General features: G+C 44.6%; 51 protein-coding genes and 1 other annotated feature (2 of these 52 cut by a window edge). Of the genes, 30 read left to right on the forward strand and 21 right to left on the reverse strand.

Going from position 1 to position 57,671, the window contains the following annotated elements; genetic code table 11:
* The 3 genes from J4N42_RS02725 to rimI form a co-directional block, all read left to right on the forward strand.
* A protein-coding gene (locus tag J4N42_RS02725; protein WP_252029570.1) for a GNAT family N-acetyltransferase crosses the window boundary here: on the forward strand, window positions 1–165 show its end. It extends 339 nt beyond the left edge of the window; only the last 165 of its 504 coding nucleotides appear in the window; its start codon lies beyond the left edge, outside the window; it ends in the stop codon at window positions 163–165.
* Window positions 166–293: 128 nt separating this feature from the next.
* On the forward strand, window positions 294–704 hold the full coding sequence (locus tag J4N42_RS02730) for a DNA polymerase III subunit psi (protein ID WP_252029572.1): 411 nt from the start codon (window positions 294–296) through the stop codon (window positions 702–704).
* Window positions 705–722: 18 nt separating this feature from the next.
* Window positions 723–1,169: a ribosomal protein S18-alanine N-acetyltransferase gene (gene rimI, locus J4N42_RS02735; RefSeq protein ID WP_252029574.1), complete on the forward strand. Its 447-nt coding sequence runs from the start codon at window positions 723–725 to the stop codon at window positions 1,167–1,169.
* Between the two features lie 12 nt (window positions 1,170–1,181).
* On the opposite strand, the gene J4N42_RS02740 is transcribed toward rimI, so the two are convergent.
* Complete coding sequence (locus J4N42_RS02740; RefSeq protein ID WP_252030772.1) at window positions 1,182–3,242, reverse strand: putative bifunctional diguanylate cyclase/phosphodiesterase; 2,061 nt, start codon at window positions 3,240–3,242, stop codon at window positions 1,182–1,184.
* A gap of 221 nt (window positions 3,243–3,463) precedes the next feature.
* Between J4N42_RS02740 and prfC the strand changes: the two genes are divergently transcribed.
* The gene (gene prfC, locus J4N42_RS02745; protein ID WP_252029576.1) at window positions 3,464–5,050 is read left to right on the forward strand and encodes a peptide chain release factor 3; all 1,587 of its coding nucleotides are present in this window, start codon (window positions 3,464–3,466) and stop codon (window positions 5,048–5,050) included.
* A gap of 65 nt (window positions 5,051–5,115) precedes the next feature.
* Here prfC and J4N42_RS02750 read toward each other — a convergent pair whose 3' ends face one another.
* The 3 genes from J4N42_RS02750 to J4N42_RS02760 all read right to left on the reverse strand — a co-directional run bounded on the left by J4N42_RS02750 (window position 5,116) and on the right by J4N42_RS02760 (window position 9,060).
* Window positions 5,116–6,648 (reverse strand): methyl-accepting chemotaxis protein, encoded by a 1,533-nt coding sequence (locus J4N42_RS02750; protein ID WP_252029578.1) that lies wholly within the window; start codon window positions 6,646–6,648, stop codon window positions 5,116–5,118.
* A gap of 364 nt (window positions 6,649–7,012) precedes the next feature.
* Entirely contained in the window at window positions 7,013–8,251 is a 1,239-nt protein-coding gene (srmB, locus tag J4N42_RS02755) for an ATP-dependent RNA helicase SrmB (protein WP_252029580.1), read from the reverse strand.
* Window positions 8,252–8,340: 89 nt separating this feature from the next.
* Window positions 8,341–9,060, reverse strand: coding sequence for a tRNA1(Val) (adenine(37)-N6)-methyltransferase (locus J4N42_RS02760; RefSeq protein WP_252029582.1), 720 nt, complete (start codon window positions 9,058–9,060; stop codon window positions 8,341–8,343).
* Between the two features lie 305 nt (window positions 9,061–9,365).
* Between J4N42_RS02760 and brnQ the strand changes: the two genes are divergently transcribed.
* The 6 genes from brnQ to J4N42_RS02785 all read left to right on the forward strand — a co-directional run bounded on the left by brnQ (window position 9,366) and on the right by J4N42_RS02785 (window position 15,838).
* Entirely contained in the window at window positions 9,366–10,679 is a 1,314-nt protein-coding gene (gene brnQ / locus J4N42_RS02765) for a branched-chain amino acid transport system II carrier protein (RefSeq protein ID WP_252029584.1), read from the forward strand.
* A 150-nt stretch (window positions 10,680–10,829) separates the two neighbouring features.
* Window positions 10,830–11,928 (forward strand): peptide chain release factor 2 gene (gene prfB / locus J4N42_RS02770; RefSeq protein ID WP_252029587.1). Its coding sequence is split into 2 segments (ribosomal slippage): window positions 10,830–10,904 and window positions 10,906–11,928, totalling 1,098 coding nucleotides; the frame shifts between segments, so codons are not numbered across the junction.
* A 51-nt stretch (window positions 11,929–11,979) separates the two neighbouring features.
* A complete protein-coding gene (gene lysS, locus J4N42_RS02775; protein WP_252029589.1) occupies window positions 11,980–13,497 on the forward strand; it encodes a lysine--tRNA ligase in 1,518 nt (505 codons plus the stop codon).
* A 263-nt stretch (window positions 13,498–13,760) separates the two neighbouring features.
* Window positions 13,761–15,095, forward strand: coding sequence for a cyclic-di-GMP-binding transcriptional regulator VpsR (gene vpsR, locus J4N42_RS02780; RefSeq protein ID WP_252029591.1), 1,335 nt, complete (start codon window positions 13,761–13,763; stop codon window positions 15,093–15,095).
* A 263-nt stretch (window positions 15,096–15,358) separates the two neighbouring features.
* Window positions 15,359–15,481, forward strand: a complete 123-nt coding sequence (locus J4N42_RS22610) for a hypothetical protein (protein WP_286036660.1) — start codon at window positions 15,359–15,361, stop codon at window positions 15,479–15,481.
* 105 nt (window positions 15,482–15,586) lie between these two features.
* Window positions 15,587–15,838 carry a DUF1127 domain-containing protein gene (locus J4N42_RS02785; protein WP_252029594.1) on the forward strand — a complete coding sequence of 84 codons (252 nt, stop codon included), beginning with the start codon at window positions 15,587–15,589 and terminating at the stop codon, window positions 15,836–15,838.
* 44 nt (window positions 15,839–15,882) lie between these two features.
* On the opposite strand, the gene J4N42_RS02790 is transcribed toward J4N42_RS02785, so the two are convergent.
* Window positions 15,883–16,917: an NADP(H)-dependent aldo-keto reductase gene (locus tag J4N42_RS02790; protein ID WP_252029595.1), complete on the reverse strand. Its 1,035-nt coding sequence runs from the start codon at window positions 16,915–16,917 to the stop codon at window positions 15,883–15,885.
* A gap of 115 nt (window positions 16,918–17,032) precedes the next feature.
* Here J4N42_RS02790 and J4N42_RS02795 point away from each other — a divergent pair, with 115 nt between their 5' ends.
* On the forward strand, window positions 17,033–17,344 hold the full coding sequence (locus tag J4N42_RS02795; RefSeq protein WP_252029596.1) for a DUF6482 family protein: 312 nt from the start codon (window positions 17,033–17,035) through the stop codon (window positions 17,342–17,344).
* Here J4N42_RS02795 and mutH read toward each other — a convergent pair.
* A complete protein-coding gene (gene mutH / locus J4N42_RS02800; RefSeq protein ID WP_252029597.1) occupies window positions 17,341–18,006 on the reverse strand; it encodes a DNA mismatch repair endonuclease MutH in 666 nt (221 codons plus the stop codon). The two genes, J4N42_RS02795 and mutH, sit on opposite strands and share 4 nt — an antisense overlap.
* A 670-nt stretch (window positions 18,007–18,676) precedes the next feature.
* Here mutH and rppH point away from each other — a divergent pair.
* Genes rppH through J4N42_RS02825 form a run of 5 tightly spaced genes read left to right on the forward strand, consistent with a single transcriptional unit; the run spans window position 18,677 to window position 23,983 of the window.
* Entirely contained in the window at window positions 18,677–19,195 is a 519-nt protein-coding gene (gene rppH, locus J4N42_RS02805; protein ID WP_252029598.1) for an RNA pyrophosphohydrolase, read from the forward strand.
* Between the two features lie 2 nt (window positions 19,196–19,197).
* Window positions 19,198–21,444 carry a phosphoenolpyruvate--protein phosphotransferase gene (ptsP, locus tag J4N42_RS02810; protein WP_252029600.1) on the forward strand — a complete coding sequence of 749 codons (2,247 nt, stop codon included), beginning with the start codon at window positions 19,198–19,200 and terminating at the stop codon, window positions 21,442–21,444.
* A 20-nt stretch (window positions 21,445–21,464) separates the two neighbouring features.
* On the forward strand, window positions 21,465–22,256 hold the full coding sequence (locus J4N42_RS02815; protein WP_252029602.1) for a sulfite exporter TauE/SafE family protein: 792 nt from the start codon (window positions 21,465–21,467) through the stop codon (window positions 22,254–22,256).
* A 44-nt stretch (window positions 22,257–22,300) separates the two neighbouring features.
* Window positions 22,301–23,122: a prolipoprotein diacylglyceryl transferase gene (lgt, locus tag J4N42_RS02820; protein ID WP_252029604.1), complete on the forward strand. Its 822-nt coding sequence runs from the start codon at window positions 22,301–22,303 to the stop codon at window positions 23,120–23,122.
* 9 nt (window positions 23,123–23,131) lie between these two features.
* Entirely contained in the window at window positions 23,132–23,983 is an 852-nt protein-coding gene (locus tag J4N42_RS02825) for a thymidylate synthase (protein WP_252029606.1), read from the forward strand.
* Between the two features lie 451 nt (window positions 23,984–24,434).
* Here the strand turns inward: J4N42_RS02825 and J4N42_RS02830 are convergent, their stop codons facing one another.
* Window positions 24,435–25,580 (reverse strand): Na/Pi symporter, encoded by a 1,146-nt coding sequence (locus J4N42_RS02830; protein WP_252029607.1) that lies wholly within the window; start codon window positions 25,578–25,580, stop codon window positions 24,435–24,437.
* A 409-nt stretch (window positions 25,581–25,989) separates the two neighbouring features.
* Here J4N42_RS02830 and nhaR point away from each other — a divergent pair, with 409 nt between their 5' ends.
* Window positions 25,990–26,880: a transcriptional activator NhaR gene (nhaR, locus tag J4N42_RS02835; RefSeq protein WP_252029608.1), complete on the forward strand. Its 891-nt coding sequence runs from the start codon at window positions 25,990–25,992 to the stop codon at window positions 26,878–26,880.
* A 128-nt stretch (window positions 26,881–27,008) separates the two neighbouring features.
* The gene (locus tag J4N42_RS02840) at window positions 27,009–27,317 is read left to right on the forward strand and encodes an ArsR/SmtB family transcription factor (protein WP_252029609.1); all 309 of its coding nucleotides are present in this window, start codon (window positions 27,009–27,011) and stop codon (window positions 27,315–27,317) included.
* Between the two features lie 86 nt (window positions 27,318–27,403).
* Here J4N42_RS02840 and rpsT read toward each other — a convergent pair whose 3' ends face one another.
* Complete coding sequence (rpsT, locus tag J4N42_RS02845; RefSeq protein ID WP_047045621.1) at window positions 27,404–27,664, reverse strand: 30S ribosomal protein S20; 261 nt, start codon at window positions 27,662–27,664, stop codon at window positions 27,404–27,406.
* Window positions 27,665–27,924: 260 nt separating this feature from the next.
* On the opposite strand from rpsT, the gene murJ reads away from it, so the two are divergent.
* The 6 genes from murJ (at window position 27,925) to ispH (ending at window position 35,517) form a co-directional block, all read left to right on the forward strand.
* Complete coding sequence (gene murJ / locus J4N42_RS02850; protein WP_286036661.1) at window positions 27,925–29,487, forward strand: murein biosynthesis integral membrane protein MurJ; 1,563 nt, start codon at window positions 27,925–27,927, stop codon at window positions 29,485–29,487.
* A gap of 71 nt (window positions 29,488–29,558) precedes the next feature.
* Entirely contained in the window at window positions 29,559–30,503 is a 945-nt protein-coding gene (ribF, locus tag J4N42_RS02855; RefSeq protein ID WP_252029611.1) for a bifunctional riboflavin kinase/FAD synthetase, read from the forward strand.
* Between the two features lie 55 nt (window positions 30,504–30,558).
* The gene (ileS, locus tag J4N42_RS02860; protein WP_252029613.1) at window positions 30,559–33,387 is read left to right on the forward strand and encodes an isoleucine--tRNA ligase; all 2,829 of its coding nucleotides are present in this window, start codon (window positions 30,559–30,561) and stop codon (window positions 33,385–33,387) included.
* A gap of 101 nt (window positions 33,388–33,488) precedes the next feature.
* Complete coding sequence (gene lspA, locus J4N42_RS02865; RefSeq protein WP_252029615.1) at window positions 33,489–33,992, forward strand: signal peptidase II; 504 nt, start codon at window positions 33,489–33,491, stop codon at window positions 33,990–33,992.
* Window positions 33,993–34,099: 107 nt separating this feature from the next.
* On the forward strand, window positions 34,100–34,531 hold the full coding sequence (fkpB, locus tag J4N42_RS02870; protein ID WP_252029617.1) for an FKBP-type peptidyl-prolyl cis-trans isomerase: 432 nt from the start codon (window positions 34,100–34,102) through the stop codon (window positions 34,529–34,531).
* Window positions 34,532–34,554: 23 nt separating this feature from the next.
* Window positions 34,555–35,517, forward strand: coding sequence for a 4-hydroxy-3-methylbut-2-enyl diphosphate reductase (gene ispH, locus J4N42_RS02875; protein WP_252029619.1), 963 nt, complete (start codon window positions 34,555–34,557; stop codon window positions 35,515–35,517).
* A gap of 183 nt (window positions 35,518–35,700) precedes the next feature.
* On the opposite strand, the gene J4N42_RS02880 is transcribed toward ispH, so the two are convergent.
* Window positions 35,701–37,185: a carbon starvation CstA family protein gene (locus tag J4N42_RS02880; RefSeq protein ID WP_252029620.1), complete on the reverse strand. Its 1,485-nt coding sequence runs from the start codon at window positions 37,183–37,185 to the stop codon at window positions 35,701–35,703.
* A gap of 310 nt (window positions 37,186–37,495) precedes the next feature.
* On the opposite strand from J4N42_RS02880, the gene J4N42_RS02885 reads away from it, so the two are divergent.
* Window positions 37,496–37,840: a DUF2799 domain-containing protein gene (locus tag J4N42_RS02885; protein WP_252029621.1), complete on the forward strand. Its 345-nt coding sequence runs from the start codon at window positions 37,496–37,498 to the stop codon at window positions 37,838–37,840.
* Window positions 37,841–37,906: 66 nt separating this feature from the next.
* On the opposite strand, the gene murQ is transcribed toward J4N42_RS02885, so the two are convergent.
* Both murQ and J4N42_RS02895 read right to left on the reverse strand, forming a co-directional pair.
* On the reverse strand, window positions 37,907–38,836 hold the full coding sequence (gene murQ / locus J4N42_RS02890; protein WP_252029623.1) for an N-acetylmuramic acid 6-phosphate etherase: 930 nt from the start codon (window positions 38,834–38,836) through the stop codon (window positions 37,907–37,909).
* Between the two features lie 55 nt (window positions 38,837–38,891).
* Window positions 38,892–40,037, reverse strand: coding sequence for an anhydro-N-acetylmuramic acid kinase (locus J4N42_RS02895; RefSeq protein ID WP_252030774.1), 1,146 nt, complete (start codon window positions 40,035–40,037; stop codon window positions 38,892–38,894).
* 97 nt (window positions 40,038–40,134) lie between these two features.
* On the opposite strand from J4N42_RS02895, the gene nagZ reads away from it, so the two are divergent.
* Window positions 40,135–41,124 (forward strand): beta-N-acetylhexosaminidase, encoded by a 990-nt coding sequence (gene nagZ, locus J4N42_RS02900; protein WP_252029626.1) that lies wholly within the window; start codon window positions 40,135–40,137, stop codon window positions 41,122–41,124.
* A gap of 47 nt (window positions 41,125–41,171) precedes the next feature.
* Here nagZ and btsR read toward each other — a convergent pair whose 3' ends face one another.
* The gene (gene btsR / locus J4N42_RS02905) at window positions 41,172–41,891 is read right to left on the reverse strand and encodes a two-component system response regulator BtsR (RefSeq protein ID WP_252029627.1); all 720 of its coding nucleotides are present in this window, start codon (window positions 41,889–41,891) and stop codon (window positions 41,172–41,174) included.
* A 9-nt stretch (window positions 41,892–41,900) separates the two neighbouring features.
* Window positions 41,901–43,586: a sensor histidine kinase gene (locus J4N42_RS02910; RefSeq protein WP_252029629.1), complete on the reverse strand. Its 1,686-nt coding sequence runs from the start codon at window positions 43,584–43,586 to the stop codon at window positions 41,901–41,903.
* 265 nt (window positions 43,587–43,851) lie between these two features.
* Here J4N42_RS02910 and J4N42_RS02915 point away from each other — a divergent pair, with 265 nt between their 5' ends.
* Together J4N42_RS02915 and tyrA are read left to right on the forward strand one after the other, a co-directional pair.
* A complete protein-coding gene (locus J4N42_RS02915; RefSeq protein ID WP_252029630.1) occupies window positions 43,852–44,925 on the forward strand; it encodes a 3-deoxy-7-phosphoheptulonate synthase in 1,074 nt (357 codons plus the stop codon).
* A 13-nt stretch (window positions 44,926–44,938) separates the two neighbouring features.
* The gene (gene tyrA, locus J4N42_RS02920) at window positions 44,939–46,066 is read left to right on the forward strand and encodes a bifunctional chorismate mutase/prephenate dehydrogenase (protein WP_252029631.1); all 1,128 of its coding nucleotides are present in this window, start codon (window positions 44,939–44,941) and stop codon (window positions 46,064–46,066) included.
* A 64-nt stretch (window positions 46,067–46,130) separates the two neighbouring features.
* On the opposite strand, the gene J4N42_RS02925 is transcribed toward tyrA, so the two are convergent.
* The 3 genes from J4N42_RS02925 to ettA all read right to left on the reverse strand — a co-directional run bounded on the left by J4N42_RS02925 (window position 46,131) and on the right by ettA (window position 49,400).
* Complete coding sequence (locus J4N42_RS02925) at window positions 46,131–47,147, reverse strand: M23 family metallopeptidase (RefSeq protein ID WP_252029633.1); 1,017 nt, start codon at window positions 47,145–47,147, stop codon at window positions 46,131–46,133.
* Between the two features lie 10 nt (window positions 47,148–47,157).
* Window positions 47,158–47,532 carry a PilZ domain-containing protein gene (locus J4N42_RS02930; RefSeq protein WP_252030775.1) on the reverse strand — a complete coding sequence of 125 codons (375 nt, stop codon included), beginning with the start codon at window positions 47,530–47,532 and terminating at the stop codon, window positions 47,158–47,160.
* Between the two features lie 200 nt (window positions 47,533–47,732).
* Window positions 47,733–49,400 (reverse strand): energy-dependent translational throttle protein EttA, encoded by a 1,668-nt coding sequence (gene ettA, locus J4N42_RS02935; RefSeq protein ID WP_252029636.1) that lies wholly within the window; start codon window positions 49,398–49,400, stop codon window positions 47,733–47,735.
* 260 nt (window positions 49,401–49,660) lie between these two features.
* On the opposite strand from ettA, the gene sltY reads away from it, so the two are divergent.
* Entirely contained in the window at window positions 49,661–51,610 is a 1,950-nt protein-coding gene (sltY, locus tag J4N42_RS02940; protein WP_252029637.1) for a murein transglycosylase, read from the forward strand.
* Window positions 51,611–51,668: 58 nt separating this feature from the next.
* Window positions 51,669–51,968: a trp operon repressor gene (trpR, locus tag J4N42_RS02945; RefSeq protein ID WP_252029639.1), complete on the forward strand. Its 300-nt coding sequence runs from the start codon at window positions 51,669–51,671 to the stop codon at window positions 51,966–51,968.
* Between the two features lie 92 nt (window positions 51,969–52,060).
* Here the strand turns inward: trpR and yjjX are convergent, their stop codons facing one another.
* The 5 genes from yjjX to hpf form a co-directional block, all read right to left on the reverse strand.
* Entirely contained in the window at window positions 52,061–52,591 is a 531-nt protein-coding gene (gene yjjX / locus J4N42_RS02950; protein ID WP_252029641.1) for an inosine/xanthosine triphosphatase, read from the reverse strand.
* Window positions 52,557–54,917: a putative bifunctional diguanylate cyclase/phosphodiesterase gene (locus J4N42_RS02955; protein ID WP_252029642.1), complete on the reverse strand. Its 2,361-nt coding sequence runs from the start codon at window positions 54,915–54,917 to the stop codon at window positions 52,557–52,559. The genes yjjX and J4N42_RS02955 overlap by 35 nt, the downstream gene beginning before the upstream one ends.
* Window positions 54,901–55,947 (reverse strand): polyamine ABC transporter substrate-binding protein, encoded by a 1,047-nt coding sequence (locus J4N42_RS02960; RefSeq protein WP_252029643.1) that lies wholly within the window; start codon window positions 55,945–55,947, stop codon window positions 54,901–54,903. Before J4N42_RS02960 ends, J4N42_RS02955 begins: the two co-directional genes overlap by 17 nt.
* A 156-nt stretch (window positions 55,948–56,103) precedes the next feature.
* A complete protein-coding gene (gene pheA, locus J4N42_RS02965; RefSeq protein ID WP_252029644.1) occupies window positions 56,104–57,282 on the reverse strand; it encodes a prephenate dehydratase in 1,179 nt (392 codons plus the stop codon).
* A 12-nt stretch (window positions 57,283–57,294) separates the two neighbouring features.
* Window positions 57,295–57,417 (reverse strand) — a sequence feature (Phe leader region).
* A 104-nt stretch (window positions 57,418–57,521) separates the two neighbouring features.
* Window positions 57,522–57,671: the 3' end of a ribosome hibernation-promoting factor, HPF/YfiA family gene (hpf, locus tag J4N42_RS02970; RefSeq protein WP_252029645.1), read on the reverse strand. It continues 177 nt past the right edge of the window; the window shows 150 of its 327 coding nt (coding positions 178–327); its start codon lies off the right edge, out of view; it ends in the stop codon at window positions 57,522–57,524.

Consider the following 57,671-nt stretch of genomic DNA (forward strand, 5'->3'; position numbering starts at 1 on the left):
CCAGCCTATTACTCTCGCTTTGGTTTTAACGCTGCAGAAAAGTATGGCTTTAACTGCCAGTGGGAAGTGCCAGCAGGTGCATTCCAAATCGCAGAGCTAGTACCAGAGCAACTTACTGGTAAAGGTGGGATGATTCAGTACTGCGAAGAGTTCAACGAGCTATAACCGTATTTGCTGTGTAACCCGATGTACATAAAAGCCAAGAAGCAGTCTTCTTGGCTTTTTAGGTTATCGAGCACGCATTCTAGAGCGATGTTTGATATTATGAACGGGTTCTCAAAGGTTCTATCGTTATGCAATCACTTCAATCAAACCAACAGCACTCTGCCTATCTTGAAGAGATGGGGATTAGCCAATGGACGTTAGTCCACCCTGAACGTTTATCTGGATATCAGCTTGATAAAGCGCCATTAGAAGAAAGTTGCAAGTTACTGCTGGTTTCACCTGTCTGCCCTGAAGCGGGGCTAGCTGAAATGTTTGAACGCGTACTGAAAAGTATTAAGTTAGATCTTACTCAAGCCCAACATGTTACTCCAGAGAACTTAGCTGCAATTGGCGAACACCAATTGGAATGGGTTTGGTTCGCCGGATGTGAGTGTGTAGACGGGGTCACCGACAAAGTTCTTACTTCACCTCTGCTATCAGACATTGATGGTAACAATGAGCAGCGCCGCTTGCTGTGGCAACAAATCTGTTCTTATTAAGCTACCTTGGAATTTCCTATGTCCTTCATTTTTACTCCGCTTAGCCAAGCGCATTTGGATGCTGTATGGCAGATCGAAACCGTTGCTCACAGCCATCCTTGGGCTGAGTCGATGATACGCGATGTGCATAGTCGTGGTGCGATGCATTATGTCATGCATCATAACAATGAGTTGGTGGGTTACTTCTACGCTCAGAATATTGTTGGTGAAGTGACGTTGCTGAACATTGCAATAGCGCCTAAACATCAAGGCAAGGGGTTAGGGAGGGCACTATTAGAGCAGTTTCTCACGCTCTGTGAACAGCAAAAGGCTGATAGTGCATGGTTAGAAGTTAGGGAAAGTAATCAGGCGGCATATGGACTTTATGAAGCGTTAGGCTTTAACGAAGTCGATAGACGTCGTAACTATTACCCAAGCGATAATGGCAAAGAAGATGCCATTATCATGAGTTACCTGTTTTTCTAGTTAATGTGTATATTATTTATGGGCGGTTTTGATGTTGCCAATCGGTTCCACTTCTGGGATTTGATATTGGTTGTGAGCAAAGCGGCTATTAAGTTCAGCCGCAGGGAGCGGTTTATCAAATAGATAACCTTGGAACTGATCGCAGCCAAGTTGCTTTAACGCGTGTAACTCATTGGCGTTTTCGACCCCTTCTGCAATTACTTCTAGATTCAATCTTCTTGCCGTCATCACGATGGTATCAACAATCGCCTGGTCGCTTTCGTCCATATGCAGTTGAGTGACAAAAGAGCGATCGATTTTAAGTACGTCAACCGACAAATGCTTGAGGTAGCGCAGTGAAGAGTAGCCTGTACCAAAGTCATCAATCGAAATCTTAAGCTGATGCTCTTTTAAGTTGGCCATCTTTTGAATAGCACTTTCTACATTTTCTAACAGCAGACTTTCAGTAATCTCGAGCTCGATATGCTCTCCAGTAATGTTGAACTGAGATAGAGTTTGAGTGATATGGTCGACGAACGAGTCCTGGGAAAACTGCAATGGACTGATGTTGATTGCGAGACGGCGGAATGTACTTGGGAGTATGCCTTGTTGCTGCCAGTTCGCATATTGATAACAGGCTTGCTCAATGATCCAGTCACCGATTTGCAGAATTTGCCCAGTTTCTTCAGCGATTGGCATGAACACACCTGGTGGTAGCAACCCTTTATCGGGGTGGTTCCAGCGAATCAAGGCTTCGACACCAACAATCTGGTGATGTTCGTTGACCTGAGGTTGGTAATACAGCTCTAGCTGACCTTTGTTAATGGCTTCGTGCAGACCTTTTTCTATTTCTAAGAAAGATTCCACCTGAGCCTGCATTTCAGGTTCATAGAACATGTACTTGTTACGACCTGCGACTTTCGCCCGGTAGAGGGCGGTGTCGGCTTGGCGTAATACATCAATGTTAGTGCTCCCCACCGATGGAAAGATGGCGATACCGACACTCACCGTGCAGTAAAGCTGGTGGTCGTCAATTGAATAAGGGTTCGAAATCAGAGCCAATAGCTGCTTTGCAACGTCGTGTGCTTTATCTGGCTGAAGGTCGGGAAGTAGGATGGCAAATTCGTCACCACCAATTCGAGCGGCAATGTAATCACTATGCAGCCAAGCTTCCATGCGAAGCGCAATGGCTTTTAGTAAGTTATCGCCAATGGTATGACCGAGCGAATCATTAATGGTTTTAAAGCGGTCTAAATCCAGATAAAACAGCACTCCAGAACGATGCTCTTTAATCGCGGTATCGATACTTTGCGCCAACGTATCAAGCAGCAAACTTCGGTTTGCTAGGCCGGTTAAGGAATCGTAGTACGCCAATTGATTGAGCTGGTGTTCGGCTTTTTCACGGTCGGTCCACAAGGTGTGAAACGAGGTCGCCAATTGGCTAAGTTCATCATTTTGTTTTTGCGCTGGAATAGGTAGCGCTTTTTGTTTGTCTTGTAATGAGTGAACCCACTCAATTAGAGTGACTATCGGTTTCGACAGCTTGTAGTAGAAGAAAGCCAATAAGATAGTGGTCAGCAGGATGTTACGGAACAGGTCGAACAGAATAACGCGAGTCGTTTTGGTCAGAAAATCTTGTGCGATGTTATTACCATTAACCGAAAAGCTGAGCAGACCGACGACAACATTGGAGTTGGGTTGGTGAAGCTCTGCTTGATATACGGGCGCAGACGGTGTGAGGTAATTAGACAATACTTGAATGAAAGAGCCCTTAGAATCGATCACTCGTTCTTGTTGAGTCAGAGTGTCGCCAAAGTCATCAATGATCTCGACCTTATAAATGGCGGTGTCCATCATTAAGCTAGACGCCACTTGTTCAGCTAATAGATGATTAAGGTGATAAGCCGCTTGGCTCGCGTTCGAGTAGTTTTGTAATAACTTGAATTGGTAGTGCTCTTCAATGCGATCTTGTTCTTGATGGAGGTCTAGCAGAATATGGTAAAAACTAAAGCAGAGGCCCAGTATCACGGATACTAGGAATACTGTTTTAGCTTGTCTAAATGCGAGAGAGTTTATCTTTTTCGGTCTTTGCATAGTCAGTTTTAGTTCCATCTACTCTCTTAGTTATAGTCCATATTTATTGATATTTTAATTACAAAGCGTTTTATCCTGCCTTTATACCGGATAGCGCTGCTGGCTCAGTTGCTCAAAAGGCAAATATAGGGGAGAATACCGCGCAAAATTGAATCGAATCGCCAGTCGTGACAAATCGTTTTTGTCGACATCTTAACTGGCAACAAGAGAAGACCATTTCCATGTCAAATACATTTACTGGTGAAGTTTCTAAACGTAGAACCTTCGCAATCATTTCGCACCCGGATGCGGGTAAAACCACCATTACTGAAAAAGTATTGTTATTCGGACGCGCTATTCAATCTGCGGGTACCGTAAAAGGTCGTGGTTCTAGCCAGCACGCTAAATCTGACTGGATGGAAATGGAAAAAGAACGTGGTATCTCGGTTACAACCTCTGTGATGCAGTTCCCGTTCAATGATTGCTTGGTGAACCTGTTGGATACTCCGGGACACGAAGACTTCTCGGAAGATACCTACCGTACTCTTACCGCTGTTGACTCATGCCTTATGGTAATCGATGCGGCAAAAGGTGTGGAAGACCGTACGCGTAAATTGATGGAAGTAACACGTTTACGTGACACTCCGATTGTAACGTTCATGAACAAACTTGACCGTGATATCCGTGATCCGATGGAATTGATGGATGAAGTGGAAAGTGAGCTAAACATTGCTTGTGCTCCAGTATCATGGCCGATTGGTTGTGGTAAAGAGTTTAAAGGTGTTTACCACATTCACCGTGATGAAACGATTCTCTACACAACAGGTCAAGGCCACACGATTCAAGAAGAGAAAATCATCAAAGGTCTAGATAACCCTGAGCTAGACGCAGCAGTTGGTGAAGAACTGGCTGAGCAGTTACGCGAAGAGCTAGAACTGGTTCTTGGTGCTTCACATGAATTCGACCAAGAGCTATTCCTACAAGGTGAACTGACGCCGGTATTCTTCGGTACTGCACTAGGTAACTTTGGTGTTGACCACATGCTTGATGGCTTAACAGACTGGGCTCCCGCACCTCAACCACGTAAAGCGAATGAGCGTGAAGTTGAAGCGACGGAAGAAAAGTTCTCTGGCTTCGTGTTTAAGATCCAAGCCAACATGGACCCTAAACACCGTGACCGTATCGCCTTTATGCGTATTGTATCGGGAACCTACAAACAAGGTATGAAGATGAACCATGTTCGTCTTGGTAAGCAGATCAATATCTCTGATGCCGTAACCTTTATGGCGGGTGATCGCTCTCGTGCTGAAAACGCTTATGCCGGTGACATTATCGGTTTGCATAACCACGGTACAATCCAGATCGGTGACACCTTTACTCAAGGTGAGTCGCTGAAGTTCGCTGGTATTCCAAACTTTGCACCTGAACTATTCCGTCGTATTCGCCTGCGTGATCCTCTTAAACAGAAGCAGCTTCTGAAAGGTCTGGTTCAGTTATCTGAAGAAGGTGCGGTTCAGGTGTTCCGTCCTCTACAAAACAACGATCTGATCGTTGGTGCGGTTGGTGTGCTTCAGTTTGATGTGGTCGTCGCTCGCCTTAAATCCGAGTACAACGTAGAAGCTATCTATGAAAGCGTAAACGTTGCAACTGCTCGTTGGGTAGAGTGCGATGATGAGAAGAAACTAGAAGAGTTTAAGCGTAAGAACCAAGCCAATTTAGCGTTGGATGGTGGTGATAACTTATCTTACGTTGCGCCAACAATGGTAAACTTGAACCTAGCGCAAGAGCGTTTCCCTGACGTTCAGTTCCGAGCGACTCGCGAACACTAATATTTTGAATAAATAGCCCCACCCTAATGATTATTGGGGTGGGGCTTTTTTATGTCCAGTGTTTACTAGACGGTTCGATTACCAAAAGAATAGGAAATCCCATTCAAGTTCTCTGCTGACTTCAGCAAACTGTCTGCTAGCTGAGAGACAGTTTTAACTTGAGTGAGATTGGCATTGGATACATCGCTTATCCTTTGGATATTGGCGCTGATTTCTCGCGACACAATACTTTGTTCTTCAGCTGCGGTGGAGTTTTGAATTGCAATATCTGAGATTTCAGTCAGAGCACTCGCCATGAAGCGCACTTTTTGTTCCGACACTTGAGTATCTTCCACACAGTTTTGGCTGACTTTTTCGTTCTCATTCATCCGTGTTTCAAGCTTCCTCAACGTGTTTTGTATACTCACAATCGAGTTTTGAATATGCTCGGTGGCTTGGCCTGTTCGGGTACTAAGCGTTCTGACTTCATCGGCGACAACAGCAAACCCTCGGCCATATTCTCCAGCACGCGCCGCTTCAATTGCGGCATTAAGTGCCAGCAAATTGGTTTGCTCTGATATTGCTTGGATCTCTGTCATGATGCTATTCACTTGCTCAGCTTCAGCGACTAGCTCCGAAGCAATATTGGCGGACTGCTTTACTTCACTGGCCATGCTGTCGACTTGATTACGAGTAACCTCGATGGATTCAATCGCCTGCGTGCATTCCTCACTGGCTTGATTGACTTTATCTGAAGTGAGGACGCTATTTGCAGCGATGTCGCTGATCGTGTTGGTCATTTCTTCAATGGCGACAGAAACAGCAGATATCTCTGCAAACTCATGGTCAATGTTACGTTTTGCTTCACTCGATGCCTCACTCAGTTCATTGGCATTGTTACTGATTGTTTTACTGCTATCGATCAGGCGTCCAAGGATAGTTCTGACTCTTCCTTGTTCAATTTTTAAGTGAAACTCAGAGCTTCTATCCGACTCTTGGCAAAAAATTAGACGTGATAAACTGTCATACTGAAGCGCTAAACCGGATTCCCATTTGCGATGCTGGAACAACTGTTGGTAAAAAAGGGTGCACATCGCAATCGGTGGCAAGAGTGTAAAAAAGGGCGATAAAGTAAAAGCGAGGTAAGTGCTTGCTATGCTAGCTGCACCAACAGCCAATAACTTATGAGGGAAAAAGCGATTGATCGTAGTATCACATTTATTAGCATCAACAAGCTTCTTATAAGCGTGAATCGCTCTGTGCTTGTAAGAGTCGTTGAGCCTTACCCGCACAGATTGGTAGCCTATGACCTGTTGCCCTTGGTAAATAGGGCATACAAAAGCATCAACCCAGTAGTATCGCCCATCTTTAGTGATGTTTTTCACCGCACCACGCCAAACCTGCCCCTGCTTTAAGTGACGCCACATATCGGCAAACGCGAGTTTGGGCATCTCTGGGTGGCGGACAATATTGTGGTGTTGATTAACCAGTTCTTCGAGGCTATAACCGGCTACCTCGCAAAACGCTTGGTTGGCATAAGTGATGCGGCCATCTTTATCAGTGGTGGATATGAGTTCAGCCCCATGAGGGACTTGAATTTCTAGAGCATTGTTATTCATGTCTTTTCCTGACTTTACGTACTCTGCAATCTGGTTGGTTTATGAATTATGAGTCTCTTATTCAGAGAAATGCAGAGGGGCAGAATTGTAATGCGTGAAGTCCCATATCCTATGAGATGCTGTGTAATATTGATGGATATTCATGTGCTACATCACGTTATTGATGTTCACGGTTGTCACCGGCTGTGCTGGTTATGGGCTTTCTGAACAGAACTAAAAATTGATAAAAGAATTTATTTAATAAACTCAATTGGATAGAAAGGCTGTTACGGTGATGGATGGGGAAGCTGCGTTGAGCTATTTAGATGGATTCTAGATGCAAAAAGGGCTGGCGCGAAACACCAGCCCTTTCCATTTTTAGCTGTTACTTTTTCTTCTTCGCTGTTTTCTTTTTACCTTTAACAGCTGTTTTTTTCTTATCGTCTTTCTTCTTGTTCTTTTTCTTAAACACTGGTTTCTTGTGTTTAGGACGAAGCTCTTTGATAAAGCGTTCTTTGATGTCTTCTTTAGTATAACGAGCAACACGATCTAGCATAGGTTGATCGTGCGCTTCTACGAGTGATAGGGCGTTACCTTTTTTACCAGCGCGAGCTGTACGGCCAATACGGTGCAGGTAAACATCAGCCGTGCGTGGCATATCAAAGTTAATCACGTGGCTAACATCAGGTAAGTCGATACCACGAGCAGCGACATCCGTTGCCAGTAAGACGTTGACACTACCATCACGGAATCGTGCAATCGCGTTGTTACGGCGGTCTTGCGGCATTTCGCCTTGAATCCATGCACAAGGGATTTGAGCTTTTTCAAGCTCTACGCGCAAATCGGCCAAACGCTCACGCGTTTTGAGGAAGATGATAGAGCGCTCTGCTTGCTCAGTGATGATGACTTTCAACAGAGCTAACTTGTGTTCCATGTCGTCTGCACGGTGATACCACTGTGTGATTTTTTTACGCTCGCGGCGTGAAGGTTCAGCATCAATTTCAGCCGGCTCTTTTAAAAGATCAGCAGTGAAACCTTCAACGCCACGACCTTCTAATGTTGCAGAGAATAGTAGAGTTTGCTTACGCCAACGACACTCAGCCGATAAACGGTCAACCGTTGGGCCAAAGCCCATGTCTAGCATGCGATCCGCTTCATCTAAGATCAGCCATTCAATTGCGCGGCAATCAAATCGTTCTGCTTCGATGTATTCCATTAAACGGCCAGGTGTTGCAACCACGATATCTTGGGTTGTAGCTAGGATATCTGCGTGCTCTTGATACTGAACACCACCGGTAATGGTGAAAATATTAAGCTTAGTGTTTTTTGCTAATGCACGTGCTTGGTCTGCTACCTGCATTGCTAATTCACGCGTTGGAGTTAGGATCAACACGCGAGCAGGGCCTGCTTTCTTACGTGGAAAGTCTTGCAAATATTGCAGGGCAGGGATAACAAACGCAGCAGTTTTGCCTGTCCCTGTCGGTGCAGAAGCAAGAATGTCTTTCCCGTCTAGTGCTTGTGGGATTGCTTCTGCTTGGATTTGGGTTGGGCGATCAAAGCCCATCTCTTCTATGGCTTCAAGAAGATTTTGGTCAAGTTCAAGGTCAGCAAAAGTTCTGATCACAGTGGTTCTCCACAAGCCTGTAGGCATTTAAGGGCAAAATTAAGGTCGCACATTATAGAGCGTTCGGTGATAAGGATCACATGTTATTTCTACATCTTTAAATAAAAGTCTTTGGTAAGAGAAATAAACTCGTCGCTATAACCTTGCGGGGTATGAATCGTTAGCTTGCTTACGTTGCATTCGATGGGGTGTAAGCTCAGCTCAAATAGTAATCGATGTGCGGCTTTTTTTATAGATGGCTTTACAATGCATTTTCGGCTGATGTACCAGCCTGATTGTTCGGCGAACTGAAGCATTTGCTCTCCCTCAAAGGTGGGTAAAATAAAGCTCGCTCGGCCGTTAGGCTGCAGTAATGTTTGGCAACGCTTGAGTAAATCATGGTGGTTCAAAGTATCTGTATGTCTGGCGGTGGCTCGAGGTTTACTCTCGGCTTGCTCGCCGCTATTAAAGTACGGGGGGTTGCAGATAATGTGTGAGAAAGTACGCTCAAATCTATGACTAAGTACGTCTGTATGCAGCACTTCGATATTGTGTCGCCACGGTGATTGCTCGGCATTCTGCTTTGCTGCTTGGTAGGCATTTTGTTCTATATCTACGGCAACAACCGACAGCCTTGGATTACGCTGCAAACACATCAGGGATAGCAATCCCGTTCCTGTGCCTATATCAAGTAACGTTTCAGCACCATCTATTCCACTCCAAGCACCGAGCAGGACGCCATCGGTACTGACTGGCATTCCAGATTGCCCGCCATGAATTGAAAATTGTTTAAATTTGAAGTCTTTAGTCGTGTTTTTAGATTCTTTCATGATTATTTGTTAATCAACTTATTTATAGTGCCTGTCACTAATGTTTACGCGGTTTTTAGATTAATGTTCTAATTTGTTTATGAGATGTATCCATTTTGTTTGGTTATAAATTCTGGTCTTTATATAAATACCAGTGCTATTCACTGCTTTCTATTCCTCATCCTGAATTTATATGGTGTTTTTTCCTTAATGGTTGCGAATTGTTAGTGATTTCGTCATCATCCGCTCGAGTTTACATGCTAATTGCACAGATTTTGCAAACTAGCGCACACAACATTTTTAAAAAATTATTATAAGGGTTAGCTGTGAAGCAGACTTTAAAATTAACAGACATTATCGCAGTAGGCTTTATGCTATTTGCGTTTTTCTTAGGGGCGGGCAACATTATTTTCCCACCTCTAGCAGGGCAGCTGGCTGGTGAAAGCCTGATTCCAGCGATGACAGGTTTCTTGTTAACAGCAGTAGGTCTTCCTCTTATTACTATTGTTGCTATTGCTGTAGCAGGTGGCTCATGGGAGCACTTAACTAAAGATCTGCCTAAGCGTGCAGCGATGATCATGGCCGTATTGATCTTCATTATCATAGGCCCTGCGTTTGCTGCGCCTCGTACCGGGTTGGTTGCTTACGAAATGGCAGTTAAGCCATTTTTCGTTGATGCGGCGCAATCCCATTTAACGATTTTCTCAATTGCATTCTTTGCTATCGCGATGTTCTTTGCTTGGTCACAAGGCAAGTTGATTGATGTGATCGGTAAAGTCCTGACCCCAGTTCTATTTGTTGGTCTAATTGTACTGGCCTTGGCCGTTTTTATTGATCCACAAGGGGAAGTGTTAGCTGCGCACGGTGAATACTTAACACACCCATTGCAAAAAGGTTTCCTAGAAGGTTACAACACCATGGATACCTTTGGTTCATTGATGTTTGGTGTATTGATTGTGGATGCATTGCGTAAAAAAGGCATCACTGAACAAAGTGCTACGTCGAAGTACCTCATTGCTGCTGGCTGTATTGCGGCGGCAGGCCTGACTTTTGTTTACGTATCTCTTTTCTACTTGGGCGCAACTAGTGCATCTGTTGCTGCTGGTGCTGACAATGGTGGTGTTGTGCTGAGCTTGTACGTGCAGTCACTGTTTGGCCCATATGGTCAAATTGTGTTGTCGGTGATTGTGTTGCTTGCGTGTTTGACGACTGCAATTGGCCTGATCTCAGCGTGTTCTGATTACTTCTGTTCATTGACTCCGCTTTCTTACAAGCAATGGGTTGTGATCAACGGTATTGCGTGTGCGACGGTTGCTAATGTTGGCCTATCTCAGTTAATTGCATTATCGGTTCCTGTGCTGTTTGCTCTGTACCCAGTTGCGATTGCATTGGTTGCACTGACCTTTATTCGCTCTAAATTACCGAACCCTCAGGCAGCGTACCGAGTGGTGATTTTAGTTGCACTAATGTTTGCGTTAATTGATGCGGCTAAAGTCGCGGGTATCGATGTATCTGCTTTCAACATGTTACCTCTATTTGAAATCGGAATGGGGTGGTTATTACCAACGGCAGCAGCGATGATTTGTATGTGCTTTATAGGCAGCCGTCAAAATGAAGAGCTAACTGAAGAAACGGTTTAACTTTTCTCGTTTATCGCAGATGACAAAAAGGCTGGTGGAAACACTAGCCTTTTTTCATTTCCCGATTTGAGCCTATTTTTTTTCTGTATCTTCGTCACAATTTTGAGTAGAATTCTGCGGTTAAATTCTATTCATAAATGTTGAGCAAACATGTTTGAAATCAATCCTATTAAAAACCGTCTGCAGGATGTGTCTGAGCGCACAAATATCCTGAGGGGGTATCTTTGACTATGACGCTAAGAAAGAGCGTCTAGAAGAAGTCAACGCAGAACTAGAACAGCCAGATGTATGGAATGAACCTGAACGTGCACAAGCACTGGGTAAAGAACGTGCATCTCTGGAAGCGGTAGTAGAAACCATCGACTTACTTGACCAAGGTGTTGAAGATGTAGATGGCTTACTAGAGCTGGCGGTAGAAGAAGAAGACCAAGAGACTTTTGAGGAAATTGAACCAGAACTCGCTGAGCTAGAAGCAAAGCTTGAGAAGCTGGAATTTCGTCGTATGTTCTCGGGTGATCACGATGCTTCAGATTGCTATATCGACCTACAATCAGGTTCCGGTGGTACAGAAGCACAAGATTGGACTTCAATGATGCTGCGCATGTACTTGCGTTGGGCTGAAGCGAAAGGCTTTAAGACCGAAGTAATTGAAGTATCTGAGGGAGAGGTGGCTGGCTTGAAGGGCGCAACTGTGCGCATCTCTGGCGAGTATGCTTACGGTTGGCTACGCACGGAAACGGGTGTACACCGCTTAGTTCGTAAGTCTCCATTTGACTCAAGCGGTCGTCGTCATACTTCGTTTGCATCTGCGTTTATCTACCCAGAGATTGATGACAACATTGATATCGACATTAACCCTTCCGACCTACGTATTGACGTATACCGTGCATCTGGTGCAGGTGGTCAGCACGTAAACACCACGGAATCGGCGGTTCGTATTACTCACGTTCCAACCAACACAGTGGTTCAATGTCAGAATGACCGTTCTCAGCATAAGAACAAAGACCAAGCGATGAAGCAGCTTCGTGCAAAACTGTTTGAATTAGAGATTCAAAAACAGAATGCAGAGAAGCAAGCCAATGAAGATGCGAAATCTGACATCGGTTGGGGTAGCCAAATCCGCTCTTACGTACTTGATGACTCGCGCATTAAAGACCTACGTACTGGCGTAGAAAACCGCAATACTCAAGCGGTTCTTGATGGCGACCTAGACAAATTTATCGAAGCTAGCCTGAAATCAGGTCTGTAAGCTTTTCACCGAAAAAACACTCGTTACTAACGAAAACAGGATACATCGAAAATGACTGATGCTGTTCAAAACGAAAACGCACAAGAAGAGAATAAGCTAATTGCTGAGCGCCGCGCTAAACTGGATCATATCCGTAAGAGCTGCAAAGCAAACGGCCACCCAAATGACTTCCGTCGTGAGCACCTAGCTGGCGACCTTCAAGCGGAATTCGGTGAAAAGACGAAGGAAGAGCTAGAAGAGCTAAACCACGTTGTTGCAATCGCTGGCCGTGTAATGGCTAAGCGTGGTCCATTCCTAGCTATCCAAGAAACATCTGGCCGTATCCAAGCATATGCAGCGAAAGATGTTCAAAAAGAGCTGAAAGAGAAATACCAAGGCCTAGATATCGGTGACATCATCGGTGTTAAAGGTGCACTTCACAAGTCAGGTAAAGGTGACCTTTACGTGAACATGGAGTCTTACGAGCTGCTAACTAAAGCACTTCGTCCACTTCCAGAGAAGTTCCACGGTCTGACTGACCAAGAGATGCGTTACCGTCAGCGTTACGTTGACCTAATCGTGAACCAAGATTCACGTGAAGCGTTCATCATCCGTTCTAAGCTTGTATCGGCAATCCGTAACTTCATGAGCTCAAAAGGCTATCTAGAAGTGGAAACGCCAATGATGCACGTGATCCCAGGTGGTGCAACGGCTCGTCCATTCATTACTCACCACAATGCGCTAGATATCGACATGTACCTACGTGTTGCACCTGAGCTTTACCTGAAGCGTCTAGTAGTGGGTGGTTTTGACCGCGTATTCGAGATCAACCGTAACTTCCGTAACGAAGGCCTATCGCCACGTCACAACCCAGAATTCACAATGATGGAATTCTACCAAGCGTACTCTGACTACAAAGATCTAATGGATCTAACAGAAGAGATGCTCAGTACAGTAGCAATGGATGTTCTTGGTTCAACATCTATGCCTTATGGTGATGAGACTGTAGAGTTTGGTGGTAAGTACGCGCGTCTAAGCATGTTCGATGCTATCAAGCAGTACAACCCTGATCACGCTGAAATTCAAGCTCTAACAGAAGCAGATCTACAAGATCGTGAGAAGATGGTAGCAATCGCGAAGTCTGTACACGTTGAAGTTGAGTCTTTCTGGACATGTGGTCAGCTTCTTGAAGAGATCTTTGGTGAAACAGCTGAGCCTCAGCTAATTCAACCAACTTTCATCACTGGTTACCCAGCAGACATCTCTCCTCTAGCTCGCCGTAGCGATGACAACCCGTTCTTCACAGACCGTTTTGAGTTCTTTATCGGTGGTCGTGAAGTTGCAAACGGCTTCTCAGAGCTTAACGATGCACAAGACCAAGACGAGCGTTTCAAAGCGCAAGTTAATGCTAAAGATGCAGGCGATGATGAAGCAATGTACTACGATGCAGACTACATCACAGCACTTGAACACGGCTTACCACCAACAGCAGGTCAAGGTATCGGTATCGACCGCCTAGCAATGCTGTTTACTAACACGCACACAATCCGTGACGTGATTCTGTTCCCGGCAATGCGTCCTCAACAGTAATCTTCAGTCATTGAATTTAAGGAAGCCACCTATATTAAGGTGGCTTCTTTTTATTTGAACGTACGCAAAACTGAATACTTCGATTTATTACATTTACGTTGTGAATCCTGATCGACTTATTGACTAGAAATATTAGTAATGGCTAACTAGTCTTAAATGTGAGACAGATTATCTGTCCAAGTCTCGATAATGTAACGCTCAGCGGTATGTGCGAAACATTGCACTGCATATAGATAAGATTTGTCAGTATAAGGAACATATAAATGGGCACTCAATTCCGTATGGATTCTGTCCCTGGTTCACTAGTCGTTGTGGGTGGGACGTACGAACCTTGGCTTTCAGTATTAGAGCAGGTTGGCTGGCGTTGTACCCAATGTGCCGATTTACGTAAAGCAGATGCTCTATTTACTGAAACAGGACCCTGCATTGGTATCGTTGATCTCAGCCATGATGAGTTTAGCTTGAACGGTATCGCCAATTTAGTCAGCAATCACAAGCAAGTGCGCTGGCTTGCTTTTATTCGAGAATCTCAACTGAGCTCGGATACTATTTGCCAGTTCATCGTTAACTTTTGTATTGATTTTTTCACTGCGCCAATACCCGATGCCCAGCTGCTGAGCACGATTGGTCACCAACTCGGCATGCTTAAGCTCGAAAAGAAAGTATGGCCTAACTATGGTGAAAATAACGACATGGGGCTCATTGGTGATTCTATTCCAATGAAACGCCTACGTGACCAAATCAAACGCATCGGGCCGACAGACGTGAGTATTCTTATCTATGGAGAAAGTGGTACTGGCAAAGAAACGGTAGCACGAGCAGTGCACAAAACCTCGGCTCGTGCTCAGAAAGAGTTTATTTCGGTAAATTGCCGAGCGATGTCTGAGCGAAGAATTGAGTGTGACTTGTTTGGGATTGATCGAGAAGATGATACGCAAGTATCGATGCTTGAAAGAGCTGATGGTGGCACTATCTTGCTCAACGACATTCTCACTTTACCAAAATCGCAGCAGCTCAATTTATTGCGCTTCTTACAAGAAGGCACGGTAGATACAGTGGATGGACGCAAGGAAGTGGATGTCAGAATCCTTGCGGCCAACTCATCAGATATTGAAAAAGCATTAATTGATGGTGACTTCAACGAGGAGCTATACCACTACATTAACGTGCTACGTATTAACGTACCAAGTATCAAGGAACGGGCTGGAGATATCTCTGTATTGGCGCGTCACTTCTTGCAGGAATACTCAAAAGAATTTAATGCGCAAGCACGTAGCTTTACTGAAGAAGCTATCCGTGAACTCACTCGTTACCACTGGCCAGGCAATGTTCGCGAGTTGATGAATCAAATTAAGCGTATTGTGCTGATGTCAGACAATGTGATGATTGAAGAACACCAGCTCGATTTACCTAAACGCAGTGATGGACGACGCAGCCTTAAAAGTATTCGTGAGCGAAGCGAACGTGACGCCTTGTTGTTAGTATTAGAGTCTCATTCTGGGCAGGTATCGATGGCAGCCAAAGAACTGGGTGTATCACGTGCAACAATGTATCGTTTATTGAACAAGCATAACTTGATCAGCGAACATGCAATGTAACTATTTGAGTATATAGATAAAAAGGCTAAGCACTTAGGCGCTTAGCTTTTTTGTTTTAATGCAATGTGTTGGTTATTCAATATAACCCAGATGAATATGTTATTTCATTGTGAGAGGTAAGGTTAATTCTAGGTGAAAAAATTGTTTTTTCTTTTTGCGCAAATTAGCGGTTGATTTATAACCTTGATTGCATAGAATTTAACCGTGAGCAACAGCTCCACATTTCAAAATTTACCGGATTAATTATTAGCTAGGAGGCACAAATGAAACATTTAAATGTTACCGCAACTGTTTGTGCTTCTATGGATTGGACCATGTCTGATACGGCCAAGTCTATTCGCGTCACCAGCTTTGGTACCGATCGTAAATCTAGCTCAAAACAATAGTTAATCCGTAACCTTTTAGGCTGCGGAAAATGGCAGCCTAACGGGAATCTATCTACTTCTTCTACCTGTCATTTTCCCCAGTCACATACAAACTGGAGAAATATCATGAGTCATTCTGTATACCTAAAATTAGCAACACTGCTAGTACGTGCTGATCTACGTCGTGAAGAGCGTGAATGGAAACGAAAATTGCGCCGTAGTGCTTACGCAATTCCTTGGGAAAACACCCATCTACTAAAAGACATCGGCTTAGAAAGTGATGGTCGTCCGATTGGAGTAAGTGAACCTGACGCAGTCAAAGCTGAGCGCCGTGTACGTCATCTTCGTCGAGTACTCAGTACGCGAATACTGACGTAGTAAAACGGGCTAGCGGCAGGAGGCGCTAGCCCGTAATCATATTGTTAAGGACAAGGGTTGGAGTAAGTGGTACCAACCTCTTGTAAGTCCTGCATTAGCTCATCTGTTAGCACCACATCTAAACTATCGATATTGGACTTGAGCTGCTCCATCGTCGTAGCACCAATAATATTTGAAGCCACAAAAGGTCTTTGGTTGACAAACGCAAGTGCCATTTGCGCGGGGTCGAGTCCATGCTTATTCGCTACATCTACATAAGCTTGAGTTGCTTTAATTCCTTGTGGAGTAAAGTAACGTGAGAAGCGTTCGAACAATGAACAGCGAGCACCTTCTGGACGAGCTCCATCCAAGTATTTACCGCTCAAACAACCAAAGGCGAGAGGCGAGTATGCAAGTAACTGAACCCCTTCATAATGACTAATTTCTGATAAGCCGACTTCAAAACTTCGGTTCAACAGATTGTATGGGTTTTGGATAGAAACAATCCGTGGAAGCTCATGTTTTTCAGCTAGTTTCAGTAAGCTCATTACGCCCCAAGGTGTTTCATTGGATACACCGATGTAACGAATCTTACCGGCGTTTACCAACTCGTTGAGCGCCTCGAGTGTTTCCACTAGTGGGACGTCACCTTGTTCATCTGGATAAGGGTAATTGAGTTGACCGAAGCAGTTGGTTTGACGTTGAGGCCAATGAAGCTGGTACAAGTCGATGTAGTCGGTATTCAGTCGCGTCAAGCTATCATCGATTGCTTGATGAATATTACGTCTGTCTAAACTCATGTTATCGCGAATATACGGCACGTTTCTTGGGCCCGCGACTTTAGTTGCGATAACGACTTTTTCGCGTTTGCCTGACTGTTTTAGCCAGTTTCCAATATAACTTTCTGTCGCACCTTGTGTGTCTTTTTTCGGCGGGACGGGGTACATCTCAGCAGTGTCTATGAAATTTACTCCGCGCTCTACAGCGTAGTCCAACTGATTAAATGCATCGCTTTGTGTATTTTGTTCCCCATAAGTCATGGTACCAAGGCAAATTTTACTGACTTCTAATGTGGAATAAGGCAACTTGTTGTATTGCATTGCACTTCCTTTTATTGGTTGTTTTCAAACCAATATGCCAGCAATAGTGGAATAGGCATAGCCCCCATTCGCAAAAGTTGAGTCTTTGACTAAACTTTTCTAGACGGAGGTGTTTATGCAAAAAAGACAATTAGATAAATGGATTCATGGGGTACATAAAGAAACTTATCAGCCACCGAAAGTTTTTGTGATTGGCTGTTCGGATCTTTCGCAGTATCTCATTGCAGTGGAATACAAGCATAAACTTGAGCCGGTCAAGTTGAATGATGAACCGATGCACTTTGGCTCGTTAGAATTAGTCAAAGAGGAGCTCTTAAAGTTAGGAGTAGAAAAGGCGTATCTACGCCTCCATAATGCTTATGATGAGTGTGGCAGCGAAGCGTACCAACCTTATTGTGACATCGAAATGTCATTGGTAACCCACTAAACGAAATGCGATTGTAGGATATTAGCCGTAAATTGCGTTCTTAAGTAGAAGCCACGTGGTAAGGTTTTGATCAACTTACCGCTGGCTCCATAAGCGTCGGTTAATGCTCTGCTGTTCGCCGCTTTAGGGCGCAGTTGCAGCATTTCACCGTGCCTCGCAGTGATCTTTTCTACTTGGCCAAGAACAATCATTTCCATTAATTCTTCCCAGTCCTGTTTTAACTGCTTTTCTTCATGTTCTGAAGGAGACCAAATTAAGGGTGAACCAACACGTCTATCCGCTAAAGGAATTTCACGTTCCCCTTCCACTGGTACCCACAATACACGCGACAACTTGTTACGTACGTGGCTCTGTTCCCACGTTAAACCGTGAACGCCAACGAGTGGGGCAACACAAACAAAGGTTGTTTCTAGCGGTTTGCCGGTGTAACTAATTGGAATACTCTTTAACTCAATGCCAAGTTGTTCGAAGTCTTGCTGAGGCTTGCTGCCCGCAATAGCACCTAAGTGCCATTCGAGTAATTGTCCAACCCAGCCTTTGTCTCTAGTGAGATCTTTAGGCACATCCATTTCGGCTTCTTCAGCCAAATCTACAAAGCTCACCCCAGCAATTGCTCTCGCGCGTTCGAACAATTCTGATTCTGACTGAGGTTCTGGTTTCATCGGGTCTGTGGCTCTTAGTAAAAAAGTAATTCTAACAAAATGTGAGGAGGTAGCGGTATACCCAATCATTTTAATTGCTTGCATGAGGAGACGGAGGCGCTGATTTGAGATGCTGACTTTATGATCGTTTTGAGTAAAAGATCATCATGCAATCACTTATCCACAGCTTGATCAGAAGTGATGTCTTGCTTAGTTTCTACTGGGTAAAAAAACAGGGGTTTATCGGCGTTAAACTGCTTGAAAATTCTGGTTATTATCAAATTTGAAACTAAGAGTGTGGATAAAAACCGCTTTGGATGATCTTTGACCGATCTGTGTTTTGGATGTTTTTATTGACGCTCTATGCGGGGTGTGAAAAATTAAATTTAACTAACATTATGTTTTTAATGGTTAAAATTATTATTTTATTTCATGTTTGTAGATCGGTTTTGTATCAACCTAGGATCTTTGATCTGTTTTCTTCCAATTCTTCACACAGTTATTCACAGAAAAGGTGAATAAATGTGGTCAATGTCTCATTGTGGTGTTGATAAGTGTTAACTTGGATAAAACTTATCCTTGCGGGCTGTTGTTACCAATAAATCACGTGCTAATCACACTAGTAAGTTTGCTCCTATTGGGGATATGTGGAAAAATCACTGTAATTAAAGATTTTATTTGAGGTTGGCCAGTGATAGATGGCGATGGTTACCGCTTAAATGTGGGAATTGTAATCTGTAACAACCATGGTCAGGTCTTCTGGGCTAAACGATACGGACAACACTCTTGGCAATTTCCTCAAGGGGGAATTGATGAAGGAGAATCTGCCGAGCAAGCGATGTATCGGGAGTTGTATGAAGAGGTTGGTCTTACTAAAAAAGACGTAAAGATCGTAGCAACAAGTCGTCATTGGTTAAGGTACAAATTACCCAAACGATTAGTACGCTGGGATTCAAAACCCGTCTGTATCGGGCAAAAACAGAAATGGTTTCTACTGAAGCTCGATTGTGATGAGTCACGAATTAATATGCAGTTAGGTAGTACCCCTGAGTTTGATGGTTGGCGCTGGGTAAGTTATTGGTACCCAGTTAGACAGGTCGTGTCCTTCAAGCGCGATGTTTATCGTCGTGCGATGAAAGAATTTGCGACGATGGCAATGCCGTTTAGAGAACGAAAAATCAAGGGCAAACGCAAACACCGAAGAGGGTAGACATGCTTTCTCAACTAAGGGAAATAGTTGAACAAGTTTCCAAAGTAGATGACGTATACCAAGCGTTAGAAGTTTTGGTTAAGCATACATGTAGTGCAATGCATACAGAGTGTTGCACTATCTACCTTGCCAATGAAGAAATGCACCGTTTGGAGTTGATGGCTACACAGGGCCTCAAGTTCAAAGGGGACAAAATACACATTCGCTTTAGCGAGGGCTTGGTTGGTTTAGTCAAACGCAGCGCCGAGCCGATCAATGTTGCTGAAGCATCAAAGCATCCTAACTTTAAACTCTTTCCTGAACTTGGTGAGCAGGTTTACCAAAGCTTCTTAGGGACTCCCATCATTCATCGTAAGCAAGTCTTAGGTGTTTTAGTTGTTCAGCAAAAAACGCCACGCTTGTTTGATGAAATGGAAGAATCATTTTTGGTGACATTAGCGGCGCAGTTGGCCGTTATTATTGCTCACGCGCAAACTCAAGGGCATTGGAAGTTATCCAAGAAACAACAAGCGATCAAAGGTATCCCTGCGTCTTCAGGCGTCGCAATTGGTGAATTGTGGTGGGATGACACACAGCCTCAACTATCTGATGTTTACCCTGCATCTGCTCTTAATGTCGATCAGGAGCAAGAATGGTTGTTGCTTGCGATTGAGGAAGCGTTGAGTGACTTCCGCCGTATGCGTAAGAAGCTTGATCGAGAGATAAACAAGGATGCCTTGGCGATTTTTGACCTCTTTACGCACTTGCTTAACGATCCGATGTTGCGAAAAGATCTTAAAGAGCAAATTCAAAAAGGGGACCGAGCGGATTGGGCGTTGCGACAGGTTGTTGAAACCTATGCGAGCCGATTTGCCAAAATGTCGGACGTCTATTTGCGTGAACGAGCCCATGACATCAAAGAACTCGGTCAGCGACTGCTTTACTTTCTCCACAATACTGAGAACGAACAACAGCAATTAGACAAGCCAGTAATTTTAGTGGTTCGTGAGTTAACGGCATCAATATTAGCTTCGATGCCAAAAGACAAGTTGCTCGCAGTTATTGCACTTGAAGGTGCTGCAAACTCGCATGCAGCGATTTTGTCGAGGGCGTTAGGTATTCCCGCCGTAATGGGGCTAAGTCTGAACCTCAAGGATATCAACGGTAAGCAGGGCATCGTTGATGGTTACAGCGGTAAAGTATTGGTTTCTCCGACCAAGCAAATATTGAAAGAGTATCGTGCGCTGGTCAATGAAGAGCGTGAGCTTGCTTCTATGGTTAGCGAGGGCGCTGATAGGCCAGCAATGACCAAGGATAATCACCGTGTAGAGGTGATGCTCAATGCGGGGTTAAGTGCCGATACCAACATTGCCATTAACCAAGGGGTTGATGGAGTAGGGTTGTACCGAACTGAAATATCATTCCTGCTACAGCACAGGTTCCCTTCAGAAGAAGAGCAAGTTCAACAGTATCAAAGCGTACTCAAGTCTTACCCAAATAAGCGAGTGGTAATGCGTACTCTTGATGTAGGAGGGGATAAAGCTCTGCCTTACTTGCCTATTGAAGAAGACAATCCATTCCTGGGCTGGCGTGGTATCCGTTTTACCTTGGATCATCCTGATATTTTCTTGATGCAGATCCGTGCGATGATGAAAGCAAGCGCGGAACAGCAAAACTTGAGTATCTTGTTGCCAATGATTGCCAGTACTCAGGAATTGGATGATGCGTTATCACTGATAAACCAAGCATACAATGAAGTGTCTCTGCTTGATGAACGCATTAAAATGCCAGAAGTCGGTATCATGGTTGAAGTACCTTCCATGCTGTACTTATTGCCATTGATTGCTGATAAAATTGATTTCGTTTCAGTTGGTAGTAACGACCTTACTCAGTACTTACTTGCTGTGGATCGTAACAATGCTCGAGTAGCGGATGTGTACGAATCCATGCACCCTGCTGTCATAATGGCGTTAAAGCAGATCCATGATACCTGTCAAACCCTCAATCTCCCTGTCTGCGTATGTGGTGAGCTAGCGGGTGATCCTATTGGTAGCTTGCTGCTTGTAGGACTGGGTTATCGAAGCTTAAGTATGAACACGTCTAATGTTGCTAAAGTGAAGTACCTCCTGCGTCACTCTAGCAGTGAAGAACTCGAGATGTTTGCTAACAAAGCTCTGATACAACCATATGGACAAAATATTTATACTATGATGCTGAAACATTTCGAGCAGAAAGGTTTTGCAGGCTTTGTTCGTGCTGGTAAGAAGTAATTAACCGATAGGGAAAAGATGTGGATATTGAGCTGCTGTTGTTATTGCTTGCTCTAGGCTCCGTAGTGGGTGTGATGGCAGGCTTATTAGGCATTGGTGGCGGTCTTATCGTCGTACCTGCATTGCTTTACTTATTACCAAAATCAGGCATCAGTGTAGATATCACAATGCAATTGGCTTTGGCGACGTCTTTAGCAACAATTATTGTGACCTCAGGTTCTTCTGCCATTAATCACCTCAAGCTGGGCAATGTCGACATGTTTGTTGTGAAGTGGCTAATGCCTGGTGTCGTCGTAGGTGGATTTGCTGGAACCTATGTTGCCGAGTGGATTCCTTCTCAATATCTCCCTAAAGTGTTTGGTGTGATTGTATTGTGCCTTGCGCTGCAAATGCTTTTGTCTATTAAGTCCCAAGCTCAGAAAGCGATGCCGAGTAATGTGGTGACGTCTCTGTACGGCACTGGAATCGGTGTTATCTCCAGCCTAGCTGGCATTGGTGGTGGTTCACTGTCGGTGCCATTTTTGAGCAAACATGGCGTCGAGATGAGAAAAGCGGTCGGGTCTTCTTCCGTGTGTGGATTTTTCATCGCGATTTCAGGAATGACGGGGTTTATTCTACATGGCTCTAAGGTGGCTGAATTACCTCAATACAGCGTTGGTTATGTTTACTTGCCTGCACTGGCGGCGATTGCTGCCACCTCCATGTTAACGACTCGCGTTGGCGCAAAACTGGCGACCAGCTTGCCGACCAAAGCGCTGAAAAAAATATTTGCTGTATTTTTGATGTTTGTTGCAGGAACTATGTTGCTGTAATGTCATCTCACTCATAGATTTCAATTCAAAAAGAGAACCCTTTTATGTCTCAGGGATTTATCGAATTTCCTAATATTGATCCTGTTTTATTTTCTATCGGCCCACTGTCTGTTCGCTGGTACGGGCTTATGTATCTGGTCGGTTTCGCATTTGCGTTGTGGTTGGCTAACCGCCGAGCAGATAAACCAAACAGTGGCTGGACACGTGAGCAAGTCTCCGATTTGTTGTTTGCTGGTTTCTTAGGTGTCGTTATTGGTGGCCGTGTTGGTTATGTGTTGTTCTACAACTTTGATCTATTCCTAGATGACCCTCTGTACTTGTTCAAAGTGTGGACTGGTGGCATGTCTTTCCACGGTGGTTTGCTTGGTGTGATTACCGCTATGTTCTGGTATGCGAAGAAAAATGGTCGTACTTTCTTTGGTGTTGCCGACTTTATTGCTCCACTCGTGCCGTTCGGTTTAGGTATGGGCCGTTTAGGTAACTTCATGAACAGCGAGCTTTGGGGGCGTGTAACTGATGTTCCGTGGGCAATCGTGTTCCCAAATGGCGGCCCGCTTCCTCGTCATCCATCTCAACTGTATGAAATGGCGCTTGAAGGTATTGTGCTGTTCTTTATCTTGAACTGGTTTATCAAAAAGCCACGCCCTCTTGGTTCTGTATCAGGGTTATTCCTTGCTGGATATGGTACATTCCGCTTCTTAGTAGAATATGTACGTGAACCAGATGCGCATTTAGGCTTGTTCGGCGGGTTTATTTCGATGGGGCAAATCTTGTCATTGCCAATGGTTATTATTGGTGTGCTGATGATGGTTTGGGCATACAAGCGCGGTCACTACAAAGACGAATTACCACAACAAACGAAGTAAGGAATTGGTGTGAAACAGTATTTAGAGCTCTGTCAGCGTATTGTTGATGAAGGTACTTGGATTGAAAATGAACGTACTGGGAAGCGATGCTTAACCGTTATCAATGCTGATCTCACTTACGATGTTGCTAACAATCAATTCCCACTGGTAACAACCAGAAAAAGCTTTTGGAAGGCGGCAGTTGCAGAGCTTCTTGGATACATTCGTGGCTACGATAATGCTGAAGATTTTCGCAAACTCGGTACCAAAACTTGGGATGCAAATGCCAACTTGAATGAAGCCTGGCTCAATAACCCTTACCGTAAGGGCGAAGACGATATGGGCCGTGTATATGGTGTGCAAGGTCGCGCTTGGGCTAAACCGGATGGTGGTCATATTGATCAGCTGCACAAGATTGTAGATGACTTGACGCGTGGTGTGGATGACCGTGGTGAAATCCTAAACTTTTACAATCCAGGTGAGTTCCACATGGGGTGCCTACGCCCGTGTATGTACAGCCATCATTTCTCTTTACTTGACGATACGCTTCACTTGAACAGCACTCAGCGCTCTTGTGATGTGCCTCTTGGCCTCAATTTTAATATGGTTCAAGTGTATGTGTTCCTAGCGATTATGGCGCAGATAACAGGCAAGAAGCCGGGAGTGGCTTACCACAAAATAGTTAATGCACATATTTACGAAGACCAGCTTGAGCTAATGCGTGATGTTCAGTTGAAGCGTGAGCCACTAAAAGCGCCGACTTTCCATATCAACCCTGAGATTACGTCTCTTGAAGATTTAGAAACATGGGTGACACTGGATGACTTCTGGGTAGAAGGGTACGAGTGTCATGAAGCGATAAAATATCCGTTCTCAGTCTAGATTGGAACAATGTTGACTAAGCCGCCTAACATGGGCGGCTTTTTTGTAGCCATACTCAATTAACTTCAAGGTAATAGGCTCTGCGAGAATCACTTGGTTTACAGGCACCGCAACCATCGGAAAGCCTACTGGGACTACGTGAGGGTAGCTAATAAAGCATGTAGGCCAAGCAAACTCATTCTGAATTCCGCTCATTGAAGTTGTTTGGGTATGTAGGACATTCGCGACCACCTAGCTCATTGAGCTTAACAAGGTTTAAACAGGACAGACTTTTACTGAATTGCGCTGCGATGTGGCTTACCGATAGGTGAGAAGCTGGGCTGTATCTTCTCATTAGAGGAAAATTAGGGAGCGAACCTAGCAGTTACTAGAGCATTACTGCTGAGTTGTTACAGGCACAAAAAAGCCCCTAACCTAGGTTAGGGGCTTTGTAAGCGATGGTGTCTTTTTATTACGCAGTCAGCGCTAGGATGGAACCTGGCAGTACAATGAATACTGCTAAAAGGTAACCGGCTACAACTGCTTTGTTCTTCACGGCCATGTCTGAAATCAAGTCTGCACCTTTCACTGGTAGTTCACGTAGGAACGGAATACCGTAGATGAATACTGTCGCCATGATGTTGAACACTAGGTGTACTAGAGCAATCTGTAGTGCGAATACTGCGAACTCACCTGATACAGCAGTTGCTGCTAGTAGAGCCGTGATACAGGTACCGATGTTAGCGCCTAGAGTGAATGGGTATACATCACGTACCTTCAGAACGCCAGAGCCAACAAGTGGAACCATTAAGCTAGTCGTCGTTGAAGAAGACTGAACGAGCACAGTTACTACTGAGCCTGAGAAGATACCGTGGATTGGGCCACGGCCAATTGCATTCTTCAGGATTTCACGAGCACGGCCAACCATTAGGCTCTTCATTAGCTTACCCATCACAGTGATTGCGATGAATACTGTAGCGATACCTAGAACGATAAGCATAACACCGCCCATCGTGCTGCCAAAGCTTGCTAGTGGATCTTGAATAGCACTAACCACTGGCTTAGTAATTGGCTTGATAAAGTTCAAACCTTTGATGCTCATATCACCAGTTGCTAGGAATGGAGAAACTAACCAGTGAGAGATCTTATCTAGAATGCCAAACATCATTTCTAGTGGCAGGAAGATTGCTACCGCCAGTAGGTTAAAGAAGTCGTGAATTGTGGCACTTGCGAATGCACGTTTAAACTCTTCTTTACAACGAACGTGACCCAATGAAACTAGCGTGTTAGTTACGGTTGTACCAATGTTGGCACCCATTACCATAGGGATCGCTGTTTCTACTGGAAGACCGCCGGCTACTAAGCCCACGATAATAGAAGTTACTGTACTAGAAGACTGAATCAGAGCAGTGGCTGTTAAGCCGATCATTAGGCCTGCTACAGGGTGTGAAGCAAATTCAAACAATACTTTTGCTTGATCACCAGTAGCCATTTTGAAGCCGCTGCCTACCATCGATACCGCTAGAAGTAGCAGGTACAACATGAATGCCAAGTTAGCCCAGCGCAACCAGCGAGTAGTGCTCGATATCGGCGCCGCTGTAGTAGTAGCTTGGTTCATAATCATTTTCTCCGTGGACCGTTTATGTCTTGTTTATGGTCTGTTGTTGAAACTGAGGCTGATACTAGAACGGAAATATTTCAGTAATATTACAGTTGTGTGTAATAGAATTTTTTTTATCTAGACATGCCAATATATTGTGTTTTTTTAAATTTACACCTAGTTTAATTTATTGTTTTTAAATGATTTTTCAGGGTGTTCTTGCATTTGTTTTGAGTGTGATAAAAGTCGAAAAAAATACAGAAAAATGAACGATAAGATGTGAAATATTACACTTGGTTGTCATAAATGAAATTCACTTGTCGGTAAAACCTTCAATAAGGGTGTTTTAAGTAGGTTTTGTCGAGTTATTGTTGTCATGCGCTGGTTTTGATATAACCTAGGGCTCTTATCATAGGGAGCGCCTCGTATGTCACATTTAAACTATAACCATCTGTATTATTTTTGGATGGTGTGCAAACAGGGGTCTGTAACAAAGGCAGCCGATGCGCTGTTTCTGACGCCGCAAACGGTGACTGGCCAGATCAAAGCGCTTGAAGACAGAATGGATGGCAAGCTCACTAAGCGTAATGGGCGTAGTGTTGAACCAACAGAACTGGGTCAATTGGTCTTTAAATATGCCGATCGTATGTTTGGACTCAGTTATGAGATGCTCGATATCGTGAACTATAGCCAGCGTTCCAATATTTTGTTTGAGGTCGGGGTTGCGGATGCGTTGTCAAAACGATTAGTGAGCAAGATTCTTATGACCACGGTGCCCGAAGATGACAGCATTCACTTACGTTGTTTTGAATCTACCCACGAAATGCTACTAGAGCAGTTATCACAGCATAAGTTAGATATGATCTTATCGGATTGTCCTGTAGACTCCAGTCAGAGCCCTGGCCTATATAGCAAGAAGCTGGGTGAAAGTAGTATGAGTTTCTTCTGCTCAGGTAACATCGATAACATTCAATTCCCCGCCGTACTAGAACAAAGAAAGCTACTTATTCCTGGCAGCCGAACTGCGATGGGGCGGAAGGTCCTCCAGTGGCTAGATACACAAGGCATTCAACCTAATATTCTAGGCGAGTTTGATGATGTGGCATTGATGAAAGCTTTTGCGCGTTATCATCATGATGCAGTATTTCTTGCTCCTACCTTGTATGTGGAAGAGGTAGGGGATGATTTCCCGCTTCAGTTAGTTGGGAACATTGAAGGTCTGAAAGAAGAGTTCTATGTCATTTTTGCTGAGAGAATGATCCAACATCCAGCAGTGAAAAACGTTTGTGACGCAGATTTTACCAATTTGTTTAAGTGATGACTTTTATTACTGATGGTAAATAGATTACTATCAGCGATGATATTGTTACAGTTTATAAAATACCCTTGAATGCTTGAAGTGTGATAAATCACTTCGATGTGTTGCTGTTCCAAGAGGACCTGCCAATGAACCTACAAGAAATGGAAAAAAACTCGGCAAAAGCAGTCGTGCTTTTGAAAGCGATGGCCAATGAACGTCGTTTGCAAATTTTGTGTTTGTTACACAATCAAGAGCTATCAGTAGGGGAACTCTGTGGCAAATTAGAGTTGAGCCAGTCTGCACTCTCTCAGCATTTAGCATGGCTACGTCGCGATGGTTTGGTGAATACCCGTAAAGAAGCTCAAACGGTTTTTTATACATTGAGCAGCGATGAAGTGAAGGCGATGATTGAACTACTTCATAGCATCTACTGTGAAGATCTTGAACAGGCGTAGAGCCAATGTTGTTTTACGAATGAATACAACAGATATAAAAAAACCGGCAAAAGCCGGTTTTTTTGTTCTCTTGAATCAAGTCTCTATTATAGAGCTTTGATTGCAGCAGAGAAACGAGACTTATGACGAGCTGCTTTATTCTTGTGAATAAGGCCTTTAGTCGCCATGCGGTCTAGTAGTGGTGTAACTGCAGCGAATGCAGCAGTTGCAGCTTCTTTGTCGCCAGCTTCGATAGCAGCGATAGTTTTCTTCATGTAAGTGCGCATCATAGAACGACGGCTAGCATTGTGCTGACGACGTTTCTCAGCTTGGATAGCGCGCTTCTTAGCAGATTTACTGTTTGCCAAGGGTCTAACTCCCAAAAACTTAGTTCGGTGACAATTTAAGGGCGAGGAATATCCCTCATTTGCGCCTCATTGTCAAATGATTTGTGCAAAAACCCATCGAGGCCAAAACTAATTTTGGTATGAAAAGGTTATCGCGGTTAAGATGGCGGGGATTCTAACAGTATTTTTATACCATTGCTAATACTTATCTGCGGTTCCCCTGACATTCCTTGCTTGTCATTGAAGATAATGAAGTTTTGGACATACCAATTGAGGTTCATGTGAGTAAACGTCTCCTAAAGTCGGGCATGATAGTCAGTGCCATGACTTTGATTTCGCGCGTTCTAGGCTTAGTTCGTGATGTTGTCGTCGCCAACTTAATGGGAGCTGGCGCAAGCGCGGATGTCTTCTTTTTTGCTAATAAGATTCCTAACTTCTTACGTCGCTTATTTGCTGAGGGCGCTTTTTCTCAAGCTTTTGTTCCAGTCCTGACGGAGTATCACGCATCTGGCGATATGAATAAAACTCGAGAACTCATTGCGCGCGCTTCGGGAACATTAGGCGTCATTGTTTCTATAGTTACTGTGCTTGGGGTATTAGGGTCTGGCGTAGTGACGGCTTTGTTCGGCTTTGGTTGGTTTCTCGATTGGCTAAAGGGCGGACCATCGGCAGAGAAATTTGAGCTGGCGAGCTTTATGCTCAAAATTACCTTTCCTTATTTATGGTTTATCACCTTTGTCGCATTGTCTGGTGCGATTCTTAATACCATGGGTAAATTTGCAGTTTCCTCTTTTACCCCGGTATTTCTCAATGTGATGATCATTGGGTCAGCTTGGTATATAGCACCGAACCTAGCTCAACCCGAGGTCGGATTGGCGATTGGTGTCTTTCTTGGTGGCTTAGTTCAGTTCCTATTTCAAATCCCTTTCCTGATTAAAGCAGGTGTGATGGTTAAGCCTAAGTGGGGATGGCGCGACCCTGGAGTCGTGAAAATCCGTACTTTGATGATCCCCGCTCTGTTTGGTGTTTCGGTAAGTCAGATCAACCTGTTATTCGATACGTTTATCGCGAGTTTCCTTCAAACCGGCTCGATCAGTTGGTTGTACTATTCCGACCGTTTATTGGAGTTCCCTTTGGGGCTGTTCGGAATTGCGATTGCAACAGTAATATTACCGGCTTTGTCTCGAAAGCATGTTGATGCACAAGGTGAGGGGTTTGCTCATACCATGGATTGGGGGGTAAGAATGGTGACTCTATTGGGTATCCCTGCAATGTTAGGACTTATGGTATTGGCAAAGCCTATGCTGATGGTGTTATTTATGCGTGGTGAGTTTTCTCCGAATGATGTGCATCAAGCATCACTCTCTTTACTTGCTTACGCGTCAGGTTTACTTAACTTTATGTTAATTAAGGTGTTGGCGCCTGGCTATTACAGCCGACAAGATACTAAAACACCAGTAAAGTACGGCATCATAGCAATGGCAACCAATATGGTGTTTAACGCCATTTTTGCTTGGTTCTATGGATACGTGGGGCTAGCGATAGCAACGGCATTATCGGCGTTTGTAAATATGGCGCTTCTATATAGAGGGCTACATATCCAAGGTGTATACAAACTTACTAAAACAACGGTGCTATTTGTAAGCAAGTTAATTGTTGCGGGTGGTGCCATGGTAGCGGCTATTTTATGGCAGCTTGAAGATATGTCTGTTTGGTTAACTTGGGGACTTTCTGAACGGATTGGAATGCTAACTTTACTGATTGCTTTAGGGGCGGCTGTTTACCTAGCAATAATATTTACACTGGGTGTTCGTCTAAAAGACCTAAAAGCAGCGACAGAGTAAGGTTGATTAGTATATAATCCGTCGGTTTCACGTATTAGTATTCGAGAAAGATAGGTTTTTAGTATATTCCAATGGAATTGATCCGCGGCATTCACAATATTAAGCCACAACATCAAGGTTGTGTGCTCACCATAGGAAACTTTGATGGCGTCCATCTTGGGCATCAGCAAGTCCTTAAGCAAGTGTCTGAGCAAGCAAGTGTTTTGAACTTGCCTTCTGTTGTGATGACGTTCGAGCCTCAGCCATTAGAGCTGTTTGCGAAAGAGAAAGCGCCAGCTCGATTGACTCGGTTGAGAGACAAATTTGTTCAATTAGGAAAACTAAACCTTGATCGGTTGCTATGCGTAAATTTTAACGCCTATTTTGCAAACTTATCTGCCGAGGAGTTCATTAGTGACTTGTTGGTGGCTAAGTTGGGTGTTAAGTTTTTAGTCGTTGGTGACGACTTCTGCTTTGGCAAAGGCCGCACGGGTGATTTCTCTATGCTGAAAGAAGCAGGAGAGAAGTACGGATTTGAAGTAGTGAGTACGCAAAGCTTTTGCTTTGAGCAAGCAAGAGTGAGCAGTACCGCTATTCGCCGCTCTCTAGCCAGTGATGATTTAGCCAATGCTAAGACCATGCTGGGTAGAAACTACAGCATCAGTGGCCGTGTTTCCCATGGTCGTAAGCTAGGCAGGACCATTGGTTTCCCAACCGCGAATATTCCGCTGAAGCGTTGTGTTTCGCCAGTGTCCGGCGTATACGTTGTTCAAGCATTAGGCTTGGGAGATGAGCCTGTCGGTGGTGTTGCTAATATTGGTCAGAGACCAACAGTAAACGGTGTTCGCCAACAACTCGAAGTGCACTTATTTGACTTTCAAGCCAATTTGTACGGCAAACAGTTAGAAGTGGTACTTTTACATAAGCTCCGAGATGAGCAAAAGTTTGAGTCATTTGATTTACTCAAGCAACAAATAGAATTGGATGCTGAAGCAGCAAGGGTGTGGCTGCAGCAGCGTAAAGTCCAAGCGGTTTAGTTCGCTGCTTGGCATAATGTCTAACTGTCACCCAACACAACGGAATTAAGAATCGATGAGTGAGTATAAAGATACCCTGAACCTTCCTGAAACAGGGTTTCCGATGCGTGGCAATCTGGCAAATCGTGAGCCAGAAATGCTTAAGCGTTGGTACAAAGAAGACCTTTATGGCGAAATCCGTAAAGCGAAGAAAGGCAAAAAATCTTTCGTTCTACATGATGGCCCTCCATATGCGAATGGTGACATTCACATTGGTCACGCACTAAACAAGATTCTTAAAGACATTATTATTAAATCCAAAACGCTTTCTGGTTTTGATGCACCGTACATTCCTGGTTGGGACTGTCACGGCCTACCAATTGAACTAATGGTAGAAAAGAAGAAAGGCAAACCAGGCCAAAAAATCTCTGCGGCTGAGTTCCGTGAAGAGTGTCGTAAGTATGCGGCTGGTCAGGTTGAAGGCCAAAAAGAGAGCTTCAAACGCCTAGGTATCATGGGCGAGTGGGACAAGCCTTACCGCACTATGGATTTTGCTACAGAAGCAAACATCATCCGCGCACTAGGTAAGATTGCAGACAACGGCCACTTACTGAAAGGTTTTAAACCCGTTCACTGGTGTACTGACTGTGGTTCAGCTCTTGCTGAAGCAGAAGTAGAGTACAAAGATAAAGTTTCTCCTTCTATTGATGTTCGCTTTAAAGCAGAGGATGAATCTGCGCTGTTGTCTAAGTTCGACCTGACAGAAGGCCACAAAGGCGAAGGCGATATCTCTATCGTAATCTGGACGACCACACCGTGGACTCTGCCAGCAAACCGCGCAGTGTGTCTACGTGACGATCTAGAGTACGTACTTATCCAAGTAGAAGGCGAGGCGAAAGAGCGTATCATCGTTGCGTCTGAACTGGCGAAAGATGTGATGGATCGTGCAGGTATCGAGCACTTCCATAACCTAGGTTTTGCGAAAGGTGCGGATCTTGAGCTTTCTCAGTTCCAACATCCATTCTACGACTTTACTGTTCCAGCGATCCTTGGCGATCACGTAACAACTGAATCTGGTACTGGTGTGGTTCACACTGCGCCTGGCCACGGTCAAGAAGACTTTGCAGTTGGTAACAAGTACAACCTAGAAGTAGCTAACCCAGTAGGTTCAAACGGTGTTTACTTACCGGATACTGAGCTATTTGCAGGTCAGCATGTATTTAAAGCCAATGATGCAGTAGTAGAAACGCTAAAAGAGAAAGGCGCGCTACTACACCACCATGCTTATGAGCACAGCTACCCACATTGTTGGAGACACAAAACGCCAATCATCTTCCGTGCAACACCGCAGTGGTTCGTTTCTATGGACCAAGCTGGCCTACGTGCAAAAGCTCTAGAGTCAATCAAAGGCGTTGAGTGGATGCCTGAATGGGGTCAAAGCCGTATCGAAGGTATGATTGAAGGTCGCCCTGAGTGGTGTATCTCTCGTCAACGTACTTGGGGTGTGCCAATTGCTCTATTTGTTCATAAAGAAACAGCCGAGCTTCACCCGAATACGATTGAGCTGGTTGAGCAAGTTGCAAAGCTAGTTGAAGAAAAAGGCATTCAAGCGTGGTGGGATCTAGAAATCTCTGATCTACTAGGTGAAGAAGCAGATAAGTACGAAAAAGTACTAGATACGCTAGACGTATGGTTTGATTCAGGTGTGACTCACTACTCTGTAGTTGATGCTCGTGAAGAATACAACGGTGCAAGCGCTGACCTATATCTTGAAGGTTCAGACCAACACCGTGGCTGGTTCCAGTCTTCTCTAATTTCATCAATTGCGATGAAAGATGAAGCGCCATACAAGCAAGTACTAACACACGGTTTTGTGGTTGATGGTCACGGCCGTAAGATGTCTAAATCTATCGGTAACGTAGTTGCACCAAAAGATGTAACGAACAAGCTAGGTGCAGATATTCTTCGTCTATGGGTTGCATCGACAGACTACACAGGTGAAGTTGCGGTTTCTGATGAAATCCTAAAACGCTCTGCTGATGCGTACCGTCGTATTCGTAACACGGCGCGTTTCTTCCTAGCGAACCTAAGTGGCTTTAACCCTGCAACAGATATCGTTCCTGCAGAAGAGATGGTTGCTTTAGACCGTTGGGCTGTTGGTCGTGCACTGGCTGCGCAAGAAGAGATTGTTAAGGCTTACGAAGAGTACAACACACACGGTGTGACTCAGCGTCTAATGCAGTTCTGTTCAATCGAAATGGGTTCATTCTACCTAGATGTAATCAAAGACCGTCAATACACTGCGAAGTTGGGTGGCCACGCTCAACGTAGCTGTCAGACTGCGCTTTACTACATCGTAGAAGCTCTAGTTCGTTGGATGGCACCAATCATGTCGTTCACTGCAGATGAAATTTGGAACGAAATGCCAGGCGAGCGCGAGAAGTTTGTCTTCACCGGTGAGTGGTTCGAAGGTCTATTCGGTCTAGCGGAAGGTGAAGAGCTAAACAATGAGTTCTGGACTGAAATCCAAGCGGTTCGTGGTGGCGTAAACAAACTTCTAGAAGACGCTCGTAAAGAGAAGACTATCGGTGGCTCACTACAAGCAGAAGTGACGCTATACGCTGAAGATGCACTAGAGGCGAAAATTAACAAGCTAGAAGATGAACTGCGTTTCGTTCTTCTAACGTCGGCAGCAACAGTGAAGCCTCTAAGCGAGAAATCTGATGCAGCACAAGCAACTGATGTTGAAGGTTTGTTTGTTGAAGTGAAAGCAACTGAAGCCGAGAAGTGTGACCGTTGTTGGCACCACACACCAGACGTAGGCACGATTTCTGGTCACGAGAAAATCTGTGGTCGCTGTGTATCTAACGTAGATGGTGAAGGCGAAGTTCGTAAATTTGCGTAATTGGCAAAATAGCAACTGAACTTTTTAGCAATTCTATAGCCCCAGTATCTACTGGGGTTATTTTTATCAGCCATTTTTAGGGCTCACTTTTAGGGGATAAGATGTCAAATATTCCATTAAAACAATCAGGTGTACGTTGGCTCTGGCTTGCGCTAGTTATCTTCATAGCGGATATCGGTATTAAATTATTCGTGATGGATAACATGGGTTACGGTTGGGCGAATCGCATTGAAGTTCTACCGTTCTTTAATTTTCTTTATGTTCATAACTATGGAGCTGCATTCAGCTTCTTGAGTGATCAGGCTGGCTGGCAACGTTGGTTGTTTACTGGTATCGCGTTTGCTGTGACAGGTATGTTGACTTACTGGATGAGCAAGCTTCCGGCGCAAGAGAAGTGGAATAATATTGCTTACGCCATGATCATTGGTGGTGCTGTTGGTAATGTGTTTGATCGTGTAGTTCACGGTTATGTAGTTGATTACTTAGATTTTTACTGGGGAACCTATCACTGGCCTGCGTTTAACTTAGCTGATATGGCGATAGTCACGGGGGCAGCAATGATCATTCTAGATAGCTTCCGCTCTAAACAAGAAAGCCAAGCCTAAACGATTTAAAGCAAATAACCTTAAGCGCTGTCTGTTGATTCAGGCGGCGCTTTCTAATATAAGAACACAGCAACATTAATAAATACTAATAACAAGGAAGCGGTAACGTGACGACAATAGCCCAAGACTCTGCAGTAACGCTGCATTTCACCATCAAACTTAAAGATGGTTCCGTTGCTGATAGTACTCATAATATGGGTAAGCCAGCGAAATTAGTCATTGGAGACGGTAGCTTGAGTGAGAACTTCGAACAATGCTTAGTAGGCTTAAGTTCGGGTGACAACAAGGCCATTGAATTAAAAGCGGAAGACGCATTTGGTATGCCAAATCCAGACAATGTTCACCACATGGAGAGAGCCAAGTTTGTCGGTGATGCTGAAGTGGAAGTTGGCACCATCATGGCTTTTTCTGGTCGAGATGGAATGGAAATTCCAGGTATTATTACTGAAATCGCAGGTGACTCAGTGACGGTAGACTTCAATCATCCTTTAGCAGGGCAAGATGTGACTTTTGAAGTTGAGATTTTGTCAGTAGAATAGCGAACCCATAAAGAACATAAACCATGAGCAATGCAATGAAGATCCTTTTAGCCAACCCACGTGGCTTCTGTGCAGGTGTTGATCGCGCCATCAGTATCGTAGAGCGCGCGTTAGAAATGTATCAACCACCAATCTATGTCAGACATGAAGTGGTTCATAACCGTTTTGTTGTCGAAGGGCTAAAACAGCGTGGTGCGATTTTTGTTGAAGAGTTAAGTGAAGTTCCTGATGACAATATCGTGATTTTCTCTGCTCATGGGGTTTCGCAAGCGGTTCGTAAAGAAGCGAAAGAGCGAGAACTTACAGTATTTGACGCTACTTGCCCATTGGTAACCAAAGTCCATATGGAAGTGGCACGAGCAAGCCGTAAGCACATGGAAGTAGTCCTGATCGGTCACGCAGGCCACCCTGAAGTCGAAGGTACTATGGGGCAATATGCGAGTGAGCAAGGCGGGATGTACTTGGTGGAAACGCCTGCAGATGTTGAGTTGCTGAAGGCCAAGGTAAAAGATCCTTCACACTTACATTATGTTAGCCAAACGACGCTTTCAGTGGATGAAACTGCGGATGTGATTGATGAACTGCGCCGAGTTTTCCCTGATATCCAAGGCCCTCGTAAAGATGACATTTGCTACGCGACACAGAATCGCCAAGATGCGGTACGTGAGTTAGCCAGTGACGTGGATGTAGTTGTGGTAGTTGGGTCTAAAAACTCTTCTAACTCCACTCGCTTGAAAGAGCTGGCAGAAAAACTAGGTACGCCTGGTTATCTGACGGACTGCCCAGAAGACATCAAGCCGGAATGGTTTGAAGGCAAAGTAAATGTGGGTGTGACAGCTGGCGCATCTGCACCGGAAGAATTAGTCGATCAGATACTGGGCCGCATTCAAGAGCTTGGTGCAACTTCTGTTGAAAACGTTGTTGGCCGAGAGGAAAACATGTTCTTCGAAGTACCTAAAGAGTTGCAGATTAAGCAAGTCGACTAACGGTATCAATTCGCACAAAAGCCCACTAATTAGTGGGCTTTTTTACATCACCGAAAATACACGGTGCAGAGTATGCGTTGGCTGCGAAATGCTCGGTTATGTTTGTCTGCTCTTCGTTTGATATGAAATAAAAAAGCCAGTCTATTCAGACTGGCTTTTGATTCGCAAGCAAAGATGTATTGATTAAGCAGTTTCAGTTACTGCTTTTGGTTGCTCTTCATCATCAAGGTCTAGTTCGCCTTTTCCTTTAGAGCGCTTAATTACCAGAGCGGTTACGCCTAAAGTGAAGATGATGCCAGCAATAGTTGAAATGTTCATCGGTAGACCGAAACCTAGAGTGCTGTTGTTTAGGATAAAGGTGACAACAACAGTAGTCATAAACATTGCTGGAACTGTAGTAATCCAGTGTAGCTTGTCGTGACGTAGTAGGTACGCAGACGCTGTCCATAACATCATCACAGCTGTTGTTTGGTTAGCGAAGCCGAAGTAGCGCCAGATAACACCGAAGTCTACTTGAGTTAGGATGCCACCGATAACAAACAGTGGGATTGCCATCATTAAGCGGTTGCGCAGTGTTTTCTGCTCCATGTTGAAGTATTCAGCAAGGATTAGACGGCTAGAGCGGAATGCTGTATCACCAGAAGTGATTGGCAGAATAACTACACCTAGGAAAGCAATGATGCCACCAAATACACCGAGAAGACCAAATGATGAGCTGTAAACAACATTACCTGGACCACCGTTAGATACCGCTTCTTGTAGTAGTTCAATTGAGCCGAAGAAAGACAGTGCAATAGCACACCAGATAAGAGCGATAACGCCTTCACCGATCATTGCTCCGTAGAATACAAAGCGACCATTCTTCTCGTTTTCCATACAACGCGCCATTAGAGGTGACTGAGTTGCGTGGAAACCAGAGATAGCACCACAAGCGATTGTGATGAATAGCGCAGGCCATAGCGGCAGGTCGTTCGGGTTCATATTAGTGAACATGTCGCTCATTTGGTAGTTACCCATCACTGAGTGCTCGCTAGAGAATGCTACAGCAGTGATTAGGCCAACCGACATAAAGATAAGCAGTGCGCCGAATAGTGGGTAGAAGCGGCCAATGATCTTATCAACCGGAACGATAGTCGCGATGATGTAGTAACCAAAGATGATAGCAACCATAGTACCCATTGTTACTGTCATATCAGTTTGGTCGTTGATAAGGTTAGTGATCATGCCAGCTGGTGCACTTACGAATACCACACCTACAAGTAGCAATAGGACAATGGCAAAAATGTTCATAAAGTGTTTAGCGCCTTTGCCTAAGTAACGTCCTGTAATAGTCGGTACAGATGCACCACCGTTGCGAACTGATAACATGCCTGAGAAGTAGTCGTGAACTGCACCTGCGAAAATACAACCGATAACGATCCACAGCATTGCAGCAGGGCCGTATAGAGCACCCATGATTGGACCGAAGATTGGACCAACACCTGCGATGTTGAGTAGTTGTACTAGGTAGACTTTTTTAGTCGACATTGGAACGTAATCAACACCATCCGCTTTAGTATGCGCTGGTGTTTGACGTTTTTCGTTGATGCCAAATACTTTTTCGACAAAAGCGCCGTAAATAAAGTATCCGCCAATTAAGGCCGCGACACAGGTGAGGAACCACATCATAGCAATTATCCTTTGGGTAAATTCTTATAAGCTCAGGGTGAATACTATTTAAACAACTGGCGAGAAACACCCGCTTTTGTGTTGAGTGGTCGTATTGGCGTTTTAGTGGTTTTTATCAATAGTGAGTGGTTTGAGGAATTACTGAGTGGTGTGATTAGAGTTTAAGTGGTGTTGTTGGTGGGTAACTGGTGTTTATCGATGATAAACGGTCTAACCCTCAAATTTAGTTTATCGGTTCGCGATCATAGTCGGTGACATGATGTACTATTGATATCAAGGAAATAGGCCTTCGAATAAAAAAAGGAAAAGCATGAAAAAGATAATAATGGCATCGGTATTGATGATGTTGGCTGGTTGCGTATCCACTTCTCAGGAAGACTTAGCGCAAGAAGGAGATTGGCGCCAAATTGGTTATCAAGATGGTATTAGAGGACATACTGAGCGCTCTTTTTCTCAGCTTTCTAAGTTGGGTAGTGTGGTGATGGCGGAATACGATGAAGGTTACTTAGAGGGTGTGGCTGAATATTGTAATCCAAACCATGCCTACATGATTGGTCTATCTGGACAGCCATACGAGGGCGTGTGTGAAGGGATGGAAGACGCGCAGCAGTTCCGAATGGAATGGCAGCGTGGTTGGAACGAATACAGCAACTAAGTGAAAACGAGCACTCAGTGAGGGTCAATGAGTGCTCTCCTAGTGGATGTTTAGATAAGTGACAATTTAGTCGTCAGAATGGTGCTCTTCCACGGCCTTACGTAAGAAACCCTGCTGATGATTCAATTGCTGGCGAGCGGTGTCGATATCCAGATCGGTCAAGATCATTAAGATCGCCAGTTTTACATCGTAGTGGGTAGCACCTAGAGTCTCTGCTGCTAGGGATTTATCACAATCTGTTGCCTGCATGACTATTCGAGTCGCTCGGGCAACCAGTTTTTCGTTGGTCGCTTTTACGTCGACCATCAAATTCTGATAGCTCTTGCCTAATCGAATCATGCTTGCGGTGGTCAGCATATTGAGCACCAACTTTTGCGCAGTACCAGATTTTAATCGAGTTGAACCGGTCAAAGCTTCAGGGCCAACCACTGGGCTGATAGCGATGTGAGCGATATCGGCGATAGGTGAGTCTGGGTTACAAGACAGCGCGACAGTTTGTGCACCAATTTTTTTGGCGTACTCTAGAGCACCGATCACGTAAGGCGTTCGCCCACTTGCAGCAATACCGACCACGACATCTTTACTGCTAAAGTGAATCTTCTCTAAATCTTCTATTCCAAGGGCTTTGGAATCTTCAGCGCCTTCTTTCGCTTTCAAAATGGCTTCTGGTCCACCGGCAATGAGTCCAAGCACCATTTTGTCGGAAACACCAAAGGTTGGCGGGCACTCAGAGGCATCAAGCACACCGAGGCGCCCACTGGTACCGGCTCCCATATAAACCAAACGGCCACCATGCCTAAATGCAGCGGTAATGATGTCTACGGCCTTGGCGATATTGGGGATTTCTTTTTCGACCGCAAGTGGGACGAGTTTATCTTGCTGGTTGATACGTTTAACGATTTCAACAGCAGGTAACAGATCGATGTCCATGGTTTCAGGGTTTCGCCCCTCTGAAACCAAGTGAGAAAGCGCTGCGATAAGAGCATCGTTGGTCATAATGAACCTTATTTAACGGGTTAAAACTTCTCGGCAAAATGAGCAGGTGATAAAGCTAACTATCGGCTAAATACAATACGCCGAGTGACGCCAGTTGCTTAGCACCAGTCACCTCTGGCAGATTGCTTGGTAAGTTATGAATACGTTGATGAGCGAGCCAAGCAAAGGCCATTGCCTCCATATTGTCACTGTCGATACCTTGATTGGTAGTGGAATCTACGCGCCACCTAGGCAACAGTGCGTTCAGTCTTTCTATGAGTAGCGGGTTATGAACTCCGCCGCCACACACATAGAGTTCAGGTTTAGCGCCTACACTATAACGTTCAACGTCGTTAGCAATGGTCAAAGCAGTGTACTCACATAGCGTACGCTGAACATTTTCGGCTGTGGCATAAACACCATGGCTTAGTTCGGGAGTATCGCCCAAAGAAGTCAGAATATTTTCAAGCCATGGCAAATTGAATAGTTCTCTTCCTGTACTCTTAGGTGGTTGTTGAGAGAGGTAATCTTCTTGAAGCAAGCGTTCGAGTAGCGGTGTTATTAATTGGCCTTGCTTGGCAAAGGTGGCGTCAGCATCGTATTTCCGGCCAGTGTGTTTTTGGCACCAAGCATCCATCAACATATTACCTGGACCTGTGTCGTAGCCAATGACTTTTTGGTTTGGCCTAAGTACAGAAATATTGGCGATACCACCAATGTTGAGTACCACAACACTAGAGTGCTGTGACTGGAATAACGACTGATGGAATGCAGGAACCAACGGCGCTCCTTGGCCACCAAGAGCCATGTCTTTACGCCTGAAATCCGCGATGGTGGTGATACCGGTACGCGTCGCGATAATGTTGGCATCCCCGAGTTGCATGGTAAATGGTGATGGGCCATTCGGCTGGTGGTAAACAGTTTGGCCGTGGTTGCCAATAGCGGTAATTTGCTGCGCTTGATAGCCAGACTTTTTGAGTAGCTCTAAAATGGCATCGGCGTAAAGGTGGCCAAGGTCATGATCGAGCTGCCCTATCGCAACGAGGTTAGTGTCCTGTCCAAGGCAGACATTTAATACCCGTTGTTTCAGTGTTTCTGGAATAGCGAAGTCATTTGAAGCCAACAAGGTGACTTTGCCGTCGCTGATTTCGGTTAATACCGTGTCGACTCCATCCAAGCTGGTGCCAGACATCACACCAATATACAGTTCTCGTGATTCCATCTGTAATCTCATTCATATTCCACTTGAAAACCATTGTAATGCAATTTTAAAGCGAATAATCTCGGTAACTTAGCGAATTATGAGTGTAGGAGAAATCATGGGACCGTTATGGGTGGATGTTGAAGGTTATGAGTTAACCGCGGAAGACAAAGAAATACTAGAGCATCCGACGGTTGGTGGCTTGATCCTATTTGCTCGGAACTACCACGACAGTGAGCAGTTGCTGGCGCTAAATAAAGAGATTCGTAAAGCGGCCAAGCGTCCAATTTTGATTGGTGTGGATCAAGAAGGAGGGCGAGTTCAACGCTTTCGTGATGGCTTCTCGTTGATCCCTGCAGCCGAGCAGTACGCTAAACAAAACAACGGTGAGCAGCTCGCAAACCAGGGCGGGTGGCTAATGGCAGCAGAGTTAGTGGCGCACGATATTGATTTGAGCTTTGCGCCTGTACTGGACACAGGACATCAGTGCAAGGCAATTGGAAACCGTTCATTTGGTGAAGATATTGATACTATTATCAGGCACAGTACTGCATTTATGCACGGCATGAAGTCGGTGGGCATGGCGACAACGGGTAAGCACTTCCCAGGCCATGGTGGAGTTATTGCCGACTCTCACTTAGAAACGCCTTACGATGAGCGAGATGACATATTTGAAACGGATATGGCTGTGTTTAAAGCGCAAATCGAATCTGGTGTCTTAGATGCCATGATGCCGGCTCACGTTATTTTTCCACATTACGATCAGCAGCCAGCAAGTGGTTCTGAATATTGGTTGAAGCGTGTATTGCGTCAACAGCTTGGTTTCGATGGATTAGTTTTTTCGGATGATTTAACGATGGAAGGGGCGGCTATCATGGGCGGGCCAGCTGAGCGCTCTCATCAAGCATTAGTTGCAGGGTGTGATATGTTGCTTGTGTGCAACAAGCGCGATGCACAGGTCGAAGTGCTCGATAACTTGCCTGTATTAGAAGTACCGAAAGCGGATGCACTACTGAAAAAACAGTCTTTCTCTTTGGCTGATCTTAAATCTTCACAGCAATGGAAAGACGCCTCGAACGCGCTGCTTAGAATGCAAGAACAAGGTTAAGCACCTCCGAAATAACAAAGAGCCACTTATTACAGTGGCTCTTTTGATTAGTGGAATCCTAACATCTCTTTGAGTGTTTTAAGGTAGCGCCTGCTGACCGGCACGGGATGATCGCTGACCGTGACTATTTCTGCCAACCCATTCTCTAGCAGCTTAATTTCTTTTATCGCTTTGATGTTCACTAAGTACTGACGGTGGCAGCGCACCAACGGTGTTTTCTCTTCTAACACCTTTAATGTCAGTTGGCTGGTGGCTTTTTGGTCGTGAGTCAAAATGGTTACACCGCTTATGTCGGTATATGCGCATTCAACATCAGTTGACGGAATGATCATGATCCGGTTGTGACCGATACACGGAACCTGATCTAAAGTTTGAGGGGCGATAGGGCTAACGTCGACGCTGCTTTCTTGTCCACTTTTGATAAGGCGCTTAATGGTTTTATTTAGGCGGTGCGTATCAACGGGCTTCAGTAAGTAATCAAAGGCATTATCTTCAAAAGCTTGAATTGCATATTGATCGTAAGCCGTCACAAATACCACATTGGGCATCGTATCTGGGTCGAGCATACCCAGTAGTTCAATGCCGGTGATTTGTGGCATCTGGATATCAAGGAATACCACGTCAGGTTTGAGCTGGTTGATTTTCTTCAGCCCTTCGATGGCATTACTTGCAGTATCTATAACCGTGACTTTCCCTGTTTCTTCAAGTAGCTCTGAAAGTTCTTCTCGAGCAAATAATTCGTCATCAATAACCAGAGCTGAAAGCATGTAACTACCTTATTGTTGTCCATGTGATAGCGGCGGAATGATAAAGCTCATTCGTGTGTATTGGTTCTGTTCAACGTCAATTTTTAGCGCTGCGTCACGGCCAAATTTGTTGGTGAGACGCTTATCAACAATTTGCATCCCAAGCCCCGCATGATCTATCTGCGGGGTTTGGTAATTGCCTGCATTATCTTCGACTACAATGCGATGGCCGCCTTGCAGTGTAGGCTGGTTGTATATCCGGACTCGACCATTTTCGAGTAGTTGAGAGGTACCGTGCTTAATCGCATTTTCTACCAATGGCTGCAAAGTAAAGCTTGGCAGGTTTCGTTCAAGAAGCGAGTCATCGATATTGATGTCGATGTCTAATCGGTCTGTGAAACGGGCTTTTTCGATGGTGAGGTAAGCGTTAACGTGCGCTAACTCTTCACGAAGTGTAACGGTTTCAATATCCTTTTTAAGGTTACTACGGAAAAAGTGGGAGAGATGCTGGATCAGCTCTCTTGCCTTATCTGGGTCGCGACGAATCACAGCGCTGATGGTATTAAGCGCATTAAATAAGAAGTGTGGATTGACCTGAGCATGTAACAGCTTGATTTCAGCTTGCGACAGTAAGATTTGCTTCTGTTGATAGTCACCATAGAGAATTTGGCTAGACAGGAGTTGTGCAATCCCTTCCGCCATCGACATATTGATGGTCGAGAACAGTTTTCTTTTCGGCTCATACAGCTTAATCGTACCGATAACTCGATCCCCAGCCCTCAATGGAATGATCAGAGCAGAACCAAGCTTACAGTCGGATGAAATGGAGCACTGATACGGTGTTTCTTTGCCGTCGAGATAAATGATGTCGTTCTTATGAATGGCATCTAAGGTACTTTGAGAAGAAATGGGTGTGTCGGGTTTATGGTGATCGTCCCCAATTCCGACAAAGGCTAATATCTTATTGTCATCAGTGATAGACACTGCACCTACATTGGTTTCTTCATAGACAATTCGAGCAATTTTTTCTGCGTTTTGACTATTGAAGCCAGAGGCCAAGATGCCGACAGAACGCTCTGCAATGTTCAATGCTCGGCGTGAGAAGGTTGCTGAGTATTCTTCGAAGATCGTTTTTCTGTCTTGTAGAATACTCATAAACAAGGCCGCGCCCACAGAGTTGGCAATGATCATTGGAGCCGCAATGTCTGAGACAAGTGCGTACGCTTGATCAAAGGGTTTAGCGACAATCAAAATGATGACCATTTGGGCGATTTCTGCCACTAGTGTTATCGAGAACACCACGCTTGGGTTGAAAAGCTGGCTGGTTTTACCGCGGCGTATTAAGTAGATATGAAGTAGACCACCGATTAGCCCCTCTGCGGTGGTCGAGATCGCACAAGCCAAGTCAGTAAAACCACCCAATGAGTATCTGTGTAAGCCGCCAGTTAATCCCACCAGAGTGCCGATAACAGGGCCACCAAATAGGCCGCCCATCACCGCCCCAATTGCCCGTGTATTTGCAATGGCATCGTTGATCTGCAATCCAAAATAGGTCCCCATGATACAAAACAGTGAGAACATCACGTAAATACTGACTTTGTGACTCAGACGGTTGGAGATGCTTAATAGCGGCAGAAAAATAGGGGTCTTACTCAACATATACGCGAGTACAAGGTAAACACACATTTGTTGCAGAAGAGAGAGAACGAGATCCATAGTCGCTTCCGTATTTATCTCATGAAAGGCCAAAATTATATTGCCTAGATAAGGTAATTTTAGAGAAGAAAATCATAATAAAACACGGCTGAGTTAAGGTTTTTTAAATTAGTGACTTGTTATAGTGTGTGTAAATTTAATTTTACATCGAATGTTTTTAAATATTTACACTTGCAAAATGTTCTGTGGCTGTTATTTTGTTGATCATTGGCTGGTGAGATGAGTTGTCGCTTACTGGTGTAAAGAATTAAATACAGGTGTCGTTATGCAAAAGAGTGAACTGAGTAATATTAATATTAGTGATGAACAGGTACTGATTACCCCAGAGGAGCTAAAGGCTAAGCTACCTTTGAGCGATAAAGCACGACGCTTTATTCAGGAATCACGTGAAACCATCGCTAATATCATCCATAAGAAAGATCATCGTCTATTGGTGGTTTGTGGCCCTTGTTCAATTCACGATATTGACGCAGCAAAAGATTACGCTAAGCGCTTGAAAGCTTTGTCTGCAGTACTTAATGATCAACTGTACATCGTGATGCGTGTGTACTTTGAAAAGCCTCGTACCACGGTAGGCTGGAAAGGCCTAATCAACGACCCACATTTGGATGGGACATTCGATATTGAGCACGGTCTTCATGTTGGCCGTCAGCTTCTGGTAGAGCTTGCTGAAATGGAGATCCCACTAGCAACTGAAGCATTAGATCCAATTAGTCCACAATACTTAGCAGATACATTCAGTTGGGCAGCGATCGGTGCTCGTACCACTGAGTCGCAAACTCACCGTGAGATGGCAAGTGGTTTGTCTATGCCGATCGGCTTTAAGAACGGAACAGACGGCAGTTTAGCAACGGCAATTAACGCTATGCAGGCTGCTTCTTCAAGCCACCGTTTCATGGGAATTAACAGAGAAGGGCAAGTCGCGCTTCTCACTACGCAAGGTAACCCAAATGGTCATGTCATTCTTCGTGGTGGTAAACAGACTAATTACGATTCTGTTTCGGTTACCGAGTGTGAGCAGGAAATGGCAAAATCTGACCTAGACGCTTCGTTAATGGTGGATTGTAGCCATGCGAACTCACGTAAAGACTACCGTCGTCAGCCGTTGGTGGCGGAAGATGTGATTCACCAAATTCGCGAAGGCAATAAATCGATTATTGGCTTGATGATTGAAAGCCACATTAATGAAGGTAATCAATCTTCAGACCTAGCGCTTTCAGACATGGAATACGGCGTTTCAATTACCGATGCGTGTATCAATTGGGATTCAACTGAGGCACTATTACGTCATGCACACGAAGAGCTAGTGCCGTTTTTAGAAAACCGCCTAAAAGGATAAGAAAGGAAAAAGCATGGCCGTTGAGTTGAACGAATTGCGCGATCAAATTGATGCAGTAGATAAACAGATCCTCAATTTACTGTCTGAGCGATTGTCTTTAGTTGAAAAAGTCGGAGAAGTGAAAAGTGAACACGGCTTACCGATTTATGCGCCAGATCGTGAAGCTGCCATGCTTGCTTCTCGTCGTGCTGAAGCGGAGCGCATCGGCGTTCCGCCTCAACTGATTGAAGATATTCTTCGTCGTACGATGCGTGAATCGTATGCCAGTGAAAAAGACTCAGGCTTTAAGTGCTTAAATCCAGAACTGCGCTCTGTTGTGATCGTGGGTGGTAATGGCCAGTTAGGTGGCTTGTTTGGTCGAATGTTTACGCTTTCGGGCTATCAAGTAAAAGTTCTGGGGAGCCAAGACTGGGACCGCGCAGATGAAATCCTAGAAGGTGCAGGTTTAGTGGTTGTCACTGTGCCTATTCACTTAACTCAAGGTGTGATTGAGAAGCTAGGTCAGTTGCCAGAAGACTGTATTCTATGTGACTTAACCTCAATTAAATCTAAACCGCTCAATGCCATGCTTGAAGCTCACTCTGGCCCAGTTGTTGGGTTGCACCCAATGTTTGGTCCAGACGTAGCAAGTTTAGCTAAGCAGGTGATTGTGTACTGTAATGGCCGCGGTGAAGAAAGTTATCAATGGCTGCTTGAGCAGTTCTCTATTTGGGGGGCGAGTTTGTGTGAAATCGATGCCGCTGAGCACGATCACGGTATGACTCTGATTCAGGCGCTTCGCCACTTTACTTCATTTGCATACGGCCTACACCTTAGTAAAGAGAACCCTAATATCGATAAGCTCCTTCAACTTAGCTCTCCAATTTACCGTTTGGAGTTGGCTATGGTAGGACGTCTGTTTGGGCAAGATCCAAACCTGTATGGCGATATTATTCTTTCTTCCCAAGAGAATATCGACATGATTAAGCGTTTCCACACTTGTTTTGGCGATGCACTGCGTATTTTGGAGGGGCAGGACAAACAAGCGTTTGTTGAGAGCTTCAACCAAGTGAGTCATTGGTTCGGTGAGTACTCACAGCAGTTTATGAATGAGAGTCAAAACTTGCTTAAGCAGGCCAACGACGCCATTCATCGTGGCTAATCACAACGTATATCCTGGCCAGAAAAACTAAAAAGAGCTGCAGTGTGCAGCTCTTTTTTGTTGGCTAGTTTACAGTGGCAGTGGACACTTCTGCGCTAATTTCGTTACTTACGGTATCAATCGAGCGGTCAACATAAGGGTTATTGGTTAGGTTAACTTGTAGCCGTACTACATCATCGATGAGCTTAACCAACGGGGCCCATTTAACTTTATTTTCTTTCTCGAACAAGTAGTCAAAATTTTCTGGCGTCCAATCCATTGTGTACTGAGGGTTTAGAGAACGTCCTACAAAACGGACTTCATAGTGCAGGTGCGGGCCTGTCGAGTTACCTGAATTGCCGCAAGTTGCTATCACATCTCCCTTCGACACAAATTGTCCGCCACGTACTTTGAAGCTCGTTAAATGGGCGTAAGATGTCATAAAGCCAAATGAGTGACGTACAGTGAGGAAGTTGCCAAACCCTTTTGAGCTTGGACGTACGGTTTCTATCACGCCGTCTGCAGGGGCGATAACAGGTTGACCTGGCTTACATGTCAGATCGATACCTGTATGAGTATGGCGTCTACCTGTTATTGGGTTAGTGCGTCTGCCATAGGAAGAAGAAATGCGTTGGTATTCAACCGGAGAAGCATTCGGGATCAAGCGAAACATCGTCGCTCGTACTGCGGAATCTATCGCGGCTGCATCAATCCTTTCTTCTAAGTTTGAGCCTTCGAGCAGTAATTCATCATTAGCTAACCCCAGTACTGACTCTACATCAAATACTCGTTTACCTAAGATTTGGATTTGATCGCGCTTTTGTTCAAGTTCTTGCGATAGAGAATGAATGGTGTCCACTTGTTCGTTGGATAGCGCTTCGATTTGCGTGCGTTCTTGCTCTGATTGTTCCAATTGCGCCATTGCATGGACGATTTGAGTTTGCAGTTGGGTTTGCTGCTTCAATTGCATTACCAAATAACCTGTTGTAGCGGAAACAGCAGTAATGCAGAGTAGTAAAGAAGATATGAGTGTTTTTTTTCCGACAAAGAAAAGCTGTTCCCCATTGTGAGTAGGAACAGAAATCGTGATTTTTTGCGACATATAAAGCTTGTTAGGTGTGTTCACCCAAATCTGATAAGTGCTCTAGCTCTCGGTGTAACAGGCTATCGTCACCTACATTAAGTTCTACCAACCGCCTCAAGTGTCCAATACTTTCAATATCAATATGATCAATGCTGGCATGAATCACATTGTTTTTGTTGCTAAGTAGTCGCGCGACTAACTGAATAACGACATCACTGTCGGGAAGCGAAAACTGAATATTTGCCGTTGTATCCGTATCAAGCACTTCACCATCGGAATCGACGCTGAGTAACAAGCCGTGCAGGGATAGGTCTTGAATGCTGGCATTAACCACCGTATTGCCCTGCTCAATTGAAGCCGGAGCTTGATAAATAATGCGCGAAAAGCGACGTCTTTCTACCATAGTCATATCTCATCTATTAGCTTGATTCAGTCTCCGCTCTGGTTAAGAGCGAATATTCATCATAGCAAAGCTAAAGTGACATCAACGTGTTGTAGCTCTGAATTCACTCTCATACTTGATGACAGTGAAGGCGCATTGTATAGACCGTAAACAACAAAGGCCGCTAATCTTAGCGGCCTTTGGATAATTTTCAAGCGATATTACTTAGTGATTCGCTTGTACTTGATACGGTGAGGCTCAGCCGCTTGTGCGCCTAGAGTCTGTTTTAGCCACTCACTGTATTCAGTATAGTTGCCTTCGTAGAAGTTCACCTGACCTTCATCACGGTAGTCTAGGATGTGAGTCGCGATACGGTCTAGGAACCAACGGTCGTGCGAGATAACCATTGCACAGCCAGGGAATTCAAGTAACGCTTCTTCTAAAGCACGTAGCGTTTCTACGTCAAGGTCGTTGGTTGGCTCATCGAGTAACAGTACGTTACCGCCAGCTTTAAGCAGCTTAGCAAGGTGCACACGGTTACGTTCACCACCAGATAGCTCGCCAATGATCTTCTGTTGATCTGAGCCTTTGAAGTTAAAGCGAGAACAGTAGGCACGCGCTGGGATTTCGAAATTGTTGATCTTGATGATGTCAGCGCCTTCAGAAATCTCTTGGTATACCGTTTTGGTGTCATCCATTGCATCACGGAACTGATCCACAGAAGCCAGTTTAACGGTTTCACCTAAATCAATCGTACCTGAGTCTGGCTGCTCTGTGCCGCTAAGCATTTTGAATAGCGTTGATTTACCAGCACCGTTGGCACCGATAATACCGACAATCGCACCTTTAGGCATGCTGAACGATAGGTCATCAATCAGAACGCGGCCATCAAATGACTTAGTAAGGTTGCTAACTTCAAGAACTTTATCACCTAGGCGTTCACCTGGCGGAATGAATAGTTCGTTGGTTTCGTTACGCTTCTGGCGATCACCGCTTTGTAATTCTTCAAAACGAGCCATACGTGCTTTCGATTTAGATTGACGACCTTTAGGGTTTTGACGAACCCACTCAAGCTCTTTTTCAATCGTCTTTTGACGAGCTTTTTCTTGCGATGCTTCTTGCTGTAGACGTGCATCTTTTTGCTCTAGCCAAGAAGTGTAGTTACCTTCCCATGGAATACCTTCACCACGGTCAAGCTCTAGAATCCAGCCTGCAGCGTTGTCTAAGAAGTAGCGGTCGTGCGTGATTGCCACAACAGTACCGTTATAATCGACAAGGAAGCGTTCAAGCCAGCCCACCGATTCTGCGTCCAAGTGGTTGGTTGGTTCGTCGAGCAGCAGCATGTCTGGCTTTTCAAGTAGAAGACGACAAATCGCAACACGACGGCGCTCACCACCAGATAGGTGTTGAATCTTTGCGTCCCATTCTGGAAGACGTAGTGCGTCTGCAGCGCGCTCAAGAGCGTTTTCTAGGTTGTGACCATCTTTCGCTTGAATTAAGGCTTCAAGCTCACCTTGCTCTTTAGCCAGTGCGTCAAAGTCTGCACCTTCTTCAGCATAAGCAGCATAAACTTCATCCAAGCGAGTTAATGCGCCGGCAACATCGGCAACCGCTTCTTCAACGATTTCACGTACAGTTTTTGATTCATCCAATACTGGTTCCTGTGGAAGGTAGCCAACATTTAAACCAGGTTGTGGACGCGCTTCACCATCAATATCAGTATCAATGCCAGCCATAATACGTAACAGGGTAGATTTACCTGCACCATTAAGACCTAAAACACCAATTTTGGCACCAGGGAAAAAGCTTAGAGAGATGTCTTTTAGAATTTGACGCTTAGGTGGCACAACTTTGCTCACCCGCGACATGGTATATACGTATTCAGCCATTGCCGATCGTTCCTAATCATTAATTTACATAAGGCTGTTATTTTATACCAATCAGAGTCCTTTTGTTACTAGCTAATGGCCTTTTGTCGAACGATTAACCGTTTCTAGATTTGGATGCGGCGTTTACAAAATAAGCATCAAAGTGCGTATGTCGCAGTTTTATGAATTTATTATTATTTACAACTAGGCACTTTACATTTATAGCTAGAATTAGCGTAATTAGGATTATCCATTCACCCATCTCAACAGGATGAGAGCCCATGGCGCAATTGAATTTATTTCCGTCGCATCGCATTCTTCGGTCAGTGGTTACATTAAGTACCCTGATCTGCGGCACCGCCTTCGCTAGCTCGGTTTCACACTTGCAAGAGCAGCGCGCAATTTACGATCAGGCGCAGAAACTTTTAGATAATAAACAGGTGGATGAGTATCGAAAACTCAGAGACAAGATCGCTGATTATCCTCTAACTCCGTATGTGGATTATCGGACTTTTCTGGTCGAAATTGATCAGCAGACTCCACAGCAAGTAGATGCATTTATTGACTCCCACCAAAGCTTTCCTTTTTCAAACCGAATTCGCGCCCCTTATATTGATGCGCTCGCCAAGCGGGAAGATTGGAAGACTCTAGTTGAATTTCAGCAAACCCTACCAAAGGGGCAAACCTACCAGTGTCATTATTTTAATGCGCTATACCAAACCGGTGACAAAGAGGCTGCGTTCACTGGCGCAGAAAAGCTGTGGTTAACAGGGAGCAGCATTGCTGATGCTTGTGACCCACTATTTTCTGCTTGGGATAAAGCGGGCCTGAAAAGCGATGAGTTGGTATTAGAGAGAATGCTGCTAGCCTTTAAAGAGCGAAACGGTAGCTTGATGAATTATCTTCATAAGCAGTTGGATAGCTCTGAAGCTCAGAAAACCTCCAAGGCGATGAAGGCACTCTATAGCAAGCCTGAGTCTGTCGCTACATTTGCTAAAAAAGCGCCTGTGACGGAGTTTAGTCGAGCTCAAACTACTGCTGCGATGAGAAAGTTAGCTCGTAAAGAAGTTGAACTGGCACAACAAGCGTTTGATAGCGTGGTGAAAAGCCAGAAATACCCGCAGAAAGAAAAACAAGTGCTTGCGGACTACATTGCATTTCGCTTGATCAATACAAAATCCGATAAGCTTGCCAGCTGGCGTGATGGAGCGATAAAAACGACCGCGAATGAAGGGTTAAAAGAGCGTCGAATTCGCCTAGCGATACAGCAATCGGATTGGCAAGGTATCGTGAACTGGATTGAGCTATTACCTAAGTCTCAACAGCAATCACTTCGTTGGCAGTATTGGCTAGGACGTAGTGAGATAGCGCTAGGTGATACGGTGCAGGGAAAAACACGCTTGAACGAACTTGTTGGACAGCGCAATTTCTATAGCGTGGCGGCCGCTTCAGCGGTGCAGCAATCCATTAATTACCCAACCAGCTCTTTGGTGTTAGACAAGAAAGTGGTCGCGCCGTATTCACAAGCATTGGTTCGTATTCAAGAATTGATTGATGTCGATAAAATTGCTGCGGCGAAAAGCGAGTGGCGTTGGCTGCTAAGTCATACTAATGTGAATGAAAAAGAGATGCTGGCTGCTTATGCGGCAGACCGAGGTTGGCACCATTTAACCGTTACAGCATCGATTTCCGCAAAACTTTGGGATAATACGCAACTACGCTTCCCAATTGCACACCAGTGGTGGTTTAACTTCTACGGTGAAAAACATGATATCGACCCAATCACTTTAATGTCGTTGGCGCGACAAGAAAGCGCTATGGATATTGAAGCTCGCTCTCCTGTAGGGGCTCGAGGAATCATGCAGATCATGCCTCGCACGGCGAAGTACACGGCTCAAAAGTACAAGCTCTCTTATAACGGTGTGGAAGATTTATATGAAGTGGGCAAAAACATTGAAATCGGCAGTCACTATTTGAATGGCTTGCTGGAGCAATACGACAACAATCGTATTTTTGCTTTGGCGGCATACAATGCTGGCCCTCATCGGGTGAAGCAATGGCGATCTCGCACAGATGAAAAATTGGATGCTTATGCGTTTATTGAAAGTATTCCCTTCAATGAAACGCGCGGCTATGTGCAAAATATTTTGATGTTTGAAACGTACTATCGCGATTTAATGGGTGTGGATGGCGCATTTCTTAATGAGCATGAAATCAAAGCAAAATATTGATTCCATTGAAGTGTGAAAAAACTACAATAGATCCACGCATTGTTAAATGAGCAGTCTTATGTCGTTACAACCTGAATACCATGATTGGCAGCAACTGATGGATCTTGTTAAGGAAGCATCCGATAAAGGGCAGCATGAATTATTGCTGACTATGATGCTGACTCCGGACGAACGTGAAGCCTTAATCGCTCGTGCCAACATTGTCTGTGAATTATTGAAAGGGGAGTTATCTCAGCGACAAATTAGTCAGTTGTTAGGGGTGGGGGTTGCAACCATCACTCGAGGTTCGAATGAACTAAAAGCAAAATCTGATCAGGAAAAAGAAGAGATTGCTCAGCTGCTATTGCCAAGTAAATAACTCGCTTTCAAAGTTAGCTCAATCAAAAATGCCAGCACTGATGCTGGCATTTTTATTGGGTACTGTTCTTAAAGGCAGTAAAGCTTAAATATTTACAGATTACTAGGGAAGTGTTCCGGGTTCGTGAATGGAATAAGGGCTAGAATCAAAGCTTGGTGGTAGACGCTGCTGCGAGTCAATTGATGTTGAGTTAGTAGCCCAATCGCGCCGCCTTTCTGTTTGATGTTATCAGTACCAAACACTTCGTCCATTACGTCACCCAGTTCATTTGCATGTTCCAGTTTGACCAGTACCTCTGGTGGTAACATCAAACTAGCCGAACGTGACTCGCCTCTGTGAGTAGCCGACTCGATGACCATCCAAGCAAATGTCACATTGTCTTCTATTCCCGCTTCTAAACCGACAAAAAAATCACCTTGGGTTACTGCTTTAGCATTGCGAACACGGTTTAACGCACCTAAGTGAGTTTCTTGGTTGGTCATCGGTTGGTCGGCGACTTCACTCGCGACATTAATACCGACAAACTCAAACTCTTGACTGGTAAAAGCGCTGTTGAACGCACTCTCTACCGCTTTAATCTTGGCTGGATTAAGCGAAGCTATGACGACCTTCTTTGCTGACATCTTGTGTTCCTTGTCGCTCTATATTATGCAGTTGATATAGCTGGTGGACTTTTAGTGGTTCACCAAAATAGAAGCCTTGCATGTAATCACAGTTATATTCGGATAGCCAGTAATACATTTCTTCACTCTCAATCCCTTCCGCAGTCACTACCATTGACTGGGAATGACACAGTTCAACTAATGGCTTGATCACTTTTTGGTTGTTGGTTTTTATCAGTGTTTCTAGGAAGTATCGGTCGAGTTTAATTTTCTGAACCGGGTACTCTACCAATTGCGTGATTGATGTATAACCTGAGCCAAAGTCATCAATCGCTAACTTATATCCCTGCAGAGAAAGCTCGTGCAGTAGTGGGAAGCTTTGTGAATCAGAGGCAAAAGTCTCGGTGATCTCGAAATCGATTAAGTGCGGTTTTACGTTGGATAATACCGCTTGCTGCTGGATGTAATTTGCCAGCTGAAGCGAATCTAACTCTGCCGATGAGAGGTTAATTGAAAGTTGAATCGGCGAATTAAACTGGCTCTGAATCGAAGTGAAATCAGCAAAAGCAGTCTTGATGACCCATCGATCTATCTTACCGAATAAGCCTGTCTGTTCTGCAATAGGAATAAATTCACTCGGAGAAACGTCCCCAAGCTTCACTGAGTTCCAGCGCAGTAAGGCTTCAACACCTACAACAGTACATGCACTTTTATCAAAATAAGGCTGATAGAGCAGTTCGAACTCTTGATCAAAGTTACCATTACGCAGAGCTCGTTCGACTTGAGTTCGCCTCTGAATGACAAGATCAAGGTCTTTGGAGTAGTGAGCGATTTGGTTTTTTCCTGCACGCTTAGCCTGATACATAGCGGTATCGGCATTGGAGATCAGCTTATTGACCTTATGTCCGTCTTCAGGGAAGGTTGCTATACCCACACTCGCCGTAATAGGGAGGTTACCAAGCGGGCTAATACTGTTGTTCTGAATCGGGTCAAGCAGCTGTCTAGCGAATTGCTCAATCACGTGGTTTTCATTTTCATAGTGTTTTGACGAAACAAAAATCGCGAACTCATCGCCCGAGAGACGAGAGGCTAAGCACTTAATTTGATGATTTTCTTCAAATTCACTAGTCAGAGCTTGAACGTGGTTAGCAAAACTGATCAGTAGATGATCGCCTGCTTGATGGCCGTACTTATCATTGACGTACTTAAAGTTGTCTAAATCGATGTACAAGATCCAGGCTTGTTTAGTGGCAAAGGTATTGATCAAAGCTCTTTCTACGTATTGCTGGAACTGGTGACGATTGGCCAGTTGAGTTAGGTGGTCGTTTTCAGCCAGAGCTTTAGTTTTTTGATAAGTGGTATCTAGCTCGTTGTACATGTCATAGAAGCGTCGTGATAGATGCGCAATTTCGTCCTCAGAGTAGAGGATCTCAATATTCTTTCTTTGATTGTTCTCGACTTGTTTTAGCTGTTTATCGAGTTTAGATATTGGGCTTATCACATGTCGATAAAGCAAGAAGAGCAGGATTAACACGGTAAAGAGTGACGATAAACCAAAGGCGATTGCTAGGTTTTTACCAATCGCTTGTACTTTGGCTTGAATCAGAAATCGCGCTGGATCTAACGTAGCGTAGAAGCCAGATTGGAGCTCGACGGTTTGAGTGAGAGCCGTCTTTTTAGGTAATGGTTCTTCAGTGAAGAAAATCGTACTTTTGTTATCGAATTCGATTTTCTTTCGGAGTTGGTTGAACTGCTCTAGGGACACGCAAACCACCACAAAAAAGATATCGTTGCGGTTATAGCTAAGTGGTGAGCTGAGCGTGTTTTTATCTAACGCTTCATAGCGAACTAGTACCCCAGCGCCTTGTGAATTCTGAGTATAGCCCGTGTGCGATGTTCGGCCTGTCGTGTTAAATATCTCCTTGGTGTAAGCCAAGATTTTTGGGTCGAGCTGAGCAAAGGGGTCACTGCTTGTATCGGCGTAATATTGTGGCTCTTTATTCCCATCCAAAATAGCGAGGCCGGTAAACTTTTGTTCTCCAGCTTGCAGAGTGGAAAGGGTGCTTTGTAGATTGGCAATCAATTCTAATGAGCGGTAGGAATTACCTTCGTTATAAATGTAATGCCGAATGATATCGCTTTTGGTGAGAGTAAAGGCATAGCTGTTGAGAGACGTTACCGCTTGGCGAAAATGCCCAGCAAGTTTTTCCATGCTGAGTTGCAGGTAGCTATCTTCTCGCTTAAGTAGCGCGTCTTTTTGACTGGCGTAAATAGTGTAACTGGACATCGCTGCACTGAGTGCGATTACTGGGGCGACGAGCAGTAAAATTCTAGTATTGAGCTTCATGACGTTTGAGAATGTTGTTGATGATTTTGGCTCGAATACCTATGTTTTCTGCGGATAGCTCGCTATCCATCCAGGCTTGATCAAGCTGTAGTTGATTTGGAAACAATGAAGGGTCATTGAGGTAACTGTTTGGCAAGTAAGCTTTGGCGCTCTTATTCGGCGTCGCCGCTTTAATATAGTTTGCATTGCTTGCCGCAATTTCAGGATCCATTAGATAGCTAAGTAACGCCTTAGCTAGGAGTTTATTTTTTGAATGGCTACTCACTGCAAGGCAATCTACCCAAATAAAGGGTTTTCCTTGTGGCAAAACGTATGCCCAGTCGTTATCGACATAGAAACGATTGAGGGAATATTGATCGCCACTATAAGCCAGTGCCATGTGCAATTTATCCGCTTCTCGATGACTGCGAATATAACTCAGGACATACTCGTATGTCAGGACACCTTCATTAAACGTTTTCAGTTTGTCGTAAGCTAGGCGTAATGACGCTTCATTGCTAGTGAGTGGAGATAAACCAAGGCTGTTGAGAGCGGGAAGCAGGGTTTCGACGCTGTCATTAAGCATTCCAATATGCCCGTTTAATGCATCGTCAGGGCGCATGAAGTCAGCCCAAGTCTGTGGTGGGTTAGCGACTTGGCTTTTTCGGTATACTACGCCGACAGTTCCCCAAAAGTATGGAACAGCATGAGTTCCACAAGCCTCTAGCCAGATGTTGGCATTGTGGCCTCTGTTGGGGAGCTCAGTCAGGTTCTCAAGCACATCATCTCGCGCATACATCTGCGCCGAAACATTGTCTAGTACAACAACGTCAAAAGGCAGCCGAATACTATTTAGCATCAATAAGCTACGTTCGTCATCGTTGTCGAAGTGGGCAAGTTTGAGTGGCGTTTGTGTCTGTACTTCCCATCCACTGATTACTTCAGGTGCAATAGTGTCTTCCCACATGTAGAGGTTTAGCTCTGAAGCGTGGGAAAAAGTTGAGTGTACCAGTGAGCAAAATAGAAATGTTGTTGTCCGTAACAGCTTCATTTGCGAGGTTGCCTTTTCGCATCCATGTGTATCGAAGCAAGATAAAGGCTGTCAGAACAAAAAACTGACACTTCTTTATATGCAACCAAAGCATTAGTCTATGGTTTGTATAGAGGAGTGTCAGATTTTTTAGTCAAATGTTTGACTAAGGTAGGGTTATTGGATCTTTACCTGGGTCGGTTTGACATTTTCGCTCGGATAACATCCCAAAACTTTTAAGTGTTTGGTGATTTTAGTGAGCTCATGAATTGCCGATTGCATCTCTTGAGAGTCAAGGTGCGACTGTAAATCCACATAGAACATCTCTTCCCACGGATTACCCATAATAGGACGTGACTCCAGTTTGGTCATATTAATGCCGTAGCGCTGAAGTACCAGCAAGGTTTCAACCAGTGAGCCAGCCTCTTGTGACGTTGACATGATTACTGTTGTTTTAGCTGGAATCTGCTGCGAGACTTCCACTGGTTTTCTTGCGACTACGATAAAGCGAGTGTGGTTCTCTGTTTGGTTAGCGATGTTCCCTTGAATTGGTTGGAGTCCGTAAAGCTTGCCACTTGATGCGTTACCAATAGCAGCAATATCACTACGGTTAAGCTCTTTTACTTTTTGCATGGCGTCTGCAGTACTTGCACAAGACTCTAACTTCACCCCTTTCATACGGCTGAGAAATTCACTGCATTGCTGGTGTGGCTGAGGGTGAGAATACAAGGTGGTGATATCTTCGAGGCGAATATCGGTTGTTGCAACTAGGCAGTGCTCAATAGGTTGAGTGAGTTCGCCTACAATGTACAGCGTGGTGTGCTGTAGTAAGTCGTACACTTCGTTAATTGAACCCGAGCTCGTGTTTTCAATTGGTAGCACGCCGTAATCGGCATGGCCTGACTCAACGGTATTCGCCACTTCTTTAAAGTGCTCACAGTTTAGTTCTATAAGTTCAGTATTTTTACGGCTGAAGAACTCGCGACTTGCCAAGTGCGAGTAAGATCCTTTTGAACCTAGAAACGCCACACGTGCAAGCGGCTTGCGACTTTGCTGAGGATTAGCCAGATTTTGAAGGTATGACTGTTGCAGTAATACTGAATCTTCAATGATGGAATGGAACAGTTTAGTAATGTACTGGGCATCTAAGTCGTATTTATCTTTGCCGTTGTTGATCAGTTTTACCAACAGCTGTTGCTCACGATCTGCATCTCGCACTGGCTTAGATGTTTCTACTTTGCTTTTTGCTACTTCTATGCTCATTTTACGGCGCTCGGAAAGCAAATAGAGCAGTTGGTCATCCAGTTCGTTTAGACGTAAACGAATTTCATCGAGCGAGTATTGTCTGTCAGTCATGAAAGTGTCCTTTATAAAAAAGCCTCCCTGTAGGGAGGCTTTCTGTTCGTTTTTGACTTGTTTCTTACAAACGACTCCGCCTCCAAAGGTTATTGGAGAAAAAAGAAGTCAAAAAAGAACAGGTGGTTATTCATAGTAATGAGTCAAGTATGTTTGCCTGTAAACACAATAGCAATCTGACATAGAGCGTCAAGCAAAAAAATAGCGCCTTTCGGCGCTATTTTTTTATTTCTCTCTTTCTATTCTTCTTCAAGCTCTAGCTCTGGTTTTTCAGAGCGTCGCGCCTCTGGTTTATGGCGCAGTTTGTTTAGCTGACGTTCTAGTTTCTGTTCTACCTCGTTAACGGCAGCGTATAAATCTTCGTGGGTAGCGGATGCGATGAGTTGTCC

Origin of the sequence: Vibrio sp. SCSIO 43135 (genome assembly GCF_023716665.1) — a bacterium.
GTDB classification, from domain to species: Bacteria; Pseudomonadota; Gammaproteobacteria; order Enterobacterales; family Vibrionaceae; genus Vibrio; species Vibrio paucivorans.

Coding starts and splice junctions, on each gene's coding strand:
- J4N42_RS02730 (WP_252029572.1), top strand. CDS start 294: ATGCAATCACTTCAATCAAACCAACAGCACTCTGCCTATCTTGAAGAG.
- rimI (WP_252029574.1), top strand. CDS start 723: ATGTCCTTCATTTTTACTCCGCTTAGCCAAGCGCATTTGGATGCTGTA.
- J4N42_RS02740 (WP_252030772.1), bottom strand. CDS start 3,242: ATGCAAAGACCGAAAAAGATAAACTCTCTCGCATTTAGACAAGCTAAA.
- prfC (WP_252029576.1), top strand. CDS start 3,464: ATGTCAAATACATTTACTGGTGAAGTTTCTAAACGTAGAACCTTCGCA.
- J4N42_RS02750 (WP_252029578.1), bottom strand. CDS start 6,648: ATGAATAACAATGCTCTAGAAATTCAAGTCCCTCATGGGGCTGAACTC.
- J4N42_RS02760 (WP_252029582.1), bottom strand. CDS start 9,060: ATGAAAGAATCTAAAAACACGACTAAAGACTTCAAATTTAAACAATTT.
- lysS (WP_252029589.1), top strand. CDS start 11,980: ATGACTGATGCTGTTCAAAACGAAAACGCACAAGAAGAGAATAAGCTA.
- vpsR (WP_252029591.1), top strand. CDS start 13,761: ATGGGCACTCAATTCCGTATGGATTCTGTCCCTGGTTCACTAGTCGTT.
- J4N42_RS22610 (WP_286036660.1), top strand. CDS start 15,359: ATGAAACATTTAAATGTTACCGCAACTGTTTGTGCTTCTATGGATTGG.
- J4N42_RS02785 (WP_252029594.1), top strand. CDS start 15,587: ATGAGTCATTCTGTATACCTAAAATTAGCAACACTGCTAGTACGTGCT.
- J4N42_RS02790 (WP_252029595.1), bottom strand. CDS start 16,917: ATGCAATACAACAAGTTGCCTTATTCCACATTAGAAGTCAGTAAAATT.
- J4N42_RS02795 (WP_252029596.1), top strand. CDS start 17,033: ATGCAAAAAAGACAATTAGATAAATGGATTCATGGGGTACATAAAGAA.
- mutH (WP_252029597.1), bottom strand. CDS start 18,006: ATGAAACCAGAACCTCAGTCAGAATCAGAATTGTTCGAACGCGCGAGA.
- ptsP (WP_252029600.1), top strand. CDS start 19,198: ATGCTTTCTCAACTAAGGGAAATAGTTGAACAAGTTTCCAAAGTAGAT.
- lgt (WP_252029604.1), top strand. CDS start 22,301: ATGTCTCAGGGATTTATCGAATTTCCTAATATTGATCCTGTTTTATTT.
- J4N42_RS02830 (WP_252029607.1), bottom strand. CDS start 25,580: ATGAACCAAGCTACTACTACAGCGGCGCCGATATCGAGCACTACTCGC.
- nhaR (WP_252029608.1), top strand. CDS start 25,990: ATGTCACATTTAAACTATAACCATCTGTATTATTTTTGGATGGTGTGC.
- J4N42_RS02840 (WP_252029609.1), top strand. CDS start 27,009: ATGAACCTACAAGAAATGGAAAAAAACTCGGCAAAAGCAGTCGTGCTT.
- ribF (WP_252029611.1), top strand. CDS start 29,559: ATGGAATTGATCCGCGGCATTCACAATATTAAGCCACAACATCAAGGT.
- ileS (WP_252029613.1), top strand. CDS start 30,559: ATGAGTGAGTATAAAGATACCCTGAACCTTCCTGAAACAGGGTTTCCG.
- lspA (WP_252029615.1), top strand. CDS start 33,489: ATGTCAAATATTCCATTAAAACAATCAGGTGTACGTTGGCTCTGGCTT.
- ispH (WP_252029619.1), top strand. CDS start 34,555: ATGAGCAATGCAATGAAGATCCTTTTAGCCAACCCACGTGGCTTCTGT.
- J4N42_RS02880 (WP_252029620.1), bottom strand. CDS start 37,185: ATGATGTGGTTCCTCACCTGTGTCGCGGCCTTAATTGGCGGATACTTT.
- J4N42_RS02885 (WP_252029621.1), top strand. CDS start 37,496: ATGAAAAAGATAATAATGGCATCGGTATTGATGATGTTGGCTGGTTGC.
- murQ (WP_252029623.1), bottom strand. CDS start 38,836: ATGACCAACGATGCTCTTATCGCAGCGCTTTCTCACTTGGTTTCAGAG.
- J4N42_RS02895 (WP_252030774.1), bottom strand. CDS start 40,037: ATGGAATCACGAGAACTGTATATTGGTGTGATGTCTGGCACCAGCTTG.
- nagZ (WP_252029626.1), top strand. CDS start 40,135: ATGGGACCGTTATGGGTGGATGTTGAAGGTTATGAGTTAACCGCGGAA.
- btsR (WP_252029627.1), bottom strand. CDS start 41,891: ATGCTTTCAGCTCTGGTTATTGATGACGAATTATTTGCTCGAGAAGAA.
- J4N42_RS02910 (WP_252029629.1), bottom strand. CDS start 43,586: ATGGATCTCGTTCTCTCTCTTCTGCAACAAATGTGTGTTTACCTTGTA.
- J4N42_RS02915 (WP_252029630.1), top strand. CDS start 43,852: ATGCAAAAGAGTGAACTGAGTAATATTAATATTAGTGATGAACAGGTA.
- tyrA (WP_252029631.1), top strand. CDS start 44,939: ATGGCCGTTGAGTTGAACGAATTGCGCGATCAAATTGATGCAGTAGAT.
- J4N42_RS02925 (WP_252029633.1), bottom strand. CDS start 47,147: ATGTCGCAAAAAATCACGATTTCTGTTCCTACTCACAATGGGGAACAG.
- J4N42_RS02930 (WP_252030775.1), bottom strand. CDS start 47,532: ATGGTAGAAAGACGTCGCTTTTCGCGCATTATTTATCAAGCTCCGGCT.
- ettA (WP_252029636.1), bottom strand. CDS start 49,400: ATGGCTGAATACGTATATACCATGTCGCGGGTGAGCAAAGTTGTGCCA.
- sltY (WP_252029637.1), top strand. CDS start 49,661: ATGGCGCAATTGAATTTATTTCCGTCGCATCGCATTCTTCGGTCAGTG.
- trpR (WP_252029639.1), top strand. CDS start 51,669: ATGTCGTTACAACCTGAATACCATGATTGGCAGCAACTGATGGATCTT.
- yjjX (WP_252029641.1), bottom strand. CDS start 52,591: ATGTCAGCAAAGAAGGTCGTCATAGCTTCGCTTAATCCAGCCAAGATT.
- J4N42_RS02955 (WP_252029642.1), bottom strand. CDS start 54,917: ATGAAGCTCAATACTAGAATTTTACTGCTCGTCGCCCCAGTAATCGCA.
- J4N42_RS02960 (WP_252029643.1), bottom strand. CDS start 55,947: ATGAAGCTGTTACGGACAACAACATTTCTATTTTGCTCACTGGTACAC.
- pheA (WP_252029644.1), bottom strand. CDS start 57,282: ATGACTGACAGACAATACTCGCTCGATGAAATTCGTTTACGTCTAAAC.